The sequence below is a fragment of the Pseudomonas sp. GW821-FHT04D07 genome, from assembly GCF_059420225.1.
In genome coordinates, this window is sequence record NZ_JBWKTH010000034.1 from 1 (window position 1) to 55781 (window position 55781).

Below are 55781 nucleotides of genomic sequence, written 5' to 3' on the forward strand. Positions count from 1 at the left end.
GGTGGTCAGCTCGGTGAAGCTGAAGATGAAGCAGGTGTACATGGTCGCCACCAGCAGGGTGGTGACGAGAAAGCCCATGGTGCCGGCGGTGCCCCAGCCATAGCTCCAGCCGAAGTATTCACCGGAGATCACCAGGCCCACGGCAATGCCCCAGAGGTGCAGGGTACCGAGGGTCGGTTTGAGTGCGGTTTGGGTTGTCATAAGTCCTCGCTTGTCATTTTTATTGTTTGGGTGTTGGACTTGCGGGTAGCGATTTTCGTTACAGCGTGCACGCAAAGCCCGTGCCAGAGCGGCCAGGCGTTGTTTTCAGGGTGTCAGTGATGGCCTCTTCGCGGGCAAGCTCCGCTCCCACAGGTTTCGGTCGTTTACATCTTTTGGATTCGACTCGGACACTGTGGGAGTGGAGCTTGTCGGGCGCCGAACCGCCGCGAAGGCGGCCTCAGGGTTTAGAAGAACCCAAGTGGATTGATGTCATAGCTCACCAGCAGGTTTTTGGTCTGCTGGTAATGATCGAGCATCATTTTGTGGGTTTCGCGGCCCACGCCGGATTTCTTGTAGCCGCCGAACGCGGCATGCGCCGGGTACAGGTGGTAGCAGTTGGTCCAGACACGTCCGGCCTTGATCGCCCGGCCCACGCGGTAGGCGCGGTTGATATCCCGGGTCCACAGGCCCGCACCCAGGCCGAACTCGGTGTCGTTGGCAATCGCCAGGGCTTCGGCTTCGTCCTTGAAGGTGGTGATGCTCACCACCGGGCCAAAGATTTCTTCCTGGAACACGCGCATCTTGTTGGTGCCCTTGAGCAGGGTCGGCTGGATGTAATAGCCGGTGGCCAGATCCCCTTCAAGCTTCTGCACCTGGCCGCCGGTCAGCAACTGCGCGCCTTCCTGCTTGGCGATTTCCAGATAGGACAGGATCTTGTCGAATTGCTGCTCGGAAGCCTGGGCGCCAACCATGGTGTCGGTATCCAGCGGGTCGCCACGTTTGATCTGCTCGACTTTCTTCATCACTACTTGCATGAACTCGTCGTAGATCGACTCCTCAATCAGCGCGCGGGACGGGCAGGTGCAGACTTCGCCCTGGTTGAAGAAGGCCAGGACCAGGCCTTCGGCAGCCTTTTCGATAAAGCTCGGCTCGGCTTTCATGATGTCGGCGAAGAAGATGTTCGGCGACTTGCCGCCCAGTTCCACGGTGGACGGGATGATGTTCTCGGCCGCGCATTTCATGATGTGCGAACCGACCGGGGTCGAGCCGGTAAAGGCGATCTTGGCGATGCGCTTGCTGGTGGCCAGGGCTTCGCCGGCTTCTTTGCCGAACCCTTGCACCACGTTCAGTACGCCGGGTGGCAGCAGGTCGCCGATCAGCTCCATGAGCACGGTGATGCCCAGCGGGGTTTGCTCGGCCGGTTTGAGCACCACGCAGTTGCCGGCGGCCAGGGCCGGGGCGAGTTTCCAGGCGGCCATCAGGATCGGGAAGTTCCACGGGATGATCTGCCCGACCACGCCCAGTGGTTCATGGATGTGGTAGGCCACGGTGTTGCCGTCGATTTCCGCGGCGCTGCCTTCCTGGGCGCGCAGGCAACCGGCGAAGTAACGGAAATGGTCAGCGGCCAGCGGGATATCGGCGTTGAGGGTTTCGCGCACGGCCTTGCCGTTGTCCCAGCTTTCGGTGATGGCCAGCAGTTCGAGATTCTGTTCGATACGGTCGGCGATTTTCAGCAGGGCCAGCGAGCGCGCCTGGACCGAGGTGGCGCCCCAGGCATCGGCGGCGGCATGGGCGGCGTCGAGAGCCTTGTCGATATCCTTGGCGTTGGAACGGGGGAATTCGGCAATGGCCTTGCCATTGACCGGAGAGGTGTTGGTGAAGTACTGGCCGTCGACAGGCGCGACGAATTCGCCATTGATGTAGTTGCCGTACTTGGCTTTGAACGTAACGATGGCGCCGGCAGTACCAGGGTGGGCGTAACGCATGGTGTGTGTCTCCTTGGCTATTGTGCTTATAAGGGAGTACGCGCTTGAGCGCTTAATAAGCGTAGAGCAAAGGTCGGGCCAGTGCCTGGTGGGCCGGGCGCCAGAGCCTTTGGCCGGGGTGCGCGGTGACGGATGGCGACGCTGTTGCGACAGGAGCGATACAGCCGGGGTGACAGTTTGTACCGTGCTTGGCACAGCCTGTGACTCGGCGGTCGCGGGATGATTGCATTGCTCACGGCGCTGGAGGATGCTGGGCATCCAGACGAACGTGCATCAACGGCTGAACACCTCTGTAGGAGCGAGCTTGCTCGCGATGGACGTCAACGATGACGCGGGCGCCCTGACACCCCTCAGTGGCTGAACCATCATCGCGAGCAAGCTCGCTCCTACAGGGGTGGGGGGAGAATAATAAGAAATGCAGAACAACCATCTGAGTCGCCACGCCCAGCAGGTATTGACCGTGACCCAGGGCAAGGCCCACCCGGGCGGCCCCGGCAGTGACCCGTCCATCGCCCGCTCCTGGCTGCGTTGCCTGGAGGACTATCACCTCGACCCGTCGCTGAGCATCGCCCCCACCGTGCTCGAACACGGGCGCCTGCTGGAAAGCCGCGAGCACCTGCGCCAAGTCCTGCAGATCGCCGGCAATGAAATGACCAGCCTGCACCAGCAGCTCTCCGGCGCCGGTCACGCGGTGCTGCTCACCGATGCCCGCGGGGTGATCCTCAATTGCGTCACCGCCCCCGCCGAACGCAAAATCTTCGAGCGCGCCGGCCTCTGGCTTGGCGCCGACTGGAGCGAGGCCTGCGAAGGCACCAACGGTATCGGCACCTGCCTGGTCGAGCGCCAGTCCCTGACCATCCACCAGGACGAACACTTCCGTGGTCGCCACACCGGCCTGACCTGCTCCGCCAGCCCGGTCTTCGATCCTCATGGCGAATTGATGGCGGTGCTCGACGTGTCCTCGGCCCGCCCGGACGTGTCGCGCCAGAGCCAGTTTCACACCATGGCGCTGGTCAACCTCTCGGCGAAGATGATCGAGAGCTGCTATTTCCTCCGGCATTACGACAACCACTGGCTGCTGCGCTTCCACTTGCAGGCCGAGTCGGTGGGGCTGTTCAGCGAGGGCTTGCTCGCATTCGACGGCGAAGGACGGATCAGTGCGGTCAACCAGAGTGCCCTGAACCTGCTGGGGCAGGGGCGTAGCGCTTTGCTCGGCCAGCCGGTGGAGGCATTCTTCGATTGCCCGCTGGATGAACTGCTCGGCCGCGCCAGTGCCCAGGCCAGCGCCAGCTGGCCATTGCGGGCCCGCGACGGCCGCGCCCTGTTCGCGGTGTTGCGCGGCCAGCCGCGTAGCGTGCCCAAGGGGTTGGCCCCGACACCCGCACCGCTGGAGCGAGCGAAGCTGTCCAATATCTGCCTCGGCGATCTGGCCTTGCAGACGGATTTTCGTCGAGCGCTACGGGTCTTCGAACGTGATGTGCCGTTACTGATCAATGGCGAAACCGGTTCGGGCAAGGAGGCGTTCGCCAAGGCGGTGCACCAGTCCAGCCAGCGCGCCGAGAAAGCCTTTGTCGCCCTCAACTGCGCGGCGATTCCCGAGAGCCTGATCGAAAGCGAGCTGTTTGGTTATCGCGGCGGCAGCTTTACCGGTGCGCGCAAGGAAGGCATGCGCGGCAAGCTGCAACAGGCCGATGGCGGCACGCTGTTTCTCGATGAAATCGGCGATATGCCACTGGCCTTGCAGACCCGCTTGCTGCGGGTGCTGGAGGATCGCCAGGTGGTGCCTATCGGCGGCGAGCCGGAGGCAGTCAATGTGCGGATTATCAGCGCCACGCACCGCAATCTGATGGAGCGGGTCGGCGACGGCAGTTTCCGCGAGGATCTGTATTACCGGCTCAATGGGCTGGAGGTCGGTCTGCCGGCTTTGCGAGAGCGCAGCGACAAGTCGCAGTTGCTGGATTTCCTGCTGGCGGAGGAGGCTGGCGAGCAGCCCGTGCTGATCGATGCGGCCGCGCGCCAGGCGCTGTTGGCGTTCGAGTGGCCGGGCAATGTGCGGCAGATGCGTACGGTGTTGCGCACACTGGCGGCGTTGTGCGAGGACGGCCGGATCGGACTTGAGGATCTGCCGGCGCTGATCCGCCAGGCGCGGCCGGGCCTGGTCGCGGTGGCCGTTGATGAACCGTCCGGACATCCCCTCGAAGACGCCGAGCGCCTGGCTCTGCTCAATGCCTTGGAGCAGCAGCGCTGGCATATGACCCACACGGCCGAGCAGCTGGGGGTCAGCCGCAATACCTTGTATCGCAAGCTGCGCAAGCACGGCATCGCCCGCTAGACCATCGATGTCCCCCCTGTAGGAGCGAGCTTGCTCGCGATGGGTGTCAACGATGACGCGGGCATCCTGATGCCCTGCGGTGCCTGGACCACCATCGCGAGCAATCGAGCGTCGACCGGCTGCTCCTACAAAGGGGGCGTCCTCGGGTCGGTGAAACACCAGGTGCGATTTCCCACGCCCTGGGCTAACCTGCGACCACGTTTTACGAGGTCGACTATGCACATTCATATTCTGGGTATCTGCGGTACGTTCATGGGTTCGATGGCTGTGCTGGCCAAGGAACTGGGCCATCACGTTACCGGTTCCGATGCCAACGTCTATCCACCGATGAGCACCCAGCTCCAGGCCCAGGGCATCGAGCTGACCCAGGGCTACGATCCGGCGCAACTCGATCCGGCCCCAGACCTGGTGGTGATCGGCAATGCCATGTCCCGTGGCAATCCGGCGGTCGAGTACGTGTTGAACAAGGGCCTGCCCTATGTGTCTGGCCCGCAGTGGCTGGCCGACCATGTGCTGCAGGGCCGCTGGGTCCTGGCCGTGGCCGGTACCCACGGCAAGACCACCACCAGCAGCATGCTCGCCTGGGTGCTGGAACATGCGGGCATGAGCCCGGGTTTTCTGATCGGCGGCGTGCCGCAGAATTTCTCGGTGTCGGCCCGTCTGGGCAGCACACCGTTTTTCGTGATCGAAGCCGATGAGTACGACAGCGCCTTTTTCGACAAGCGCTCGAAGTTCGTCCACTACCGTCCGCGCACCGCGATCCTGAACAACCTGGAATTCGATCATGCGGATATTTTCGCGGATCTGGCGGCGATCGAGCGGCAATTCCACCATCTGGTGCGGACCATTCCCAGCGAGGGGCTGGTGATCCATCCGACCACCGAGCCGGCTTTGCAGCGGGTGATCGAAATGGGTTGCTGGACCCCGGTGCAGACCACTGGCACCGGCGGCCAGTGGCAGGTCAAGTTGCTGAGCGAAGACGGCTCGCGTTTTGAAGTGATGTTCGAAGGCGTGGCCCAAGGCATGGTCGAGTGGGACCTGACTGGCCAGCACAACGTCGCCAATGCCCTGGCCACCCTGGCGGCGGCGCGGCATGTCGGCGTGGTGCCGGCTATGGGCATTGCTGCCCTCAGTGCTTTCAAGAGCGTGAAGCGGCGGATGGAGAAAGTCGCCGAAGTTCACGGCGTGACGATCTACGATGACTTCGCCCACCACCCGACGGCGATTGCCACCACCCTTGATGGCCTGCGCAAGAAAATCGGCGATGCGCCGCTGATCGCCATTATCGAGCCGCGCTCCAACTCCATGAAGCTCGGCGCCCACCGCGACGGTCTGCCGGACAGTGTGGTCCAGGCCGATCAGGTGATCTGGTATGCGCCAGCCAATCTTGGTTGGGACCTGGGCGCCACGGCGGCATTGTGTTCGGTGCCGTCGATCGTCAGCGATTCCCTCGATGGCATCATTGAGCGGGTGAAAAGCCAGGCCAAACCCGGGACCCATGTGGTGATCATGAGCAACGGCGGCTTCGGCGGCCTGCACGGCAAACTGGCCGAGGCGCTGCAATGAACAACGGGCCGGAACGCATCACCCTGGCGATGACCGGCGCTTCCGGCGCGCCCTATGGCCTGCGCCTGCTCGACTGCCTGGTGCGCGAGGACCGCGAGGTGCATTTCCTGATCTCCAAGGCCGCGCAGCTGGTGATGGCCACCGAGACCGACGTGGCGCTGCCGACCAAGCCGCAGATGATGCAGGCTTTCCTCACCGAATACACAGGTGCGGCGGCCGGGCAGATCCGGGTGTATGGCAAGGAGGACTGGATGTCGCCGGTGGCCTCGGGTTCCGGCGCGCCGGCGGCGATGGTGGTGGTGCCTTGTTCCACCGGAACCTTGTCGGCCATTGCCACGGGCGCCTGTAACAACCTGATCGAGCGGGCGGCGGATGTCACCCTCAAGGAGCGCCGCCAGTTGATCCTGGTGCCGCGCGAGGCGCCGTATTCGAGCATTCATCTGGAGCACATGCTCAAGCTGTCGAATATGGGCGTGACCATCCTGCCGGCGTCGCCGGGCTTTTATCACCAGCCGCAGACCATCGATGACCTGGTGGATTTTGTCGTGGCGCGGATTCTCAATCTGTTGAATATCCCCCAGGATATGCTGCCACGTTGGGGTGAACATCATTTGAGCAGCGATGAGTAGGTCACTGCTGTACCTGCTGCTGGTGCTGCAACTGGCTGGTTGTGCGACGGTGCGGACCTTGGACGCCGGCAAGGCCGGGGCGCCCGTGGTGTATTCGGGGACGCGCCTGGATCTGTATGCGTTGCAGGGTGGTTGTTGCGCTTATGACCGCTTTGGGGCGCAGGCGCCGAGCTATCCCGGGGTGGATCTGCCGGCCAGTGCGTTGCTGGATACGCTGCTGTTGCCGCTTTCGGTGTTGACGGTATTGGGCGTGGGGTATCAGGCGACGGGCGGGTTGTAGCTCCGAGTGACAACCTAACCTGTGGGAGCGGTGCTTGCCCGCGAAGCTTTTAGTGGCCTCACCGCCTTCTTCGCGGGCAAGCACCGCTCCCACAGGGTATGCATTCCATTGCTCTTCACGCAGGGTGGTGCTATTTGCCCAGCCGGCGCAATTCATCCGACTCGACAATCCGCACCCCATCCTGCTCTTCCAGCGCCAGGCGCCACAGCGCCCGCGCCAGTTGGCAGGCCTCGATGCCGCGATACTTCCCGGGAATCAGTTTCGATAGCGGTGCCGCCAACTGTTCCGCCAGGCGCGGTTCGATCCGCTCGCCCAGCAGCAACGAAGGCCTGGCGATGGTCAGCTGCGGCCAGTTCTGCGCCCGCAGCGACTGTTCCATCTCGCCCTTGACCCGGCTATAGAACACCTTGGATTTCGGATCGGCATCGATGGCACTGACCACGATCAGATGCCGCGCGCCCATTTCCCGCGCGCGCTTGCCGAAGGCCACGACCATGTCGTGGTCCACGGCGCGGAACGCTTCTTCGGAACCCGCCAGCTTGATGGTGGTGCCCAGGCAGCAGATTGCCAGGTCGACACGGCCGCTCAATTGCGGCAGGAAAATCGCCGGATCGCCCACCGGATTTTCCAGGTGCGGATGTTCGGCCAGTGGTCGTCGTGAGGGGGCCAGTACGCGGGTGACAGTCGGCTCGTTGAGCAGGCGGTCGAGTAGATGTTCACCGGTCAGACCGGTGGCTCCAGCGAGCAGGATATGCTGAGGCGTCAAGTACATAAAATACCTCCCTTGATACAGTTCAGCTTAGTTGCTCTTGGCAGTCTTGCTGTCCAGCGAAGCGCTTTGCAACGCTTTTCGCGCTTGTTGTTTGCGCAGCAACTGCCAATGTGCCAGCACGCCTTTGGGCGCCCAGATCTGCGGTTCAGACGCTTCGAAATTGTCCGCCTGCTCACGCTCGGCGACATGCGCCTTGGCCAGGGTGAAGGCTTGCTGCAGATCGTCGGTCTGGTTCAGCGCCTGGGCGAACAGGGCGTCGCCGAAATAGGTGAAATCCGCTTCCTCGGAGCAACCGAAGGAGACCCGGTCCGCGCGGGACGCGGTCATGATCAGGGTTTTTTCATCCTTGAGCGCCGGGATGAAGCCGCCGGAGTAACAGGCGGAAATCACAATGACCTTGTCGCGATTTTTCAGCGGTGCCAGCGCCGAGGCCAGTTCGTCGGCTGGCAGGTCGGCCAGCTCCAGGCGTGGCTGATCCAGCACAAACTCATGTTCATGGGTGCCGTGGCTGGTCAGGTAGATGAAGATCAGGTCTTCCGGTCCGCTGCGTTCGGCCAGGGTCTGGGCGGCGCGGAGCAGGTTCTCGCGGGTTGCCATCGGCCGATCGCCGAGGTGGTCGCGATGGTTCACCAGGCTGATCTGGCCATAGGCACCGAAGCGGCTGGCGAGCATCTGGTTGACGTAATCGGCCTCGCGCATAAACACGCTTTGCTTGCCGTCGCCGGCCAGCACCAGGCTGTAGAGTTCGATCGCCGGGGTCGAGGCCGGCACGGCGGCCAGGGCTTTTTCCAGCAGTGGGCCCTGGGCCAGCAGGCCGAGTTCCAGCAGATCGGGCAGCAGCTTGCCGTCGGCATCGCGGACTCGCTGGCCGTTGCTCCAGATGCCGCTTTGCACGCTGCCGTCGGCCAGCGCCAGGCTGCCACGACCGTTGTAGGTGTCACTGGCGAACTCGCCGATATAGACGCTGCCATCACCCAGGCTCAAATGGCCCTGGCCGTTGAAGCGCCACTCGCTGAACTCGCCGCGGTAGTGGCTGCCGTCGACGCCGATCAGTTGGCCCTTGCCGTTGAGCACGCCGTCCTTGAATTCACCGATCCAGACATCGCCATCGGCGTTTTCGTAGCGGCCCTTGCCATTCAACTGGTTACGCTTGAAGCCGCCGGCATACTGGTCGCCGTCGGCGCTGTTGAAGGTGCCGACCCCTTCCAGTTGACCATTGACGAAGTGGCCGGTGAACAGGTTGCCGTTGGCATCGCTGCGCTGGCCCTCGCCGTTGGGCTTGCCGTGGGCGAATTCACCCTGGTATTGGCTGCCGTCTTCCAGTTCCAGATGGCCGAGGCCTGAGTACTGGTCGTCCTTGAATTCGCCACGGTAGGTCATGCCGGCTTCTTTGAGCGTGCCTTCGCCGTCGCGCCGGCCCTGCTTGAAGCCGCCGGTGTAGTTGCTGTCGTGCACGGTCAAGGTGCCCTGGCCGTGGAACAGGCCCTGTTGGAACTGGCCCTTGTAGACCTCGCCATTGCTGCCATGCCACTCGCCGTCGCCCTGCCACTGACCGTGGTCGAACTGGCCGGCGTACCAACTGCCACTGGGGTAGTCGATGCGGCCCTGGCCTTGCAACAGCCCATTGACCACTTCGCCGCGATAGCGACCGCCGTCCGGCAGGCGCGCGTCCGGCGGCAATAGCGATTCGCCATCACCGCAGGCGGTGAGCAGCAGGGTCAAAACCAGGGGGACAAGTGGGCGCATAACGGGATCCGGATAATTAGGGGACCGAGTATGCCGTAGCAATATGGCGTGTCCAGTGTCCTGCACGAAACAGAGTGCACTCTGTTTCGTGAGTACGGGCAATCAGACGAAGCAGAGTGACAGGGGTTCAGCGATATAGGCGGGTTTTTCCTGACCTTCGATTTCCAGCGTGGCGGTGGCCTTGAGCAGCCATTGGCCGGGTTTCTTCTCGGTGACCTCGGTCAGTTCGACCTTGAGGCGCACCCGTGAGTCGACCTTCACCGGCTGGATAAAGCGCACACTGTCCAGGCCGTAGTTGACGGCCATCTTCAGGCCTTCGGGCATGATGAAGATATCTTCCATCAGTTTCGGGATCAGCGACAGCGACAGGAACCCGTGGGCGATGGTGCTGCCGAACGGCGTTTGCGCGGCCTTGACCGGGTCCACGTGGATGAACTGATAGTCACCGGTGGCTTCGGCGAACAGGTTGATCCGCGCCTGGTCGATGGTCAGCCATTCGGAATAGCCGAGTTCCTTGCCGACATAATCGTTGAGCTGCGCTACAGGTACATAGGGCATTGACACACTCCTTGGTCTATCGAGTTATCGGGCCTCGGGTTGCAGCCCTTGGCATCCACTGTAGATCATCATGGGACATGTGTCCGGTCAAGCCACCATACCTTTGGCGAATGGCGGCGTATGGGCGTGCTTATAATGCTGGCATCTTCAAGGGAGAGTTCGGATGTTGTTACGCGGCCTGACCTGGCTGGTGCTGTTTCAGTTGCTCGGTACAGCCCTCAATCATTTGTGTGTGCCGGTGTTGCCGGGGCCGATTATCGGCTTGTTGCTCTTGCTGGTGTTTCTGATGGTGCGCGGCGAAGTCAGTGCACCGTTGAGCGAGGCGGCGTCCAGTCTGTTGCGTTATCTGCCGCTGTTGCTGGTGCCGCCAGCGGTAGGGGTAATGGTCTATGCCCGGCAGATCGCCGCGGACTTCTGGGCGATTGCCGGTGCGCTGGTATTGTCGGTGCTGATTTCCATGGCGTTCGTCGGGGTGTTGATGAATGCCCTGGTCAAGCGCCATGCCCGGCGTGGAGAGCGGCCATGAACCTCGATTGGCAGGGCGCCTGGGCGGCGCTGATCCATCATCCGCTGTTCGGCATCGGCATTACCCTGGGCGCCTATCAACTGGTGCTGGCGGGCTTCGAAAAGACCCGCTGGGTCTTCCTGCAACCGGTCCTGGCGTCGATGGCGCTGGTGGTCGCTATCCTGTTGCTCTGCGATCTGGAGTACGCCGAGTACCGCAAGAGCACCGAGATTCTCGGTATTCTGTTGGGGCCGGCCACGGTGGCGTTGGCTGTGCCGCTGTATCTGAACCTGCGGCGGATCCGACAGTTGTTCTGGCCGATTTTTACTACGCTGGTGATGGGTGGGGTATTGGCGACTGGCCTGGGCGTGTTGTTTGGCTGGCTGTTCGGGGCCGACCACATGATCCTGATGACCCTGTTGCCCAAGTCGGTGACTTCGCCCATCGCCATGCTGGTGGCCGAGCAGATCGGTGGCGTCGCGGCCCTGGCGGCGGTGTTCGTGTTGATCACCGGGGTGATCGGCGCCATTGTCGGGCCCTGGCTGCTGACGCGACTGGGCGTGCATACGGCGGAAGCTCGAGGCATGGCCCTGGGCATGACCGCCCATGCGGTGGGCACTTCGGTGGCCTTGCAGGAAAGTGAAGAATGCGGCGCCTTCGCGGCGTTGGCAATGAGCCTGATGGGCGTAGCCACGGCAGTGTTGCTGCCGTTGGCGGTAACTTTGGTGGTTTAAGGAAGTCGTTATGAGCCTGGCGTTGTTTCCCCTGAACACCGTACTGTTTCCCGGTTGTATCCTCGACCTGCAGATTTTCGAGGCGCGCTATCTGGACATGATCAGTCGCTGCATGAAACAGGGCAGTGGTTTTGGCGTGGTCTGCATTCTTGAAGGCCAAGAGGTCGGCGATGCGCCGGAAGGCTTTGCCCTGGTCGGCTGTGAAGCCGTGATCCGCGATTTCCAGCAGCAGGACAACGGCTTGCTGGGCATTCGGGTCGAAGGTGCGCGGCGTTTCCGGGTGCTGCGCACGGAGTTGCAGCGCGATCAACTGACGGTCGCCGAGGTCGAGTGGCTGGATGAGATCCCTGAGCGGCCGTTGCAGGACGAGGACGAGGACCTGGTGGCGCTGCTCAAGGCGCTGGCCGAACACCCGATGGTCGCCGCCCTGAACATGGGCACCGAAGCGACCGGGCAGCAGTCTCTGGCCAATCAGTTGGCGTATCTGCTGCCGTTTTCCGAGCTGGACAAGATCGACCTGTTGGAACTGGATGATCCGCAACAGCGTCTGGATGCGATTCAGGTGTTATTGGACGAATTGCAGGGCGAGTTGTTTGCTTGAGTGGGCCCCTGTAATGGCATGGAATAACCGTTATATAGAAATGATCTGAAAACCTGTCAGAAATGACAGTAGCCCGAGCGCTGCAATGGATCCAGGATTGAACGGCGGAAATATGGAAAGCTCGCAGGGCAAAAGTTGTCCACGGACGAGCTTGCGTCATTCAGTAACTGGGAATATTGGAAATGTCAGAGCAAAAAGAAGGCAAGGTCAAGTGGTTCAATGATGCGAAAGGTTTTGGTTTTATTTCGCCAGATGATGGATCGCAAGATGTTTTTGTTCATTTCAAAGCGATACAGGCGACCGGTTTCAAATCCTTAGCTGAAGGGCAGAAAGTAAGTTTCGAAGTTGCTCAAGGACAAAAAGGCCTGCAAGCAGAAAACGTTAAATTGATTTAAGGTTCTGCTGTCAAGACATGGCGTTCCATACCTCCCTTGGGTAACCGAACTTCCTCGGGGCGACGTCTGAGTGTGCCTCTTCCTTTTTGGGAGAACCAGTCATGGATAAGTACGGCGAACAGCGTTACGACTCCGCCCGGGGCGGGATTGGCGTGATCACGGCACATGTGGACGGGCGAGAGCTTTTCTTCCACGTGAAGTCCACTACTGACGGTGGGCCGGCGTTGCAGGCCGGCGACACCGTGACCTATGACATTGTGCAAGGCGAAGACGGCCAGTTCTATGCGGTCAATCTTGAAGTCGTGGAAAGTGATCTGTCCGAAACGGTTTGTTAATAGGCATATCGCCCGATCGCATGCTGCAAATGCCACAGGGCATAAAAACCATAGATCGCCACGGCGGCCGGCAGGATCAGCCACCAGGTCCGGGGTGGCATGGCCGGTAGCGGCATGCAGCGTTGGCAGAGGCTCAGGCTGGCCGCCAGCACGGTAATGGCGAGCAGCGCGCCGGCGAGGATATCGGTGGGCCAGTGCGCGCCCAGGTACACCCGTGACAATGCCACCGTCAGCGCCGGCAGGCAGCCGAGCAATAGCCAGGTCACGCGCATCCGTGGCGGCTGCTCGCGTCCGGCCAGTACCGCCAGCACCAGGAAAAACGCGAACGAGCCCGAACTGTGGCCGCTGGGCATGCTGAAACTGCTGATCGGCTCGGCCAGCACTTCCGGGCGGATCCGTGCGAAGAAATATTTGGCGGCGGTGTTGCCCAGCGCCGTCACCGCCAGGGTGGCACCGAAAAACAGCCCCTGACGCCATTGGCGGGCGAGAAACAGCAGGGCGGTCAGCGCGCCGGCCACAATGAGCTGGATACGGAAGTCGCCGAGACGGGTGGCGATAACCGCCGCCACGTCCAGTGCCTTGTCGCGATGTTCCTGTACCAGCGTCATCAGGCCCTGGTCGAACGCCGTGAGGTGGGGGTAGCCGAGAAACAGGCTGACCAGCAATACCAGGCTCAAGCCTGAAATCAGCAGCGTGGCCTTGGGATGACGCTTCACGCTGCAATGGATGCACAGCCCGATCAGGGCGACGAGCCCGATCGCGACCACGCCGGCCTGTGGCCAGAAGCCCTCGGGCAAGGGCAGGCGGATGGCCGCGCCGGTGGCCCAGCCCGGCAGCAGGTAGACCACCGACCAGCCGGCGCCGGCGATCAGGCTGACACCGATAAACCGCGGCAATGGCATGTCGCACATGCCGGCGATCATTGGCAGCATCGGGCGCAAGGGACCGATAAAGCGTCCGACCAGCAGGCTGGCGATGCCATAGCGCTGGAAATAGCTTTCCGCGCCGCTCATCCACTGCGGGTGACTGCGCAGGCCCGGCAGGCGCCGGATGTTTTGGTGGAAGCGGCGGCCCAGGGTGTAGGAGGCCACGTCACCGAGCAGGCCGCCGATGAAACCCAGCAGCAGGGTTTCGCCCAGGGGCAGGGCGCCGCTGCCGGCTAGCACGGCGATGGCGAACAGCAGGACCGTGCCCGGCACGATACTCCCGACAATGGCCAGGCATTCGAGGCAGGCGACGATGACAAGCGCCAGTCCCAGCCATTGAGGGTTGGCGGTCAGCCAGCCGGTGATGCTATCGAGCCATGGGCCCATGGGTGACTTCCTTTTTCAGACAAAACCAAAACATTGTAGGAGCGAGCTTGCTCGCGATGGTCGTTAACGATGCCGCGGGGAATCTGATGCCCCGCGGTGCCCCGTCCACCCTCGCGAGCAAGCGCGCTCCTACAGCGGGGAGGTGGCGTTCTTCAGTCGTGCAACAGGTAATCGCGACCTTCGACCTGCCCACGCCGGAGCGGGTTGCGCGTGCAATACGCCGCATGGCTGGCGTCGACGAAGCGGTACAGCAGGTGTTCGTCACGCCCGCCGGGGATGCCCAGGCGGGTGGTCTGGATTATCGGTGCCACCTGGGTGCCGACATCCTCGACCAGCAACCCCTGCGGGTCGAAGCGCTTGGCGTCCCACATCGGCACCTTGAGCCCCAAGGCCTTGCACAGCAGGGTCTGGCCGGCACACAACTTCTGCGCCGGACGCGCCATGCCATTGGCCGTCGGATTGTTTAGCAGCATCTGCGCCAGGCTGGCCGGGCCGGACAGTTCATCGACCCACGGATAACCGGATTTGATCAGCACCGCGTTACCCGGCCCGTGGGCGCTGAAGTTCAGCGAATCGCCGCCGCGGGCGTAATACATATAGATATGCCCGCCATCCAGAAACAAAGCCTTACGTTTTTCTGTGTAGCCGAGGGAGGCATGGCTGCCTTTTTCCTCAAGGTAATAGGCTTCGGTCTCGATGATTCGCGCCGCCAGCCAGAGATCGCCGACCTTGTGACGGATGACTTTGCCCAGCAGTTCGCGGGCGAGCAGTTGCGCATCGCGGTCGAAAAAAGCGTCGGGCAGGGCGCTCGGCAAGGGCGCGGGGGTGGGGCTGGGCATCGTGGGCGCGAGACTGTTGACGGCTGATTGGAGGCGAATCATAACGTTTTATGCCTTAATTGCGCCTGAACACCCGCTATTTACCCTCCATTTCGACCATCCGCCCGGCACCGCTGTCCGTCAGGCGGCGCGACAGCTATAATCGGCCGCTTTCCTCTTTGCCAAGTCCCCCTTAAGAGCCATGACTGAGTCCGTTCTCGACTATATGACCCGTCTGGGTCGCGCTGCCCGCGAAGCTTCCCGCGTGATCGGCCGTGCCAGCACCGCGCAGAAGAACCGCGCCCTGCTGGCCGCCGCCGCCGCGTTGGACGCTGCCCGCGCCGAGCTGAGTGCCGCCAACGACCTCGATCTGGCCGCCGCCCGTGCCAATGGCCTGGAGCCAGCACTGGTCGAGCGCCTGACCCTGACCCCTGAGCGTATCGACGGCATGATCGTCGGCCTGCGTCAGGTGGCCAGCCTGCCGGACCCGGTGGGGGCGATCCGCGACATGAGCTACCGGCCATCGGGGATTCAGGTCGGCAAGATGCGCGTACCCCTGGGGGTGATCGGCATCATCTATGAGTCGCGGCCGAACGTGACCATCGATGCCGCCAGCCTGTGCCTCAAGTCGGGTAACGCGACCATCCTGCGCGGCGGCTCCGAGGCCATTCATTCCAACCGTGCCATTGCCGCCTGCATCCAGCGCGGCCTGGACGAAGCCGGCCTGCCGGCGGCCGTGGTGCAGGTGGTGGAAGTCACCGACCGCGCTGCCGTCGGTGCGCTGATCAGCATGCCCGAGTACGTCGACGTGATTGTGCCGCGCGGTGGCAAGGGGTTGATCGAACGGGTCAGCCGCGAGGCGCGGGTGCCGGTGATCAAGCACCTGGACGGCATCTGCCACGTGTATGTCAGCGCTCACGCGGACCTGGAGAAGGCCCGCGACATCGCGTTCAACGCCAAGACCTATCGTTATGGTATCTGCGGTGCCATGGAAACCCTGCTGGTGGATAAGGCGGTCGCCGCCGAGTTCCTCCCGGCCATGGCCGAGCGCTTGCGCGCCAAGGGCGTCGAGCTGCGCGGTTGTGAGCGGACCCGCGCGGTGATCGAGGCCATCGCGGCCACTGAAGAAGACTGGAGCACCGAATACCTGGCGCCGATCCTGTCGATTCGCGTGGTCGACGGGCTGGGCGCGGCCATCGAACACATCAACCATTATGGTTCGCACCACACTGACGCCATCGTCACTGAAGACCTGGCGCAGTCCCGGGCGTTCATGGCCGAAGTCGACTCCAGTTCGGTGATGCTCAATGCCCCGACCTGCTTCGCCGACGGTTTCGAATACGGATTGGGTGCCGAGATCGGCATTTCTACTGATAAGCTGCACGCCCGCGGCCCGGTAGGGCTGGAAGGCCTGACCTGCGAGAAGTACATCGTGGTCGGCGACGGGCAGTTGCGCGGTCAGGCCGCGGTCTGATCGAGTGAGCAAACGTCTGTCAGCCGTCGTCAGCCCGCGCCAGGTTCCGCCCCGGCGTATCGGCGTGCTCGGCGGAACCTTCGACCCGGTGCACATCGGCCATTTGCGCAGTGCCCTGGAAGTCGCGGAACTGATGGGCCTCGATGAGTTGCGCCTGACCCCCAGTGCCCGGCCACCGCATCGTGATACACCGCAGGTCTCGGCCATCGATCGATTGGCAATGGTCGATTGCGCGGTGGCCGGCGTCAGCCCGCTGGTGGTGGACGACCGCGAGCTGCAACGGGACAAGCCGTCCTACACGATCGACACCCTGGAACTGATGCGCGCCGAGCTGGCCGCCGAGGACCAGTTATTCTTGTTGTTGGGCTGGGACGCATTTTGCGGCCTGCCCACCTGGCACCGCTGGGAGGAGTTACTCCAGCATTGCCATATCCTGGTGCTGCAACGCCCGGATGCCGACAGCGAACCGCCGGATGCCTTGCGCAACCTGCTGGCCGCGCGGTCGGTCAGCGACCCGAAGGCCCTGCCGGGGCCTGGCGGGCATATTACATTCGTCTGGCAGACCCCCCTCGCGGTGTCGGCCACCCAGATCCGTCAACTGCTGGCCAGCGGTAAGTCGGTACGTTACCTGGTGCCTGACGCGGTCCTGGCCTATATCGATGCGCACGGGCTGTACCGTGCGTCGAACTGAAACGGCGCGCTTGAAAGCACGAATAGTCGTGTATTGAAGCGCCCGAACATATGAGCAAAACGAGTTTTATATGACCAACAACGACGTAAGCAAAGTAAAGCGCAAAGGCACGTTCAAGAGTGCTCCGTTGCCGGAGAAAGTCCTCAGCGGCGAGCCCCTCAAGGGCGAAGAGCTGGTCAAGGTTGCCGTAGCGGCCCTGGAAGACGTCAAGGGCCAGGACATCCTGGTGATCGACGTTCGCGAGAAGCAGAGCATCACTGACTTCATGATCATCGCCACCGGTACCTCCAACCGCCAGATCGGCGCGATGCTGGACAAGGTCCGCGAAGCGGTCAAGGCCCTGGGCATCAAGCCGCTGGGTGAAGAAGGCAAGGGCGACAGCGACTGGGTCCTGTTGGACATGGACGATGTAATTGTCCACATGATGACCGCCAGCGCTCGTCAGTTCTATGACCTGGAACGCTTGTGGCAGGGTGCCGAGCAGAGCCGTTCGGCCAGCGCCGCGCACCACAGCCCGGAAAACACCCATGAGCATTTCATCAAGCTCAACAAAGACCAGGAATAAGGTGGCGTTGTGCGCCTGCGCCTGATTGCTGTTGGTTCACGCATGCCCAAGTGGGTGGAAGAGGGTTGGCACGAGTATGCCAAGCGTCTGCCATCCGAACTGGCGCTGGAACTGGTGGAAATTCCGCTCAATACCCGGGGCAAGAACGCCGACGTGACGCGCTTTATCCGTCAGGAAGGCGAAGCGATGCTGGCCAAGGTCGGTCCGAACGAGCGGATCGTCACGCTGGAGGTCCATGGCAAGCCGTGGAGCACTGAGCAGTTGGCGGTCGAACTGGATCGCTGGCGGCTGGATTCGCGCACGGTCAACTTCATGGTCGGCGGTCCCGAGGGGCTGGCGCCGGAGGTCTGTGCGCGGGCCGATCAGCGCTGGTCGCTGTCGCCGCTGACCTTGCCGCACCCGTTGGTGCGGATCCTGATCGGTGAACAGCTGTATCGCGCCTGGACCGTGCTGTCCGGGCATCCTTACCATAAATAAGCCTGCCGAATGACTCAGCCGATTCGCCTCAAGGACCACGAGAAAGACGCCCGTCTGGTGCGTAACCGTGTCGTGGTCGGCGCAATTGTGGTGGTGGCGCTGATCGGCGTGCTGATCGCCCGGCTGTATTTCCTCCAGGTGGTCCAGTACGACTATCACTCGACCAAGTCGGAAAACAACCGCGTCCATGTCCAGTCGATTCCGCCGAGCCGTGGCCTGATCTACGATCGCAACGGCCTGGTGGTGGCGGACAACCGACCCAGTTTCAGCCTCAGCGTGACCCGTGAACGCTCGGGTGACTGGCGTCAGGTGCTGGATGTGCTGGTGGAGGTCCTGCAGCTCACCCCGGAAGATCGCGTCCTCTTCGAGAAGCGCGTGCGCCAGGGGCGGCGGCCGTTCGAGCCGGTGCCGATCCTGTTCGAGTTGACCGAAGAGCAGATCGCCCGGGTGGCCGTGAACCAGTTCCGTCTGCCGGGCGTCGAGGTGGTCGCGCAGTTGGTTCGTCACTATCCTCAGGGTGCGCACTTCGCGCACTCGGTGGGCTACATGGGGCGGATCAACGAGGCCGAGCTCAAGGCTCTGGACCCGGTGAACTACAGCGGCACCCACCATATCGGCAAGACCGGTATCGAGCGTTTCTACGAGGCCGAGTTGCACGGCCAGGTCGGTTACGAGGAAGTCGAGACCAACGCCCGCGGACGTATCCTGCGGGTGCTCAAGCGTACCGACCCGGTGCCGGGCAAGGACATTGTCCTGAGCCTGGACATCAAATTGCAGGAAGCCGCCGAAGAGGCCCTCGGCGGCCGGCGCGGCGCCGTGGTGGCGTTGAACCCGGCCACCGGCGAGGTGTTGGCGATGGTCAGTCAGCCAAGTTTCGACCCGAACCTGTTCGTCGCCGGGATCGGGTTCAAGGCCTACGCCGAGTTGCGCGACTCCATCGACCGGCCGCTGTTCAACCGGGTGCTGCGCGGCCTTTATCCACCGGGCTCGACCATCAAGCCGGCGGTGGCGATTGCCGGGCTCGACAGCGGCGTGGTCAACGCTTCGACGAGGGTCTTCGACCCCGGTTACTACGAGCTGCCCAACTACGATCACAAATACCGTAACTGGAACCGTACCGGCGATGGCTGGGTCGACCTGGACACGGCGATCATGCGTTCCAACGACACCTACTTCTACGACCTGGCGCACAAGCTGGGCATCGACCGACTGTCCACCTATATGAACAAGTTCGGCTTGGGCCAGAAGGTTTCCCTGGACATGTTCGAGGAGTCGCCGGGGCTGATGCCTTCGCGCGAGTGGAAGCGCGCTACCCGGCGCCAGGCCTGGTTCCCGGGCGAAACCCTGATCCTCGGGATCGGCCAGGGCTACATGCAGGCTACCCCCCTGCAACTGGCCCAGGCCACGGCGCTGGTGGCGAACAAAGGGGTGTGGAACCGTCCGCACCTGGCCAAGACCATCGAAGGCCGGAAGCCGCTGGATCAGGACCCGATGCCGGATATCGTGCTGCGTAACCCGGCGGATTGGGACAAGGTCAGCCACGGTATGCAGCAGGTGATGCACGGCGCCCGCGGTACCGCGCGCAAAGCGGCCATCGGGTCGCAGTACCTGATCGCCGGCAAGAGCGGTACCGCTCAGGTCGTGGCGATCAAGCAGGGCGAGAAGTACGACCGTTCGAAAGTCCAGGAGCGCCATCGCGACCACGCCCTGTTCGTCGGCTTTGCGCCGGCCAACAACCCGAAAATTGCCGTGGCGGTGATGGTCGAGAACGGGGAGTCCGGTTCCGGCGTGGCCGCGCCAGTGGTGCGCCAGGTCATGGACGCCTGGTTGCTCGGCCCGGATGGCAAGCTCAAACCCGAATATGCCGACTCAACCCCCTTGCAGGTGATGCCTTGATCGCCAATTTCGACCGCATCCTCTCCAGCGAAGATGTGATGCGCCGCCGGGCCACCTTGTTGCAACGTATGCACATCGATGGCCCCCTGCTGGTCCTGCTGCTGACCTTGGCGGCCGGCAGTCTGTTCGTCCTTTATTCGGCCAGCGGCAAGAGCTGGGACCTGCTGATCAAGCAAGCCACCTCCTTCGGCATCGGCCTGGTCTCGATGTTCGTGATCGCCCAGCTCGAACCGCGCTTCATGGCCCGCTGGGTGCCACTGGCCTACGTGCTGGGGGTGATGCTGCTGGTGGTGGTGGACGTCATGGGGCACAACGCCATGGGCGCCACGCGCTGGATCAACATTCCCGGGGTGATTCGCTTCCAGCCGTCGGAATTCATGAAGATCCTGATGCCGGCGACCATCGCCTGGTACCTGTCCAAGCGGACCCTGCCGCCGCAGCTCAAGCACGTGGCCATCAGCCTGATGCTGATCGGCGTACCGTTTATTCTCATCGTCCGCCAGCCCGACCTCGGCACCTCGCTGCTGGTGCTGGCCGGCGGCGCCTTCGTGCTGTTCATGGGGGGCCTGCGCTGGCGCTGGATCATCAGCGTGCTGGCGGCGGCGGTGCCGGTGGCGGTGGGCATGTGGTTCTTCATCATGCACGACTACCAGAAGCAGCGGATCCTGACCTTCCTCGACCCGGAAAGCGATCCGTTGGGCACCGGCTGGAACATTATCCAGTCCAAGGCCGCCATCGGTTCCGGCGGCGTGTTCGGCAAGGGCTGGCTGCTGGGCACCCAGTCGCACCTGGACTTCCTGCCGGAAAGCCACACCGACTTCATTATTGCGGTCATGGGCGAAGAGTTCGGTCTGGTGGGCATCTGCGCCTTGCTGCTGCTCTACCTGCTGCTGATCGGCCGTGGGCTGGTCATCACCGCCCAGGCCCAGACCCTGTTCGGCAAGCTGCTGGCCGGCAGCCTGACCATGACCTTTTTTGTCTATGTTTTCGTCAACATCGGTATGGTCAGCGGGCTGCTGCCGGTGGTGGGGGTGCCGTTGCCATTCATTAGCTACGGCGGAACTTCGCTGGTGACATTGCTGTCAGCGTTTGGGGTGTTGATGTCGATCCATACCCACCGCAAGTGGATCGCACAGGTTTGAGCAAGGTGAACAATTCAATGCAAGTATTGCGCGGTTGGGCGGCTCGGTGTGCGCCCTGGATAGGCCTGGTCGGCTGTCTGGGAGCAGGGACGGGCGCGCTGGCCGGTGATTACGAAGGTTCACCGCAAGTGGCCCAGTTCGTCGCGGAAATGACCCGCGACTATGGCTTTGCCGGTGAGCAACTGATGGAGGTATTCCGTCAGGTCGAGCGCAAGCAGAGCATTCTCGACGCGATTTCCCGCCCTGCGGAACGGGTCAAACCGTGGAAGGAATACCGTCCGATCTTTATCAGCGATGCGCGGATTGCCCGTGGTGTCGACTTCTGGCGCCAGCATGAGGTGGCCCTGGCCCGTGCCGAGCAAGAATATGGCGTGCCGGCCCAGGTGATTGTCGCGATCATCGGCGTAGAAACCTTTTTTGGTCGTAACACCGGCAATTACCGGGTGATCGACGCCTTGTCGACCCTGGGCTTCGACTACCCGCCGCGGGCCGAATTCTTCCGCAAGGAGTTGCGCGAGTTCCTTCTGCTGGCCCGCGAGGAACAGCTCGATCCGTTGAGTCTCAAGGGTTCCTACGCCGGGGCCATGGGCCTGCCGCAGTTCATGCCGAGCAGTTTCCGCGCCTATGCGGTGGATTTCGACGGCACCGGGCATATCAATATCTGGACCAACGCCGACGACGCCATCGGCAGCGTGGCCAGCTATTTCAAGCGCCACGGCTGGGTCGCCGGCGAGCCGGTGGTCAGTCGCGCGGACGTGCGTGGCGAGCAGGTTGACCAGGGCCTGAGCCCGGGGATCGACCCGGTCAAGACCGTTGGGGAGTTGCGGGCGCTGGGCTGGTCGAGTCATGATGCGCTGCGCGATGATATGCCAGTGACGGCGTTTCGCCTGGAAGGCGACAATGGCCCGGAATATTGGATGGGCCTGAAGAATTTTTATGCGATCACGCGCTATAACCGCAGCGTAATGTACGCCATGGCCGTGCATCAGCTGTCTGACCTGTTGGTCCAAGCACGGGGCGTCAAGTAATGCAGGCTTTGCCGATTCCAAAACCACTGAAGCTGTTGGCTTACACCGCGTTGGCGGTGTTGGTGGTCAGTTGTTCGACCAGCCGCTCGCCGTATCAGTCGTCGTCCGCCTCCAACACCATCCGCGCCAAGCCGGGGCTGGACATCAACCGTGCGCATAAAGATGGCGCGCCGTGGTGGGATGTCGATGTGTCGCGGATCCCGGATGCCACGCCGACCCTGCACACCGGGGCGTACAAGGCCAACCCCTACACGGTGCTGGGCAAGACCTATTTCCCCCTGACCGACTCCAAGCGCTACGTGGCCCAGGGCACGGCGTCCTGGTACGGCACCAAGTTCCATGGCCAGAACACCGCCAATGGCGAGGTCTATGACCTGTATGGCATGAGTGCCGCGCACAAGACCCTGCCGTTGCCCAGCTATGTGCGGGTGACCAACCTGGACAACAATCGCAGCGTGATCCTGCGGGTCAACGACCGTGGGCCGTTCTATTCGGACCGGATCATCGACCTGTCCTACGCTGCGGCGAAGAAGCTCGGTTATGCCGAGATCGGCACGGCGCGGGTCAAGGTCGAGGGCATCGACCCGCAGGAATGGTGGGCCCAGCGTGGTCGTCCGGCGCCGTTGATGCTCAACGAGCCGCAAGTGGCGCAGTCCCAGGCCCCGGCCCTGAGCGCGTCCACCGGGACGATCGAACAATGGACGCCACCACCGCAGCAACACGCCAGCGACGTTGTGCCGGTACAGGCGGACGCAAAAAAAAACGGTTCTGCACCAGCCTCTGGCCAGTATCTCCAGGTGGGCGCGTTCGCCAACCCGGACGCTGCCGAACTGTTGAGATCGAAGCTAAGCTCGATGGTCAACGCACCGGTGTTCGTCAGCTCGTTCGTGCGCAACCAGCAGACCCTGCATCGGGTGCGGATGGGGCCGATCGGCACGCCGGGTGAAGTTCAGCAAGTGCAGAACAGTGTGCGTCTGGCCAATCTCGGTTCGCCAAGTCTGGTGACGTCGGAGTAACACAGGCACAATTGTGGATTGGGCTGCTTTTTAAGGGCCGGGTCCTGGGTTGTTGGTTCGTTTGATAATAAAAGCCTGGAAAGGGTGGTGGAGCGAGCAACCTGACACGTGGCAGTTGGAAAACTGTCTGATTTATTTTTGCCCGCGAGGGCAAGTTTCCATTAGCGACTTCGAGAGACGGATGAACATCACCACCTTTGCCAAACGTTTGTGCCTGCTTGTACCCCTGATCGTTGCGCCTGCCGCCTGGGCCGCCGATGACATGGCCCTTCCAGCCTCGCCGCAACTGGCGGCCAAAGCCTATGTGCTCATGGATGCCGCCAGCGGCAACGTGCTGGTCGAGAACAACGGCGACCAGCGCCTGCCGCCAGCCAGCCTGACCAAGCTGATGACCGCCTACATCGCGACCCTGGAAATCCGCCGCGGGCAGATCGGCGAGAACGATCCGGTGACCGTCAGCGAAAACGCCTGGCGCACCGGCGGTTCGCGGATGTTCATCAAGGTCGGCTCGCAGGTGACCGTCAGCGACCTGCTGCACGGCATCATCATCCAGTCCGGCAACGACGCCAGCGTGGCGCTGTCCGAGCACATCGCCGGCAGCGAAGACGCATTCGCCGACATGATGAACAAGACGGCCGCTGACCTGGGCATGAGCAACAGCCACTTCATGAACCCGACCGGCCTGCCGAACCCGGAGCACTACTCGTCGCCCCACGACATGGCGGTGCTGGCCCGCGCGATCATTCGCGTCGACCCGGTGCACTATGCGATCTACTCGCAGAAAGAGTTCTTCTGGAACGGCATCAAACAGCCTAACCGCAACCTGCTGCTGTGGCGCGACAAGACCGTCGACGGTCTGAAAACCGGCCACACTGAAGAAGCCGGCTACTGCATGGTGTCCTCGGCGGTACGTGACGGCCAGCGCCTGATCGCCGTGGTGTTCGGCACCAACAGCGAGTCGGCGCGTGCTTCTGAAACCCAGAAGCTGCTGACCTACGGTTTCCGCTTCTTCGAAACCCAGACCTTCTACCAGAAGGGCACGGAACTGGCCCAGGCACCGGTCTGGAAAGGCACCACTCATCAAGTCAAGGCCGGTCTGGCCGAAGACCTGACCATGACCATGCCTAAAGGCCAGCTCAAGAAGCTCGCCGCCAGCATGACCATGAACCCGAAACTGGTCGCACCGATCGCCAAGGGCGACGTGATCGGTAAAGTCGAAGTCAAGTTGGACGACAAAGTGGTACACAGCGCCGATCTGATCGCACTGGACGCGGTCGAGGAAGGTGGTATCTTCCGTCGCCTGTGGGACAGCATCCGTATGTTCTTCTACGGCATGTTCAACTGAGGCATTCGACCGCTAACAGAGTGTCGATTTACCTACCTCGCGCCTGACCCGGGTGCGAGGTATGTCCGCTGCCTGGGCTTACGAGGCCGTTATTGTCATGACAGACACTGAAGTAAAAGCACCGAAAATCGAATTTCCCGTTACCGACTACCCGGTCAAGGTGATCAGCGACACGGGTGTGGGCAACAAGGACAAGATCGTCGAGATCGTCAAGAAACACGCCACGATCAACGATAACCGGGTGGACGAGCGCCAGAGCACCAACGGCAAGTACACCACGATCCAGCTGCACATCGTGGCCACTGGCCAGGATCAGCTGTACGACATCAACAGCGAGTTGCGGGCCACCGGTTTCGTACACATGGTGCTGTGATGGGCGGTGTGCTGGGTTTTCGCGAGCTCGGCCAGACCCCTTACGAGCCGGTCTGGCATGCCATGCAGCGTTTTACCGATGAGCGCAAGAACACCGACCTGCCGGACGAAATCTGGCTGGTGCAGCATCCGCCGGTATTTACCCAGGGCCAGGCCGGCAAGGCCGAGCACCTGCTGCTGCCGGGGGATATTCCGGTGGTCAAGGTCGATCGCGGCGGTCAGGTGACCTATCATGGCCCCGGCCAACTGGTGGCCTATCTGTTGCTGGACGTTCGCCGCCTGGGTTTTGGCGTACGCGAACTGGTCAGCCGGATGGAGCGTTGCCTGATTGATTTGCTCGCCGAGTATGGCGTGAGCGCCGAAGCCAAGGCCGATGCGCCCGGCGTGTATGTCGACGGCGCGAAGATCGCTTCGCTGGGCCTGCGGATTCGCAACGGTTGTTCGTTCCATGGCCTGGCGTTGAATGTCGACATGGACCTTGGGCCGTTTCGACGGATTAACCCCTGCGGTTATGCGGGGCTGGCGATGACCCAGCTGCGTGACCACACAGGACCGATTGAATTTGCCGAGGTAAGTGCCCGGCTGCGCGCGCAGCTCGTCAAACACCTCGACTATGCTGAGCAGACGACCCTTATGGGCGGAATCGATTGATATGACTACTGCGCAAGACGCTGTGCAAACCCTGATCCCGGCGCTGGACGTTTCCGAGCGCCCGGCCCGTGCGAAAGTCGAAACCGGCGTCAAGCTGCGTGGCGCCGAGAAAGTCGCACGCATCCCGGTGAAGATCATTCCGACCACCGAACTGCCGAAGAAACCCGACTGGATTCGCGTGCGCATCCCGGTTTCGCCGGAAGTCGACCGTATCAAGCAACTGCTGCGCAAGCACAAGCTGCACAGCGTCTGCGAAGAGGCTTCCTGCCCGAACCTGGGTGAGTGCTTCAGCGGCGGCACCGCGACCTTCATGATCATGGGGGATATCTGCACCCGTCGTTGTCCGTTCTGCGATGTCGGCCACGGCCGACCGAAGCCATTGGACGTCAACGAGCCGCAAAGCCTGGCCATCGCCATCGCCGACCTGCGCCTGAAGTACGTGGTGATCACCTCGGTGGACCGCGACGACCTGCGCGACGGCGGTGCCCAGCACTTCGCCGACTGCATCCGCGAGATTCGCAAGCTGTCACCGAACGTGCAGCTTGAGACCCTGGTCCCCGACTACCGTGGGCGCATGGACATCGCGCTGGAAATCACCGCCGCCGAGCCGCCGGATGTGTTCAACCACAACCTGGAAACCGTGCCGCGCCTGTACAAGGCCGCGCGTCCGGGTTCCGATTACCAGTGGTCGCTGACCCTGCTGCAACGCTTCAAGCAGATGATGCCGCACATTCCGACCAAGTCCGGCTTGATGCTGGGCCTGGGCGAAACTGACGAGGAAGTCATCGAAGTCATGCAGCGCATGCGCGAGCACGATATCGACATGCTGACCTTGGGCCAGTACCTGCAACCGTCCCGCAGCCACTTGCCGGTGCAGCGTTTCGTGCACCCGGACGTCTTCGCCTGGTTCGCCGAGGAAGGTTACAAGATGGGCTTCAAGAACGTGGCTTCCGGGCCGTTGGTGCGTTCGTCCTACCATGCCGACGAGCAGGCCAAGCTGGTCAAGGCTGAACTGATCGGAGCGTAACCCTTGAACCGTCGTCGACCCGTGCAGGCTTCCTATCAGGTCCAGAGCGCGGTGCCGGCGCTGCGTCAGGGCGGGGTGATCGGTTTGATCGCCCCGGCCGGTCCCGCGGCCCTTGATCCGCTCAAGGCGCAGCAGTGGGTGCAGGCCCGCGGCTACGAGCTGCGGATATTTCCGGGTGTTGCGCAACGCGACGGTTACCTGGCCGGCAGTGATGAGGTCCGTCTGCGTGACCTGCACGATGCCTTTGCCGATCCTGAAATCGATGTGATTCTCTGTCTGCGCGGCGGCTATGGCTGCCCGCGTCTGCTGGACGACATCGATTTTGAATTGCTCAAAAAACATCCAAAAGCCTTGGTGGGTTATAGCGACATCACTGCGCTGCACCTGGCGATTGCCCGTTATGCGGGGTTCATGACCTTTCACGGGCCGCTGTTCAATGCGGATCTGCTCGGAGACAAGCTGCCACCGACCGAATCCTCGTTGTTCAACCTGCTGACCGGGCAGGTGCGCGCGGGTAGCGTGTTCGAGCATCCCGGGGCGTTCCTCTTGACCACCGTCATACCGGGCGTGGCCTCAGGGCGCCTGCAAGGCGGCAACCTGTCGTTGATCTGCGCGACGCTGGGCACGCCCTATGAAATCGATACGAAGGGCGTGATCCTGTTGATCGAGGACGTCAACGAGCCGCTGTACCGGGTGGATCGGTTGCTCACGCAGCTGCGCCTGGCGGGCAAGCTGGAAGGCCTGGGCGGCGTGCTGGTGGGGGATTTCGCCGGAGTCGACCCGGATGCGCTGGCGCGTTTGCTCAAACAGGAACTGGGGTCCTTGGGCGTTCCGGTGTTGGCGGGTTGGCGCAGCGGGCATTGCGATCCGAACCTGACCTTGCCGCTGGGTGCACGGGTGCGGTTGGATGCCGATGCCCGGCAAGTGGTGTTGGAGCAGGATGTGGTGCGCGCCGAGTAACCTGGTTTTGTCCACAATCTCACGGCTGATCACATTCCTTGTAGGAGCTGGCTTGCCAGCGATGAGGCCCGGAAGTCTTGCATCGACTATCCGGCCGCCATCGCCAGCAAGCCGGCTCCTACAGGGGGCAGTGCACTTCTAGCGGCTACGCAAACTTTCCAGCAGCTTGTGATTCGGATAGCCATCTGCCGGCCAGCCCAATACTTGCTGGGCCCCACGAATCGCCTTGCGGGTATTCGCCCCGATAATGCCGTCGGGATTGCCGGCGTCATAACCCTTGGCACTGAGCTGGGCCTGCAACTCGATCCGCTCGGAACGGCTCAACGGCAGATCATCCTTCGGCCATTCGCCACGAATCAAACCGGCGCCGTTGAAGCGCTGGGACAACAAGGCCACCGCCAGCCCATAGGACGACGAGTTGTTGTACTTGAGGATGGCGCGGAAGTTGTCCAGCACCAGGAACGCCGGGCCACGATAGCCCGCCGGCAGCAGCAGGGCGGCGGACAGTGGCGCCGCGCCGTTTGGCAAGGCGGTCCCTGCCGGCAAGCTGATACCCATTTGCAGCCATTCACTCACGGTCTTGCGGATCGTACCGTCGGCCTGGGCGTAGTCGAAGGACGCTGGCAACACCACTTCCAGCCCCCACGGTTGTCCGCGCTGCCAGCCGGAGCTTTGCAGGTAGTTGGCGGTCGAGGCCAATGCGTCGGCCGAGTCATTCCAGATATCGCGGCGACCGTCGCCATCGAAGTCCACCGCATAGCTGTTGTAGGTGGTGGGGATGAATTGGGTCTGGCCCATGGCCCCGGCCCAGGAGCCGAGCATCTGCTCAGGCTGGATATCGCCATGCTGGATAATCTGCAGCGCTGCCAGCAACTGCGCCTGGGCGAAACCCGGGCGACGGCCTTCGTAGGCCAGGGTCGCCAGCGAACGGATTACCGACTTGTCGCCCTGGAACTGGCCGAAATTACTTTCCATGCCCCACACCGCCACGAGCGCTTCGCGGTCGACACCGTAACGTTGTTCGATGCTCGCCAGCAGGGCGCTGTTCTGTGCCAGCAGAGCCTGGCCCTTGCGTACGCGCACGGGAGACAAGGCGCCGTCGAGGTATTCCCAGACCGGGCGGGTGAACTCCGGTTGGCTGCGGTCGGCCTTGATCACGCTCATGTCCGGGGTGACCCCGGCAAAGGCTGCATCGAAGATGGCGGGTGTGATGCCGGCTTTCAGGGCTTCGATACGGAACGCGGCCATCCACTCGTCAAAGCTTTGCGCAGGCTGGATCGTCAGGTCGTCATTGACCTGCGGCAGGACGGGGACCGGGGCTGCGGGAAGGGTTTGCAGTGGCTCGGCGTCGGCAGCGGTCGGCTTTTCCGCGCAGGCAACTAACAGGATAAAGCTGGTGGCGGCGAACAGTCGGCGTAACGGGCGACGAAGGGTAAGGCAAAAGGGCATGCGCGGGTCCGGATAATGCGAATCAGGTGCTGACCTTACCATGCTTGAGGGGGTGCAGTCGTGATGGCGCTTGATGCTTTCAGGCCGCCAGAAAGTAAGAAGCCTCCCAGCTTTTAGACTGGAAGGCTTCGCGGCGGTAGCTGCCTTTGCCCTTCGCCGGTTGTTCCTGACGGCTGCGGAACAGTGGCTGGGCGATGATGGATTTGGCTTTATTGGGGCGATGCCGGGACGGCTTGCTCATGGGCGTGCACTCTGGGGTGTGTTAACGAGTGCGAATCATCCGGCAGATTTTTATCGCTGTCCAGTGGGGGCATTTGGCGATCATGGATCGCCCGGATGGGGTTGGCGATGGTGTGGGAGCCAGCTTGCTGGCGATGGCGTCCGTGAGAGCAACGCAAGGCTTGCCGGCCTCATCGCTGGCAAGCCAGCGCCTACAGAGGGGGTTATTCCGCAGGTAACGCCAGGCGCTGGCCGCACATCAACAGGCTCAGCCGGCTCAGGCTGCTCCACGGCGAACCCGCCGCCTGACCCTTGATCTGCGCGTCGATCCGTTGCGCGTCCAGCAGCAACTGGCTCCAGCGCTGCGCCGAGTGCCGCTGCAGGGCTTTGCTCATCAGCGGCTTGCGCTTGTCCCAGACCGGTGGTCGAGCCTGGCTGAAGGCCTTGTCCAGCGGCACGCCCTGGCTGTATTGCAGCGACAGGTTGGCCAGCAGCCGCAGCTCCCTGGCCAGAGCCCAGAGAATCACCGGCGGCTCGACCCCTTCGCCGCGCAACCCTTCGAGCATCCGCAGGGCATGGGCCGCCTCACCATTGAGCACCGCGTCCACCAGGCCGAAGACATCGAAACGGGCACTGTCGGCCACGGCGGCCTGCACCGTTTCCACGGTGATCTGCCCGCCTTCGGCCATCAGCTTGAGCTTCTCGATTTCCTGGGCGGCCGCCAGCAGGTTGCCTTCGACCCGTGCGGCAATCAGTTCCACGGCGTCCTGTTGGGCGGAAAGACCGGCCTGGGACAGACGTTGGCGAATCCATTGTGGCAGCTGGGCCGCGTCCACCGGCCAGATCTGAATGAACTGGGTGTCCCGGCCTTCGACCAGAGCCTTGCCCCACTTGGTCTTCTGCGCACTGCCATCAAGCTTGGGCAAGCTGATCAGCAGCAGGGTGTCTTCGGCCGGACGCGAGCAGTATTCGATCAGTGCCGCGGCGCCCTTGTCCCCGGGCTTGCCCGAAGGCAGACGTAGCTCCAGCAGACGCTTTTCGGCGAACAGTGACATGCTGGCGCCGGCTTGCAGCAGCGTGCCCCAGTCGAAGTTGGCGTCGGCGCTGAACACCTGGCGTTCGTCGAAACCTTGTTGGCGAGCGGTAGCACGAATGGCGTCGGCGGCTTCCTGGCACAGCAGCGGGTCGTCGCCACTGATGACGTAGACCGGCGCAAGACTACCTTGCAGGTGTTTGGCGAGTTGGGCGGGGGCGAGTTTCATAGGCGGGCAAAGGCGGGGCGCCCAGGGCGCCCCGACATGCTTACTGCTTCGGCAGTTGCAGCGGCGATTGCTGCGGCTGCGACGCTTCGTACTTGCGCGCGGCTTCCAGGGCGTCGGCGTCGGCCTTGGCCTTGTTGTCGGCGGTCTGTTGCAGGGCATCCAATTGCTCCGGTGTCAGCAATTGCAGGCGCAGGACCATCTGCTGGATCAGGTCGCGACGCATTTCCTTGCGCAGCTGGATCGCTTCGGTATCGCCGGCGGTGATGTTGTTGCCGTCGTGCACGTAGTACTTCTGTATGTTCAGCTTGCCAGTGAGCAGTTGCAGGTCGTGGTCGCCACGGACTTCATAGTACAGCGCGGTGTTGAGTTCGTACTCGGCGTTACGGCCGGAGCCCGAGTAGGTGGCGTTACGCTGGGTTTCCTGTTCGTCGGTCAGGACCAGCTTGTAAGGCGCGCCGCTGTAGACCTTGACGCCGCTTTGCTCAAGGACCTGGGTCAACTGCTTGACCGTATCACCGTAGGCGTTACGGGCACTGACCGACAATTCCTTGATGGTCAGATGATTGGTGCCGGTGCCGCGCAGCTGGAAGCCGCAGGCGCTCAGCAGCACGGCGAGGCCCATTACCAGCAGATTGCGTTTGATCATCTTGTTGTTCCCCTTGAAACCCTGTGGGTCGACGGTGCGACCGCGGAAGTCCTGCAAGGCGCCCACGAGGGTGGGCGCCCGATCCCATTTAGCTGGCGACGATATTGACCAGTTTACCGGGCACGACGATCACTTTACGAATCGTCAGGCCATCGGTGAAGCGCAGTACGTTTTCGTTGACCCGCGCCGCCGCTTCGATCTCTTCACGGCTGGCGCTGGCCGGCATGTCGATCTGGCCGCGCAGCTTGCCATTGACCTGGATCACCAGTTGCAGGCTGTCCTGGACCAACGCGCTGTCATCCAGCACCGGCCAGCCGGCGTCGATGATGGCGCCTTCGTGACCGAGGCGATGCCACAGTTCGTGGCTGATGTGCGGGGTGATCGGGGCCAGCAGCAGGGCCACGGTTTCCAGACCTTCCTGGATCAGGGCGCGATCCTGTGCGGTGCCTTGGGGGGCTTTTTCCAGCACGTTCATCAGCGTCATCACCTGGGCGATGGCGGTGTTGAATTTGTGGTGCTGGCCGACATCCTGGCTGGCTTGCTTGATCGCCAGGTGGATCGAACGACGAATGACTTTCTGCTCATCGTTCAGGGTCGCCAGTTCCAGCTTGCCCGGCAGGCCTTGGGTCACATGGGCCTGGGCCAGGCGCCAGACGCGCTTGAGGAAGCGGTGCGAGCCTTCGACGCCGGAGTCGGACCATTCCAGGCTCATGTCGGGCGGCGAGGCGAACATCATGAACAGGCGGCAGGTGTCGGCACCGTACTGCTCGATCATCGACTGTGGATCGACGCCGTTGTTCTTCGACTTGGCCATCTTCTCGGTGCCGCCGATTTCCACCGGCAGGCCATCGCTGAGCAGCTTGGCGCCAATGATCTTGGCCTTGCTGTCGCGCTCGAGCTCAACGTCCGCCGGGTTGAACCAGGTGTAGGCGCCGTTGGCTTCGCGGCGGTAGTAGGTCTCGGCGACCACCATGCCCTGGGTCAACAGGTTCTTGAACGGCTCGTTGGAGCTGACCAGGCCTTCGTCGCGCATCAGCTTGTGGAAGAAGCGCGCGTAGAGCAGGTGCAGGATCGCGTGTTCGATACCGCCGATGTACTGGTCCACCGGCAGCCAATGGTTGGCGGCTTTCGGGTCGACCAGGCCACCCTCGTAATGCGGCGAGGCGTAGCGGGCGTAGTACCAGGACGACTCGACAAAGGTGTCCATGGTGTCGGTTTCACGCTTGGCCGGCGCGCCGCATTTCGGGCAGCTGCACTCGTAGAACTCGGGCATGCGCGCCAGTGGCGAACCGGCGCCGTCCGGCACCACGTCTTCCGGCAGCACGACCGGCAGTTGCTCTTCCGGGACCGGTACGTCACCGCAGCTGTCGCAGTGGATGATCGGGATCGGGCAGCCCCAGTAGCGCTGACGGCTGATGCCCCAGTCGCGCAGGCGGAACTGGGTGCGCGAGGTACCGAGGTTTTTCTTGATCAGCGCGACTTCAATGGCGTCGAAGGCGCCGGCGAAGTCGAGGCCGTCGAACTCGCCGGAGTTGATCAGGCTGCCGTGCTCGCCGTAGGCGTCTTGCCACGGAGCGGGGTTGGTATCGCCCGAGCTGGTGCGCACCACCGACTTGATCGGCAGGTTGTATTTGTGGGCGAACTCGAAATCGCGTTCGTCGTGGGCCGGTACGGCCATGACCGCGCCGTCGCCGTAGTGCATCAGCACGTAGTTGGCGACCCACACCGGCAGTTGTTCGCCGGTCAGCGGGTGCTCGACGAACAGGCCGGTCGGCAGGCCTTTCTTTTCCTGGGTGGCGACGTCGGCTTCAGCGACGCTGCCGCCCTTGCATTCGGCGATGAAGGCTTGCAACTCGGGGCTGTTGCGCGCGGCCAGGCTGGCCAGCGGGTGCTCGGCGGCCACGGCGACGTAGGTCGCGCCCATCAGGGTGTCCGGACGGGTAGTGAAGACTTTCAGGCTGCCGGCTTCGCCGATGGAGTCGAGGTGGTAGGGGAACTGCACTTCCATGCCACGGGACTTGCCGATCCAGTTGCGCTGCATGGTCTTGACCTGCTCGGGCCAGCCCGGCAGTTCGTCGAGACTTTCCAGCAGCTCATCGGCGTAGGCGGTGATCTTGAAGTAGTACATCGGGATTTCGCGCTTTTCGATCAGCGCCCCGGAACGCCAGCCGCGGCCGTCGATCACTTGCTCGTTGGCCAGTACGGTCTGGTCCACCGGGTCCCAGTTGACGGTGCCGTTCTTGCGGTAGATCACTCCTTTTTCGAACAGGCGGGTGAACAGCCATTGTTCCCAGCGGTAGTAATCCGGCTTGCAGGTGGTCACTTCGCGGGACCAGTCCACCGCCAGGCCCAGGCTGCGCAGCTGGGTCTTCATGTAGGCGATGTTTTCGTAGGTCCACTTGGCCGGTGCGACGTTGTTCTTCATCGCGGCGTTTTCCGCCGGCATGCCGAAAGCGTCCCAACCCATGGGTTGCAGGACGTTCTTGCCTTGCATGCGCTGATAACGCGCGATCACGTCACCGATGGTGTAGTTGCGCACATGCCCCATGTGTAGCTTGCCGCTGGGGTAAGGGAACATCGACAGGCAGTAGTAAGTCTCCTTGCCTGGCTGTTCACTGACTTCAAAGGACTTTTGCGCGTCCCAGAACGATTGGGCGGCGTTTTCGATTTCACGGGGCTGATAGTGTTCGTGCATGGCTACTTGTACTGGAAAGGGTGGCCTAATCCTCTTCAACGCATCCGTAAGGCGGTGCTGGAAGTGGAGTTACAGGAAGCGCCGTAGCATACATGACGCCGCTCTATCGAGGGAAACCCTGATTGCGCCGCCGCAGCCGTTGGTCGCGGCGGTCGGCTGGTTTGCCGCGCACCGCTAAGCTTGGAAGAGGGGGAGTGATTCTTGTCTTCAATGAGGTGAGCGGATGGTGGAGTCGCAGCAATATGTCATGAAACCCGAGTTGTACGAACGTTTGATCGTCCGTCTGGGGCTTGCCCTGGACGCAGCCAATACGGCGGTTCGATTGCGTGATGAGCAGCCTGCCGAGTTGGAGTTGCGTGGCTTGAGCCACGCCGAGTTCGAATTGATCAGGGCCTACCTGAATCTCAGTGGGCGGGATGTGCCTGTGCCGCCTTCCATTGTGGAGCACAAGGTGCCAGCCCGTTCGGCCGAGGTTATCTGGTTGAAAGACAAGGTGCCCAGTGCGGGTTCGGCGAAGTTCAAATCCGTGGGGGTCAAGTAACGTTCTCCCGGCGGCATCTGGTTCTCTGTCGCTAATCTGGCTTCGGTTTGAAGTCATTGTTCCAGAAGGTTGTTGATTGACCCCGATGCACTTAGGCTTCGGGCATCTTCTGGAGATGCCCGATGCCTATTCGTTACATCCTCAAACAATTGCTCATGCCGCCCGGCCTGCTGTTGCTGTTGCTGCTGTTTGCCTGGTGGTTTCGGCGCAGTCGTCCGCGTCTGGCGGGGTTGTGTTTTGCCCTTGGGTTGGGCGGGTTCTGGGTGATGAGCCTGCCGGTGGCGGTGGAGTGGGGCGCGCGGGCGCTGGAGAGCGTACCGCCGCTTGAGCGCAGTGAGTGGGCGGGCCTGGCGCAGCGCGCCGATGCGATTGTGGTGCTGGGCTCGGGGCGGGAGCGCGGCGACCCGGCATGGGGCGACGATCAGCCGACCGGCATCGGCCTGGAGCGCCAGCGCTATGCGGCGCGGCTGGCCAAGGCGTCGGGCTTGCCGGTACTGACCAGTGGTGGTTTGCATTATGGTACGCCGCCGAGTGAGGCGGCGTTGATGGCCGCGTCGATGCTCGGTGATTCCGGGGTGACGGTACGCTGGCAGGAAGGGCGCAGCACCACCACCTGGGAAAATGCCCAGTTCAGCTATGAGTTGTTGGCACCCCAAGGTATCAAGCGGGTAGTGGTGGTGACCCATGCCGCGCATATGTCGCGTGCGCTGTGGAGCTTTGAAAAGGCCGGGTTTACCGTGGTGCCGGCGCCGGTGGGGTTTTACGGACGGGACAATTCGAGCCCGCTGGGAGGCTGGATACCGGAGTTCAAGGCGATCTGGCGTAGCGGGCAGTTGATCAATGAGGCGGTGGGGCGGGTGGGTTACAGGCTGTTCTACCGCTAGACCGCAGTCTTGAAGAAAACACCGAACCCTGTAGGAGCCGGCTTGCCGGCGATGGCGTCCGGATGGGCGCCGCAAGGCTAAAGGGCCTCATCGCCGGCAAGCCGGCTCCTACAGGGGGTGTGCGTTGCCTGAATTCAGACCGTTTTGGCCATTCGGCTGGCCAGCAAGGCCCAGCCGAACAACAAGCCGCAGAGGATGATCAGCGGCCACGAACGCCACTGCAGGTAAGGCGTCAGCTCGTGCATCGGCACCACTTCGCCATACAGGATGCCCTGCTCGAACTGCGGAATCCGCGTGGTGATCTGACCGAACGGGTTGATCAATCCGGTGACGCCGTTATTGGTGGCCCGGATCATCCAGCGTCCGGCCTCCAGTGCGCGCATCTGGGCCATTTGCAGGTGTTGCAAGGGGCCGATCGAGGTGCCGAACCAGGTGTCGTTGCTGATGGTCAGCAGCAGGTCGCTGCGCGCCGACAGGCTGGCGGCGAACTCCGGGTAGACCACTTCGTAGCAGATGAACGGGGCGATCTGATAACCCTTGGCTTGCAGCAGTGGCTGGTCAGCCGGGCCACGGGCGAAGTCGGACATCGGCAGGTTGAAGAAGTCGATCAGTCCACGCAGCAGGTCCTGCAGCGGCACGTATTCACCAAAGGGCACCAGTTTCTGCTTCAGGTAGGTGCCGTCGCCTTCGCCAGTCACGGTGATGCCGTTGTAGTAGCGCTTCTCGTGGTCCACCACTTCGCGGATCGGGACGCCGGTGATCAGCGCCGAATGCCGGTCCGCGGCAAAGCGGCCCATCATCGCCAGGTAACCCTCGGCCGACTCCTTCAGTACCGGCACGGCGGTTTCCGGCCAGATCAGCAGGTCCACGCGCTTGGAGCGAAAGCTCATGTCACGATACAGCGCCAACTGGGCGTCGATCTGCGTAGGGTCCCACTTCATGCTCTGTTCGATATTGCCCTGGACTGCCGCCACCGTCAGCGGTTCGCCGGACGGGCTGGTCCAGGCGTGATGCTTGAGCGCGATACCCGCCACCCAGGGCCCGAGCAACAGCACCGCGCCCAGGACGATAAAGGCTTTGCGCCCGGCCTTGAGCAGGCGACGGGCGTTGTACAGCAGCGCGGCGGTCAGGGCCAGGGTGAAGGAGATCAGCCAGATCCCGCCCAGCGGCGCCAGGCCCGTGAGCGGCCCGTCGAGCTGGCTGTAGCCAGAGTAAAGCCACGGGAAGCCGGTCAGGAACCAGCCGCGAAAGGCTTCCTGGCCCACCCACAAGGCGGCAAATGCCAGGGCGTCGGCCAGCGGTGCTTCGTTACGGCGCATCCAGCGCGCCCAGAGCCAGGCGGGCAGAGCGAAGAACCAGGCAATCGCCGAGATGAACGCCAGCATCAGCAAGCCGGCGAGCAGCACCGACGCACCGCCGTAAGTATGGATGCTCACGTAGATCCAGCTGGTACCGGCGGCGAACAGGCCGAAACCGAAGCACCAGCCGCGCCACAGCGCCTGACGCGGTGTCAACTCGCGCAGGCCGGCATAGAACGCACCCACCGCCAGCAACGCCAAGGGCCAGATATCGTACGGCGCCAGGGCCAGGGTGGTCAGGGCGCCGGCCACCACGGCCAGCAGATTACCGGGCCAGCCGGGGCGGGTTAAGCGCAGCATGTCAGTCCTTAGCGGCTAATGGGGGTCAGGCGGATCAGGTGGATGCGACGGCTGTCGGCATTCAGGATGCGGAAACGATACGCGCCGATTTCGGTGATTTCATTACGCTTGGGCAGGTGCCCGAACGCGCTCATCACCAGGCCGCCGACGGTGTCGAATTCGTCATCGGAGAACTCGCTGTCGAAGAAGGCGTTGAAGTTCTCGATCGGCGTCAGCGCCTTGATCAGGAAGTCGCCGCTGGGCAGGGGCTTGATGTAGCTGTCTTCCTCGACGTCGTGCTCGTCCTCGATATCGCCGACGATCTGTTCCAGCACGTCCTCGATAGTCACCAGGCCCGCCACGCCGCCGTATTCGTCGATGACGATGGCCATGTGATTGTGGTTGGCGCGGAACTCGCGCAACAACACGTTCAGGCGCTTGGACTCGGGGACGAAGGTCGCCGGGCGCAGCAGGTCCTTGATGTTGAAAGCGTCGCCGTTTTCCTGCAGTACCAGTGGCAACAGGTCCTTGGCCAGCAGCACGCCCATGACGTCGTCATGGCTTTCGCCGATCACCGGGTAGCGCGAGTGCGCGGCGTTGATCACCGCCGGGAGAAATTCGCGGGGAGTCTGGGTCGCCTTGATGCTGATCATCTGCGAGCGCGGGACCATGATGTCGCGCACTTGCAGGTCAGCGACCTGGATGGCGCCTTCGACGATGGCCAGCGCTTCGCTGTCCAGCAACTTGTTCTGGTGGGCTTCGCGCAGCAGCTCCAGCAGCTCCTGGCGGTTTTTCGGCTCATGGGCAAAAGCCTGGGTCAGTTTACCCAGCCAGGACTTCTGCCCGTTGCTCGATCGATCTTCGCTCATAGCGATTTACTCGTATCCCTTGGTGGTGGAGTGATCAGTGTTCGTCATCGATATAGGGGTCGGGATGACCCAATTCGGCAAGCAACGTTCGTTCCAGTGCTTCCATTTCCTCGGCTTCCTCGTCGTCTATGTGGTCGTAACCCAATAGATGCAGGCAGCCGTGAATGACCAGATGGGCCCAATGGGCCTCCAATGCCTTGCCCTGTTCGCTGGCTTCGCGCGTGACCACCGGAATGCAGATCACCAGGTCGCCCAGCAGCGGGATATCCAGCAATTCGTCCGGCACGTCGGCGGGGAAGGACAGCACGTTGGTCGCGTAGTCCTTGTGTCGCCAGGTATGGTTGAGTTCGCGGCCTTCGGCTTCGTCCACCAGGCGGATGGTCAGCTCGGAATCGGCCGTGCGCTGGCGCAGGGCCAGTTCGCACCAGCGGCGAAATTCGGCGTCGGTCGGTGCGGGGGCGTCAGAGGCCCGTTGCAGATCAAGCTCAAGCATCGCGGCGGGTACCCGGGGTGTCTTCTTCGGCGTTTTCGAAGCGCTCGTAGGCTTCGACAATACGTTGCACCAACGGATGGCGGACCACGTCCTTGGGCATGAAATGGGTGAAGCTGATCCCCGGGACGTCCTTGAGGACCTTGATCACGTGGGCCAGCCCGGATCGCGTGCCCTTGGGCAGGTCGACCTGGGTGATGTCACCGGTGATCACCGCCGTCGAGCCGAAGCCGATGCGGGTCAGGAACATTTTCATCTGTTCGACGGTGGTGTTCTGGCTTTCGTCGAGGATGATGAAGCTGTTGTTCAGGGTCCGGCCGCGCATGTAGGCCAGCGGTGCGACCTCGATGACCTGGCGCTCGATCAGCTTGGCCACGTATTCGAAGCCGAGCATTTCATACAGGGCGTCGTAGAGCGGGCGCAGGTACGGGTCGATCTTCTGGGCCAGGTCGCCGGGGAGGAAACCGAGCTTTTCGCCGGCTTCGACCGCCGGGCGCACCAACAGGATGCGACGCACCTGCTCGCGCTCCAGCGCATCGACGGCGCAGGCCACGGCCAGGTAGGTCTTGCCGGTACCCGCCGGGCCGATCCCGAAGTTGATGTCGTTGCCGAGGATTTCCTTCACGTAGCGCTGCTGATTCAGGCCGCGGGGGCGAATCATGCCTTTCTTGGTGCGCAGCGCCACGCTGGCTTCGGCCACCGGGTTGTTGCGCAGGTCTTCGTCGCTCGATTCCTGCAGGAACAGGTGGACCATGTCCGGCGACAGCTCGGTACCCTTGGTTTCCCGGTACAGGCGGCGCAGCAGGTTTTCCGCGGAGGAGGTGAGCTTGGGTTCGCCGATCAGTTCGAACTGATTACCGCGATTGCGGATCTCGATGGTCAGGCGTTGTTCGATCAAGCGCAAATGCTCGTCGAACTGCCCGCACAGATTGGCGAAGCGGCGAGCCTCGAAAGGCTCGAGGATGAAACGATGAGGTTCGATGGGTGCGTTCAAGGTCGTTTTTAGCCGCCCGACGGCAATTGAGATGAAATCAAGGATAACGCTAGCAGCCCGGGGGTGAAAGCTCTCATTGCAGCATCGAGCCGCGCAGTGAATGCGGTTGCGCCGCGTCGATGCGCACGTCGAGAAACTGCCCGATCAACTGGGGATTGTCGCAGCGGAAGTTGACGATACGGTTATTCTCGGTGCGGCCCTGCAATTCTCCAGGGTCTTTCTTCGAATAATCGGTCACCAGGATGCGCTGGATCGTACCGACCATTTGTCGGCTGATCTCGAATCCTTGCTGGTTCAGGCGATGTTGCAGGGCGTTGAGGCGCTCTTTCTTCACTGCTTCCGAGGTTTCGTCCGGCAAATCCGCCGCTGGGGTGCCGGGGCGCTGGCTGTAGACGAAGGAGTAGGAGAAGTCGAAACCGACGTCTTCGATCAGTTTCATGGTCTGCTGGAAGTCTTTCTCGGTCTCGCCGGGGAAGCCGACGATAAAGTCCGAGCTGATGCAGATGCCCGGCACGGCGGCGCGCAATTTACGCAGCTTGGACTTGTATTCCAGGGCCGTGTGGTTGCGTTTCATCGCCGAAAGGATCCGGTCCGAGCCCGATTGCACGGGCAAGTGCAGGTGCTTGACCAGCTGCGGGACCTCGGCGTGGGCCTGGATCAGGCTGTCGGAGAACTCCAGTGGGTGCGAAGTGGTATAGCGGATCCGCTCGATACCATCGACGGCGGCGACCACGCGGATCAGCTCCGCCAGGTCCGCCAGGCGACCGTCATGGGTGGCGCCGCGATAGCCGTTGACGTTTTGCCCGAGCAGGGTCACTTCGCGCACGCCGTGTTCGGCCAGGTGGAGGATCTCGGCGATCACGTCGTCGAACGGCCGGCTGACTTCCTCGCCTCGGGTATAGGGCACGACACAGAAGGTGCAGTACTTGCTGCAGCCTTCCATCACCGAAACATAGGCGCTCGGGCCATCGATACGCGGTTCGGGCAGATGGTCGAATTTTTCGATTTCCGGGAACGACACGTCCACCTGGGGCAACTTGGTCAGGCGCGCCGCATCGATCATTTCCGGCAGACGGTGCAGGGTCTGCGGGCCGAAGACCACGTCGACATAGGGCGCGCGGTCGCGAATGGCGGCGCCTTCCTGGCTGGCGACGCAGCCGCCGACGGCGATCACCATCTCCGGGTTCGCCAGTTTCAGTTCGCGCCAGCGGCCCAGTTGCGAGTAGACCCGGTCCTGGGCGCGCTCGCGGATCGAGCAGGTGTTGAGCAGGATGACATCGGCGTCTTCGGCGCGGGCGGTGACTTCCAGGGCCTGGTGTTCGCCCAGCAGGTCGACCATGCGCGAGCTGTCATACTCGTTCATCTGGCAGCCGTGGGTTTCGATGTAAAGCTTCTTGGCCATGGAGATTCATCAATGTGGTTCAAAGAACCGCGTATTATAGTGGTCATCGCGCTTGCTTCCTAGCGCTGTGCGTTCGGCGGCTATGCTATAGTTCGCGCCCTCTTTTTATCCCCCGATGTGTTGCCCGCCCACCATGACCAAACGTGAAGCCCCCATCTACAAGGTGATTTTCCTCAACCAGGGCCAGGTGTTCGAAATGTACGCCAAGCAGATCTATCAGAGTGATCTGTGGGGCTTCCTGGAAGTCGAAGAATTTGTCTTTGGCGAGCGCACTCAGCTGGTGGTCGATCCTGGCGAGGAAAAGCTCAAGGCCCAGTTCGAAGGCGTGGTGCGCAGTTTCGTGCCGATGCATTCGATCGTGCGCATCGACGAGGTCGAGCGCCTGGGCACGCCTAAGATCAGCGAAGCACGTGGCATGAGCAATGTGATGCCATTCCCGATGCCGATGCCCGATAAATAAAAGAGCCTGGGAGTTTTGTGGCGCCTTTGAGGGCCTCTTCGCGGGCAAGCACCGCTCCCACAGTACGCGTCCGAGTCCAGACTTGATTGTCGGTCATATCGAAACCGCCGTGGGAGCGGTGCTTGCCCGCGAAGAGGCCGGCCCAGACGCTACAGATTCAGGGAAGAGGTGAAAACGGCGTCCGCCCGTCAGCCGTCTGCAACTCCAGCAGGTATTTGCGGAAGATCTGCCCCAGCACCTGGGTCGCTATCTCCAACTGGTCACGGGGCATCTGCGCCGCGACCTCATCCGCCGTGTCCAGCGCATCCTCGGCGCCGTTGACCGCCGCCATCTTCAGCACGATATAGGCCTGGACGTTATTGGCCGGCACACCCTCACCCTTGTAGAACATGATACCGAGCTGGTACTGCGCCTGGGCGTGACCCTGCAGGGACGCCTGTTCGAAATGACTCAGGGCCTTATTGAGGTCATGTTGCGGGTTTTTGCTGTCGTGATAGAACTCGCCCAACTCGTATTGCGCTTGCGCATCGCCGCCCTTTGCCGCTTCTTCACAGGCGGCCAGGGCCTCGGCGAGGTCCTGTGGCTGGGAGTTGAGGGTGCAACGGCCCATCGCCGGGATCAACAACGAGTTACCGCCTGCCTGTGCCAGCAGCGGCTGAAGGAGCAACAGGCAGCCCAAGGCAAGGGCGCGGCCGGTGCGGTTCATGGGAATCGACGTACCTCTGAAGGGCGGGCGGACCCGGCCAGGGGATGACTATGGCGCGCATTATGAAATAAGCGGGGGCCACCTTACAAAGTCTTTACTCGTTTTTCTGCTGCGCGGGCGCTATATGCGCTTGTTTTGCAAGTATCTGCACAGAGGACGGTAGGAAACAGGGGAAGTTTAGGCGGGAAAACCGACGTCGGCTGAAACCGACGTCGGGGACATCGGTTACTTCAGTGCGGCAAAAGCCTTTTCAGCGGCATCCAGAGTCAGTTTCAGCTCGGTCTCGCCATGGGCGATGGAGGTGAAGCCGGCTTCGAAGGCACTCGGTGCCAGGTACACGCCGCCGTCGAGCATCAGGTGGAAGAAGCGCTTGAAGCGCTCGGCGTCGCTGGCCATCACGTCGTCGAAGGTGACGATGTCGTCGGCGCCGCTGAAGTACAGGCCGAACATGCCGCCGGCCTGGGTGGTCACGAACGGGATGCCGGCCGCGTCGGCGCGTTCTTGCAGGCCCTGGAGCAGGCGGCTGGTGTAGTCGCTCAGCTCGGCATGGAAGCCCGGGCGGCTGATCAGGCGCAGGGTGGTCAGGCCGGCGGCCATGGCCAGCGGGTTACCGGACAAGGTCCCGGCCTGGTAGACCGGGCCCAGCGGGGCGATGCAGGACATGATTTCGCGCTTGCCGCCGAAGCAGCCCACCGGCATGCCGCCGCCGATGATCTTGCCGAAGGTGCTCAGGTCCGGTGTGACGCCGTAGTGGGCCTGGGCGCCGCCGAGGGCGACACGGAAACCGGTCATCACTTCGTCGAAGATCAGCACCACACCGTGCTGGTCGCACAGGGTCCGCAGGCCCGCGAGGAAACCGGGTGCCGGCGGCACGCAGTTCATATTGCCGGCCACTGGCTCGACGATGATGCAGGCCACTTGCCGGCCGACTTCGCCAAGCCTCTTCTCGACCGCGTCGAGGTCGTTGAACGGCAGGGTCAGGGTGTGTTTGGCGAAGTCCGCGGGGACCCCGGCCGAGCTCGGTACACCCTGGGTCAGGGCGCCGGAGCCGGCCTTGACCAGGAGGCTGTCGGAGTGGCCGTGGTAGCAACCTTCGAACTTGATGATGTCGTCACGGCCGGTGAAGCCACGGGCCAGGCGGATGGCGCTCATGGTCGCTTCGGTGCCTGAGCTGACCATGCGGACCATGTCCATTGACGGCACGATCGAGCAGACCAGGTCGGCCATCTCGGTTTCCATGGCGGTCGGCGCACCGTAGGACAAGCCGTGTTCCAGTTGCTTGCGCACGGCGTCGAGCACGTCCGGGTGGCTGTGACCGAGGATCATCGGGCCCCAGGAGCCGACGTAGTCGACATAACGCTTGTCGTCTTCATCGGTGACATAGGCGCCCTCGGCGTGCTTGAAGAACAGCGGCGTGCCGCCGACGCTCTTGAACGCGCGAACTGGTGAGTTGACGCCACCGGGGATGTGCTTCTGGGCACTGGCAAACAGGGTTTCGGAACGAGACATGGGCAGGCTCTCAGGAGTCATGAAGTGAAGAGGGCGTTGAAGGCTTGGGCGCGGCGGGTCACTTCCCGGGTGCTGTCGGCACCGAACAGGCCATGGATCACGGCCAGCAGGTCGGCACCGTGGGCCACCAGCGGGGCGGCGTTGTCCAGAGTGATGCCGCCGATCACCGCGATCGGTAGTTGCAGCCGCGGGCGGGCGCGTTCCAGCAGGGCCACGTCAGCGGCAGGTGCGCCCGGCTTGGTGGTGGAATTGAAGAAACGCCCGAAGGCGACATAGCTGGCGCCTTCCCGGGCCGCCTGCTCGGCGAGTTCAAGCTGGGCATGGCAGGTAGAGCCGATAATGGCCCGGCTGCCGAGCAGCGCACGGGCCGGCGTCAGCGGGCCGTCGGTCTGCCCCAGATGCACGCCGACCCCCAGCCGCGCCGCCAGTTCGGCGTCGTCGTTGATGATCAGGCGGGTCTTGTAGCGTTCGCAGAGCAGCCGCAGGGCCTCGGCCTCTCGCAGGCGACGGGCCTCGTCGGTGCTTTTGTCGCGGTACTGCAGCAAGGTCACGCCGCCATCCAGAGCTGCCTCGACATAAGACAGGAACTTGCCGGCCAGCAACTGGCTATCGGTGATGGCATACAGGCCGCGTAGTTTCATCGGGTCAGCCTCGGGGTGTTGGGAAGCGCTGAAAGTTACGAGCAGAAATCCAGCGGCAGGCGTCGGGGCACGAACTGGCCTTTGCCCAGTTGCTCGGCATCGCGCAGGGTCCGCCAGGTGTAGTTCAGCGCGGTCTGCACGGCGCTGACCAGGCCTTCGCCCAGGGCCAGGCGCCCGGCGAGGGTGCTCGCCAGGGTACAGCCGGAGCCATGATAGCTGCCGGGCAGGCGCTGGCATTTGAAGGTCTGGCGGCTGCCGTCGCGGCTGTACAGGCGGTTGTGGATTTCGTCTTCGTCGCCATGTCCGCCGGTGATCAACAGGTGTTGGCAGAACGGCAGGAGTTTTTCCGCGCATTCGTCGGCGCTGCCGTCGGGCAATTCCGCGAGGATGCGCGCTTCAGGGAGGTTGGGGGTGGCAATGGTCGCCAGTGGCAGCAGGCGTTCGCGCATGGCATAGCCGACTTCATCCTTGCCCAGGCGTCCGCCGCCGCCGGCGCGCAGCACCGGGTCGCAGACCAGCGGCAGGTGCGGGTGCGCCAGGAGCAGTTCGACCACGGTGTCGACCATTTCCAGGGAGCCGAGCATGCCCAGCTTGACGGCCGCCACGGTCGAATCGTTGAGCACGGCATTGGCCTGGGCCAACACCCACTCACGGTCGAGCACGCGGAAGTCGCTGACGTTGACCGTGTCTTGCACGGTCAGCGCGGTGACCGCGGGAGCGGCATGGCAACCCTGGGCGAGCAGGGCTTCGATATCTGCCTGGAGACCGGCACCGCCACTGGGATCGTGGCCGGAGAGACAGAGGACAACGGGACGCGAGCTATAGGTATTCATGGTGCGCGAGCTTACCACCAAACGCTTTTTTCGGGATCGTCCGCCCGGCGTTGAATTTACACCCTGAAGGTTTTTTCAGCGCGGCCGATAACCCTTCGTCAGGCAGCCAAATTGTCTGCTGGGACGCCCGTTCTAGAGCCTTTGGATAAAATGTTTCAATGGTGTGTTTTAGCCATCAGTGGCTATGCTAGAGTGGATCCAAACGAATAACAGGCCATGAAGTTTCACGTCGTCTCAAAGGGAAGGGGGGCTCCTGACGCGACTTGATTGGCCATGCTGGGGCTGTATGCGCTATTTGCTGCTGATTTTGTTGAGCTGGCTGCCGCTGTTGGCGAGTGCAGTCGAGTTTGATGAGTCCACTCAGAGTCTGCCTCTGGGCCGGGTCATGCAGGTGTTCGAAGACGCGAGCGGCCAGGCCGATATCGCGCAGATTGCCTCGCCCGCCATGGCCGCACAGTTTCATTCGCACAACAAGGCCTCGCTCAATGCCGGCTACACGCTGTCGGCGTACTGGCTCAAGGTCGACCTGAGCTACGTCCCCAAGGATCCCGGCGCCCGGCGCATCTGGTTGCTGGAGCTGGCCTATCCGCCGATGAAACACATCGAACTCTATGTGCCGAACGCCAATGGCGGCTACCGCCTGGCCCAACGCAGCGGTAATGAATTGCCGTTCGTCAGCCGGCCGATCAAGCAGAACAACTATCTGTTCGAGCTGGACTTTGCCCCCGGGGAAAGCAAGACCGTCTACCTGCGGCTGCAAACCGAAGGCTCGATGCAGGCGCCACTGACCCTCTGGTCGATGCAGGCCTACCTCGAAGACGAACCGGTGCGCCTGTATGTCCTCGGGCTGATCTATGGTGTGCTGTTGGGGATGCTGGTCTACAACCTGTTCATCTACCTCAGCGTGCGCGACACCAGCTACCTCTATTACATCTTCTATATCGCCTCGTTCGGCTTCTATCAGCTATCGGTCAATGGTGCCGCGGCGCAGTATTTCTGGCCGAACAGCCCCTGGTGGGCCAACGCCTCGACGCCATTCTTTATCGGTCTGGCGGGTTTCTTCGGTTGCCAGTTCACCCGCAGCTTCCTGCACACGGCCGCCCACAGTCGCTGGCTGGACCGGCTGTTGCTGCTATTGATGACCTACAGCGCGGTGGTCACGGCGCTGTCGTTGCTGACCGGCTATGCCCTGGCTCTGCGCCTGGCGACCCTCCTGGCCCTGGCGTTCACCGTGACCATTTTCGTCGCCGGGATCAGTGCCTGGTATTGCGGATTGCGGGTGGCGCGCTACTTCATCATTGCCTGGTCGGCGTTCCTGCTCGGCGGCCTGGTCAATACCCTGATGGTGCTGGGCTACCTGCCGAACGTGTTCCTGACCATGTACGCCAGCCAGATCGGCTCGGCCCTGGAGGTCGGGTTGTTGTCCCTGGCCCTGGCCGACCGGATCAATACCATGCGCGAGCAGCAGGCGCAGACCTTGCTCGAGTCCGGGCAGAAGCTGGAAGGGCTGAACCGCGAATTGGCCAACAGCAACCGTCTCAAGGACGAATTCCTCGCCACCGTCACCCATGAGCTGCGCACCCCGATGAATGGTGTGATCGGCTCCCTGGAGCTGATGCAAACCCTGGAACTGGACTCGGAACTGGCGCAATACCAGCAGACGGCGGCCGCTTCCGCCCGGGACATGATGCGCATGGTCAATGGCATTCTCACCCTGACCGAGTTGCAGGCCGGCCGGCTCAAGCTCAGTGCCCAATCGTTCGGCCTGCGCCGTTTGCTCGATGGCCTGCAGGAGCAGTTCGCCGGTCGCGTCCAGGGCAAGGGCCTGCATTTCGCCATTGAAGTGGACGACGATGTGCCGGACAGCCTCCATGGCGACGCGCAGAAGATCATGCAGTGCCTGGAATGCCTGGTGGACAACGCCATCAAGTTCACCCGTGAAGGCGGGTTGGTGCTGCGGGTACATGGCCGGCAGGTCGCGGAGCAGCAATGGGCGCTGTCGTTCGCGGTGATCGACAGCGGTATCGGTTTCAGCGACCTGGATGAAGCCACGCTCTATCAGCGTTTCTTCCAGCTCGATGGTTCGATGACCCGTGAGTACGGCGGCCTGGGGATTGGCCTGGCGATCTGTCGGCAGTTGATCGACTTGCTCGGCGGCCACCTCACCCATCAGTCGGAGCCGGGCATGGGCAGCCGCTTCCAGCTTGAGGTGGAGGTCGAGGCGTTGATTCCGCGGGCGGTACGCCCCTCGCTGTCGTCGGCCGCGCGTTACTCCTATGACTGCAGCCTGTTGCTGGTGGATGACAACAACGTCAGCCAACTGGTGGTGCGCGGCATGTTGCTCAAGCTGGGCTATCGGGTGTTCACCGCGGCCGACGCCCGGGCCGCGCTCGATGTGCTGCACGGGCAGGCCGTGGATGCGCTGCTGCTCGATTATCCGGCGCAACCGGCGGACCAGCTGCTGCTCTGCCGGCAGTTGCGGGCACTGCCTGGCGGCACCGAGCTGCCGATCCTGGCTCTGGTCAGCTCGACCGACGCCACGGAGCGCGAGCGTTGCCTGGCGGCTGGCGTTACGGACACCTTGTACAAGCCGGTCCGTTTCGAGGAGTTGAAGAGTCTGCTGGCCCGTTGCCTGCTGACTTCGGTAGAGGGGGAAAGCGCCGGTACTTAGGCGCTTATGTCACTTTTTTCGCGGTGGCACGCGTGATTCACTGGGTTCCCTGGCCTTTCTCTGCGAAGCCACTTCTCAAAGGAGCCCGATATGAACCTCCATCAATACGCCGAAACCCATGAGGTCACCAACCAGCCACCGTCGCTGGACGGGACCAACCTCTATCATATCGACCGGCCGCTGCAAGAGTGGGCGCGGCGTTTCGGTGCCGCTTGGGCCGAGTCGCGGATCGAGGCCTATGGCGCGCTGGCCGGCGGGCCGCTGATGGAGGCGGGGTTTCTCGCCAATCAGAACAAACCGGTGTTTGTCAGCCATGACCGCTATGGTCATCGCCAGGACCTGGTGGAGTTCCACCCGGCCTATCACCAACTGATGCGCACGGCCGTCGAGCATGGCCTGCCGTCGTTGCCCTGGACCGACCCGCAGGAGGGCGCCCATGTCGCCCGCGCCGCCATGACCTACCTGCACAGCCAGGCCGAAGCTGGCACCGGTTGCCCGCTGACCATGACCTTCGCCTGCGTGCCGGCCTTGCGCCTGCAGTCGGATATCGCCGAACAATGGCTGCCGAGCATCCTCAGTAGCCAATACGATCCGCGCAATATCGGCATCGCCCATAAAACCGGGGCGACCATCGGTATGGCCATGACCGAGAAGCAGGGCGGTACCGACGTGCGCGCCAACACCACCCGGGCCTATCCCGTCGGCGCTGGCGGCCCGGGGCAGCCTTACGAACTGGTGGGACACAAATGGTTCTGCTCGGCGCCGATGTGCGACGCTTTCCTGACCCTGGCCCAGACCGACAAGGGCCTGACCTGTTTCCTGCTGCCGCGCCACCGCCCGGATGACAGCCGCAACCAGTTCTATATCCAGCGTTTGAAAAACAAGCTGGGCAACTGCTCCAACGCATCGAGCGAAGTCGAATTCCGTGGCGCCCTGGCCTGGATGATCGGCGAGGAAGGGCGCGGCGTGCCGACCATTATCGAGATGGTAGCGATGACCCGTTTCGACTGCATGGTCGGTTCCAGTGCCTTGATGCGTCAGGCGCTGACCCAGGCCAGCCATCATTGTGCCCATCGATTGGTCGGTGGCCGCGTGCTCAGCGAACAGCCGTTGATGCAGAACGTGCTCGCCGACCTGGCGCTGGAGAGCGAGGCGGCATTGGCCTTGAGCCTGCGCATGGGCCGGGCGCTGGATCGCCTGGGGGATGAACATGAGGCGAAGTTCGCCCGGCTGGTGACGGCCGTGGGCAAATACTGGATCTGCAAGCGCGCTCCGGCGATGATCAACGAGGCCGCCGAGTGCATGGGCGGCGCGGGGTATGTGGAGGACAGCATCCTGCCGCGGTTGTACCGCGAGGCACCGGTCAACTCGACGTGGGAAGGGTCGGGGAACGTACAGTGCCTGGATGTGCTGCGTTCGCTGTCCAAGGAGCCAGGCGTCCTCGAAGTGCTGTTCAGCGAATTGGGCGATGGCCATGGCGACAAGCGCCTGGCCCGGCATATCGAGCACTTGAAGCTGGCGTTTACCGACACCCACGATATCCAGTACCGCGCCCGGCAATTGACCGAAGACATCGCCCTGGCGTTGCAGGCCAAGTTGTTGCTGGAGGCGGGCAATGCCGAGGTCAGCGATGGCTTTATCGCCAGTCGGCTGGCAGCCGGGGGGCGGGTCTACGGCACCTTGCCCCGTGGGGTGAATGTCGAGGCCATTGTTGCCCGCTCGACGCCGCAGGGATTCTGACACGACAGATACCGTTTGGGTTGACGTTGATCTGTAGGTGCCAGCTTGCTGGCGATAGCGCTGGTGAGTGTGACATCGCAATCGCCAGCAAGCTGGCTCCTACAGGTACGGTGTTTCAGCGCAAAATACCGTCAAGCCCAGGCCCCGAAAGTACGGTGTCTGCCTGAGGCTCCGCGTGCAGGCATATGCGGCGGTCTGATAAGCCACTGTTCCCGTCCGACGCTGTTGCAGGCAAGATGAAGGTCTGCAACATCAGAAGACAGGATGCTCTCCGTGACCGAAGCTTTTATTGTCGTGCAATCCCCCGAACAAGCCGTGGACCGTCTGGCCGAACTCCACGAGCGTGCCACCAGCGCCCTGAGCCAGGCGCTCAAGCGTTACCTCAAGGATCGAGTCGAACCTGACGCCGAGCAGCGAGCCCTGTTCCGCTACCCTGAACTGCGCCTGACCTACACCTATCAGGGTGAAGTCCCCGCCACCACCCGGGCCTACGCCAAGGTCCAGTTGCCGGGCACCTACAGTGTTACCGTCACGCACCCGGCGGCGTTTCGCAAATACCTGCTGGAACAACTGGTGCCGCTGATGCGCGACTTCACCGTGACGGTGGAAGTGGGTGTCAGCGAACAGAACATTCCTTACCCCTACGTGGTCGAGCAGGGCGATGAACTGGCCGGCTCCGGCGTCACCGCCTCGGCCCTGGCGCGGGTGTTCCCCAGCACCGATTTGTCGGCCGCCACCGATGACATCGCCGATGGCCTGCACGACTGGGAAAACACCTCGCCCTTGCCCCTGGCCCTGTTCGACGCCGCCCGGGTGGATTTTTCCCTGCGCCGCCTGGTGCATTACACCGGCAGTGACTGGCGCCATGTGCAGCCGTGGATCCTGCTGACCAACTACCACCGCTATGTCGACCAGTTCATCCTTCATGGCCTGCAACAGCTGCGTGACGACCCGCGTTTCGTGCGCATGGTGTTGCCGGGCAACGTGATCATCGACCAGAGCATGGCATACGACGAGGCTCAGGCCGTGGCTGCCGCTGTGGTCTGGCACCGCTACCAGATGCCGGCTTACCACTTGCAGGCCGCCGATGGCCATGGCGTGACCCTGGTGAATATCGGCGTCGGCCCGTCCAACGCGAAGAACATCACCGACCACCTGGCGGTGCTGCGCCCGCATTGCTGGCTGATGATCGGCCACTGCGGCGGCCTGCGCCAATCCCAGACCATCGGCGACTATGTGCTGGCCCACGCTTATATGCGCCGCGACGGGATTCTCGACCGGGTGGTGCCGCCGAATATCCCGATCCCGGCCCTGGCCGAAGTGCAGATGGCCTTGCAGCAGGCGGCGGCCAACGTCACCGGCGAACGTGGCGACGATTTGAAGAAGCGCCTGCGCACCGGCACCGTGTTGACCTACGACGACCGCAACTGGGAACTGCGCTGGGCCCAGGAACGGCCGTTGATCAACCTGTCCCGCGCCGTGGCCGTGGACATGGAAAGCGGCACCATCGCCGCCCAGGGGTATCGCCTGCGGGTACCTTACGGCACCTTGCTTTGTGTCTCGGACAAGCCGTTGCACAGCGAAATCAAGCTGCCGGGTTCGGCGAACGCCTTCTATGAGCGGGCGGTCAGCCAGCACTTGAAGATCGGCATCGCGGCGGTGGACCTGCTGCGCACCGAGCTGCATTCGCTGCATTCGCGCAAGCTGCGCAGCTTTGACGAGCCGCCGTTTCGTTAAGCACGCTGATTTTCAGCGGTCTTGAGGGCCTCTTCGCGGCCAAGCTCCGCTCCCACAGGTTTTGTGTCGGACACAAGGCCTGTGGTCGACACAAACCCCACTGTGGGAGCGGAGCTTGCCCGCGAAGCTTTTGGCGGCCTTGAGAATGTAGCAGCCAATGAATCTGTGGACGCACTTCTGGAAATAATGGCTGGCACGCCCTAGCATGGCGGCTCCTGATTCTCAGATGTCCTCTTGCCATGTCTCGTCAACCCCGTCCCGTCGTGCGCCGTGCGGCCGCGAAAACACCTGTCGCGCCGCGTCGGGTGGCCAAGGCCGCGCCGGCCGAACCCAAGCTGATCCTGTTCAACAAACCCTTCGATGTGCTGACACAGTTCAGCGAAGGCGAAGGGCGCGCGACCCTCAAGGATTTTATCGACGTGGCCGGCGTCTACCCCGCCGGCCGGCTGGACCGCGACAGCGAAGGCCTGCTGTTGCTGACCAACGATGGCCAACTCCAGGCGCGCATCGCCGATCCCAAGCACAAACTGGCGAAAACCTATTGGGTGCAGGTCGAGGGTGTGCCGAGCGCCGAGCAGATCGAACAGTTGCAAAAAGGCGTGGAATTGAACGACGGCATGACCTTGCCCGCCCAGGCGCGACAGATCGACGACCCCGGGCTGTGGCCGCGCAACCCGCCGGTGCGGTTTCGCCAGAGCATTCCCACCTGCTGGCTGGAATTGATCATTCGTGAGGGGCGTAACCGCCAGGTCCGGCGCATGACCGCCGCAGTAGGCTTGCCGACCTTGCGCCTGGTGCGCGTGCGCATCGGCGACTGGACCCTGGACGGCCTGGATCAAGGTCAGTGGCGAGAAGTGCCGGCGCGCTTGTAGCGGGGCACTGCGTTACAGCGACCCGGACTCGATCAGCCCGATCACCACGCTTTTGATCACGAACGCGACGATGCCCAGTCCCAGGACGAAGAACAGGATAAAGGTGCCGAAGCGACCGGCCTTGGATTTTTTCGCCAGGTCCCAGACGATAAAGCCCATGAAAATAATCAGGATGCTGACCAGACCGGTCATCATCCACTCTTCGAAAACGGCGGGATCCATCGAAACCTCTCCAGCGCGAGCGGGGTGGAAAATCGATCAATTATACGCCACTCGCACAAGCGCATCTGATCTCGGGCAATAAAGCGCTCTATCTATCGACCGGGGACCTGTAGGAGCCGAGCTTGCTCGCGATCGGCTGCGCAGCAGTCGTAAAGCTTGTGCATGCGCTGCATCTGGCACACCGAGTCAGCCGGATTGCGGCCGCTACGCGCCCGATCGCAAGCAAGCTCGGCTCCTACAGGTGAGCGCGAGCGCAGCGATCAGTTGCGCAAATGGGTCAGCGGCAACTCCGTGCTGTTGAGCACCTGGTTCAGCACAAAGCTGGAGCGCACGCTGGTCACCCCTTCGATACGTGTCAGGTGCCCCAGCAGCAGTTTCTGGTAGTGGTCCATGTCCGGCACCACCACTTTCAACTGATAGTCGGCGTCCATCCCCGTCACCAGGCTGCACTCCAGCACCTGCGGCAGGGTGCGGATGGCCGCTTCGAAGTTTTCGAAGCGCTCCGGGGTATGCCGGTCCATGCCGATCAGCACATAGGCGGTCAGGCTCAGGCCGAGCATCTTGCGGTCGAGCAAGGCCACCTGACGGGCGATATAACCGTCGTCCTCCAATTGCTTGACCCGCCGCGAACAGGGCGACGGCGACAAGCCGATGCGCTCGGCCAGTTCCTGGTTGGAGATGCGGGCATCGCGCTGCAATTCCGCCAGAATGCTCAGGTCGTATCGGTCGAGTTTGCTCATCAGTTAGGCCTTTCTAATAACTATTGCGGTAAATTATCTATCTTAAGTTAAAAATTGCGCAAGACATGTTTATTTAAGCAATATTCGCAATCCTGTGCCGCCGCCCCGAGCCTATGCTTATCACCAGAATCACTGCCCGGACCAGTGTCCTGTCTCGCAAGCTCGTTCACATTCGAGACAGACACTCCAGTCCACTGCGGCCCGCCGAATCAGGCCAGCCGCGGCCGACAATCCCACAGGGTTGCGCCGGCCACCGGGCTACACGCTGTCCAGAAGACGGTGTGAAGTGAGCCGGCGTCAAAAGCGCCGAGCACGGACGAAGTTCTCAAGGGGAGGCCGACGGGTCTCCCTTTTTTAATGGGCGAAAAATAAGTTACACGACTGGTACAGTGTCACAGAACCGGAGTCCGCTTTCCCAGTCTTATGGTTAAGCCCTGAACCGCAGTGAGGAATGGAATGAAATCGCGCATCTGGCGTCTGGCAGGTGTTGGCTTGCTCTGTATGAGTGTTGGTGCGCAAGCGCTGGCAGAAAACCAGGGTGATGAAAATCAGAAACATGAGGGTGAACATCGCCCTGAAGGTCGTCCGGGAGGCAATGAGGGACGCCCGCAAAACAATCAACCGCGTCCCCCAGCCCCGGCCCCACGGCCACCAGCCCCTGAAGTTCGCCCCCCGGCGCCCGCTCCGCGGCCACCAGCCCCCGAAGTCCGTCCTCCGGCGCCCGCTCCGCGGCCACCAGCCCCTGAAGTCCGTCCCCAGGCGCCGCAACCCCGTCCGGCTGCTCCTGCGCCCGCCCCCCAGGTTCGCCCGGAAAACAATCAGCGTTTCGAGCGGCACGACCAGAACGCGGGCGGCCAATGGCAAGGCCGCCCGCCGCAGAACGAGCCCAATCAGGCGCCGCGCCCGGCACCGCAGAACAACCTGCCGATCCAGCCGCACCCCGATAGCGTGCGCCAGACCCAGGAACCGTTGCGTGGCAACTATTCCGATATTCCCCGGCGCAACGGCAACAACCCGAGCTGGCAAGGCGGCAACAATAACAATCGTCCCGGTGGCAACTTCGAGCACCACGACGATCGTCGCTGGCCGGGGCGTCCCGATGGCCACGGCAACGGTTGGGGCTCTGGCCCGCAATATCGCCCTGGTTATGTGATCGACCGTTTCCCCGATCGCAACTGGCGGGTGCCGTACCGTGGCCGGGACTATTTCTTCTCCGGTGGCTACTGGTATCGTCCGCAGGGCGAACGCTACGTCGTCGTCGACCCGCCCCGTGGCATTCGCACCAGCTACCTGCCCGACTATGCGCGGGAAGTCTGGATCGGCGGTTCGCTGTTTTTCCTCGCGGCCGGCGCCTATTACCTCTACCAGGAAGATACCCAGGACTACGTGGTGGTCGATCCACCGGCGGCCGCGCCGCAGGTGGCACCGGAGCCGGAAGGCAACGGCTACGATGTGGTGGCGTATCCGGTCAACGGCCAGAGTCCGCAGCAGGTCCAGCAGGACGGCGAGGATTGCTATCGCTGGGCGGTGCAGCAAAGCGGCTTTGACCCGGCCAACGTGACCTATGCGCCGGCACCGGCGGTGGTCCAGGCTTACCGCCAGGCTCAGGGCAATTGCCTGAGCAGCCGCGGTTACCAGGTCAACTACTAAGCGGTTATTGACGCGGCGTGACCACTTCCCGTGGGTCGGCGTGCACCAGCACCTCGGCCTGCGGGTAGGCGGCATGGATGGCATCGGCGGCCTGGTCACTCAGGCCGTGAGCCACCGACAAGGTCAACTCTCCCGGCAGCTCCAGGTGTAACTGCACAAACCAGCGGTTACCGGAGATCCGTGTGCGCAGGTCGTGGGCACCCAGCACCCCGGGTACACCGCAGGCCAGCTCCAGCATGTGCTGGCTGATGTCCGGCGACAATTCCTCATCCATCAGCACCGCGAAGCTTTCGCGGCCGATCTGGATCGCGCTCCACAGGATGTAGACCGAGATCCCCAGGCCGAACCAGGCGTCCACCTGCGGCCAGCCGAAGCTGGCGAGCACCAGCGCGAGCAGGATGCTGCCGTTGAGCAGCAGGTCCGAGCGGTAGTGCAGGGAGTCGGCGCGCACGGCGGTGGAACCTGTCGCGCGGACCACCTTGTGCTGCAACAGCAGCAACCCGCCGGTCAGGATCAGCGACAGTAGGATCACCCCGATACCGATCCACGGCGCACCGATCGGCTCCGGGTTTTTCAGCCGCTCGAACGCCTGGATCGCGATCAGTACCGCACTCACCGAAATGAACAGTGCCTGGGCCATGCCCGACAGGGATTCGGCCTTGCCGTGCCCGTAACGGTGATCGTTATCGGCCGGACGCAGCGCGTAGTGCACCGCCAGCAGATTGAGAAACGAGGTGACGCCGTCGAGCAGCGAATCGGTCAGCCCGGCGAGCATGCTCACCGAACCGCTCAGCCACCAGGCGATGGCCTTGGTCACGATCAGGGTGCAGGCCACCGCCATCGACGCCCGGGTAGCCAGACGTAACAGGCGGGCGTGTTCTGTGCTGCTGGTCATGAGCGTGGCGATCCTCTTTCAGTGGCCATGGACTCAGGCCGCAGGGCGCAGGTTGTACATCGCCAGCTGTTGCAGATTGCCTTTTTGCTGGATCAGGCGCGGGTCGTTCAGCGGCAGGGTCTGGTGCAGTTCGGTCTTGAGAATCGCCTGCAACTTGAGGTTGTCGACCTGGCCATCGGCGGTGATGGCCTCCTGGAGTTTTTCCGGGGCGATTTGCGCGGTCTTGCCCTGGGGCAGGTAGATGGCGCCGGTGGCGAAGTCGACGCCAAACGCGATCAGGCCTGGGATGACAAAGAACAGGATGCCGACGGCATCGAGGCCGGCAATCAGTGGGTCGATCCGCCCCTCGATCTGGCCACGGCGGTCCGGGTAGAAAATCGAGCCACAAGCGCTCAGTTGGGTCAGCAGGGTGGCAGCCAGAACGGTGCCGATAACACGGGAAGCAATACGCATGGGTATCTCCTGAAGGAAACGTGAAGCCACTGATGGCCGCGTCTGGATCAGTTGTTAAGACCACGATTAAGACCGGGCAGTTCGCCGTTATACCCGGCTCTCTGTCTGGGAGCCACCCTGAAGTCGTTGCCGATTGATGAAGTCTTGCCGGCTTTGTACCCGGCGCCGGGTCAGGCGCTGAGCAAGGCGTTCAGCCAGGCTTTGCCGCGCCGCCGCTGAATGTCGCAAATCTTCAATCATTCGTGCAAAGCCTCCAACTGCTTCGGGGCCTCTGGCCACTAGGATGGACACGTCCCACCTGATCTCCGCAAGGCGCCCTGGCGCTGGATGCCGGCGAGTCGTCCGAGGAAGACTGAGCGACGTTCGTTC

General features: G+C 62.7%; 53 protein-coding genes and 2 pseudogenes. 30 read left to right on the forward strand and 25 right to left on the reverse strand.

Annotated elements, in window-relative coordinates; all coding sequences use genetic code 11:
- Together AC07T0_RS27530 and exaC are read right to left on the reverse strand one after the other, a co-directional pair.
- Positions 1-201: pseudogene (locus AC07T0_RS27530) on the reverse strand (ethanolamine permease); the annotation flags it as partial.
- 245 nt (positions 202-446) lie between these two features.
- Positions 447-1967: an acetaldehyde dehydrogenase ExaC gene (exaC, locus tag AC07T0_RS27535; RefSeq protein ID WP_495004141.1), complete on the reverse strand. Its 1521-nt coding sequence runs from the start codon at positions 1965-1967 to the stop codon at positions 447-449.
- A gap of 415 nt (positions 1968-2382) precedes the next feature.
- On the opposite strand from exaC, the gene AC07T0_RS27540 reads away from it, so the two are divergent.
- From AC07T0_RS27540 to AC07T0_RS27555, 4 genes are all read left to right on the forward strand, one after another.
- The gene (locus AC07T0_RS27540) at positions 2383-4299 is read left to right on the forward strand and encodes a sigma-54-dependent Fis family transcriptional regulator (RefSeq protein WP_495004142.1); all 1917 of its coding nucleotides are present in this window, start codon (positions 2383-2385) and stop codon (positions 4297-4299) included.
- 216 nt (positions 4300-4515) lie between these two features.
- Positions 4516-5865, forward strand: a complete 1350-nt coding sequence (gene mpl / locus AC07T0_RS27545) for a UDP-N-acetylmuramate:L-alanyl-gamma-D-glutamyl-meso-diaminopimelate ligase (RefSeq protein WP_495004143.1) — start codon at positions 4516-4518, stop codon at positions 5863-5865.
- Entirely contained in the window at positions 5862-6494 is a 633-nt protein-coding gene (ubiX, locus tag AC07T0_RS27550) for a flavin prenyltransferase UbiX (RefSeq protein ID WP_495004144.1), read from the forward strand. The genes mpl and ubiX overlap by 4 nt, the downstream gene beginning before the upstream one ends.
- Positions 6487-6774, forward strand: a complete 288-nt coding sequence (locus AC07T0_RS27555) for a YceK/YidQ family lipoprotein (RefSeq protein ID WP_495004145.1) — start codon at positions 6487-6489, stop codon at positions 6772-6774. The genes ubiX and AC07T0_RS27555 overlap by 8 nt, the downstream gene beginning before the upstream one ends.
- A 130-nt stretch (positions 6775-6904) precedes the next feature.
- On the opposite strand, the gene AC07T0_RS27560 is transcribed toward AC07T0_RS27555, so the two are convergent.
- From AC07T0_RS27560 to AC07T0_RS27570, 3 genes are all read right to left on the reverse strand, one after another.
- Positions 6905-7546: an NAD(P)H-binding protein gene (locus tag AC07T0_RS27560; RefSeq protein ID WP_218225870.1), complete on the reverse strand. Its 642-nt coding sequence runs from the start codon at positions 7544-7546 to the stop codon at positions 6905-6907.
- Positions 7547-7573: 27 nt separating this feature from the next.
- Positions 7574-9292, reverse strand: coding sequence for a C13 family peptidase (locus AC07T0_RS27565; RefSeq protein ID WP_495004146.1), 1719 nt, complete (start codon positions 9290-9292; stop codon positions 7574-7576).
- Positions 9293-9394: 102 nt separating this feature from the next.
- Complete coding sequence (locus tag AC07T0_RS27570) at positions 9395-9850, reverse strand: MaoC family dehydratase (protein ID WP_248799365.1); 456 nt, start codon at positions 9848-9850, stop codon at positions 9395-9397.
- A gap of 163 nt (positions 9851-10013) precedes the next feature.
- On the opposite strand from AC07T0_RS27570, the gene AC07T0_RS27575 reads away from it, so the two are divergent.
- The 5 genes from AC07T0_RS27575 to AC07T0_RS27595 all read left to right on the forward strand — a co-directional run bounded on the left by AC07T0_RS27575 (position 10014) and on the right by AC07T0_RS27595 (position 12420).
- Entirely contained in the window at positions 10014-10376 is a 363-nt protein-coding gene (locus tag AC07T0_RS27575) for a CidA/LrgA family protein (RefSeq protein ID WP_495004147.1), read from the forward strand.
- The gene (locus tag AC07T0_RS27580) at positions 10373-11089 is read left to right on the forward strand and encodes an LrgB family protein (protein ID WP_495004148.1); all 717 of its coding nucleotides are present in this window, start codon (positions 10373-10375) and stop codon (positions 11087-11089) included. The genes AC07T0_RS27575 and AC07T0_RS27580 overlap by 4 nt, the downstream gene beginning before the upstream one ends.
- 10 nt (positions 11090-11099) lie before the next feature.
- A complete protein-coding gene (locus AC07T0_RS27585; RefSeq protein WP_495004149.1) occupies positions 11100-11690 on the forward strand; it encodes an LON peptidase substrate-binding domain-containing protein in 591 nt (196 codons plus the stop codon).
- A gap of 182 nt (positions 11691-11872) precedes the next feature.
- Positions 11873-12085, forward strand: a complete 213-nt coding sequence (gene cspE / locus AC07T0_RS27590; RefSeq protein WP_495004150.1) for a transcription antiterminator/RNA stability regulator CspE — start codon at positions 11873-11875, stop codon at positions 12083-12085.
- A gap of 101 nt (positions 12086-12186) precedes the next feature.
- Positions 12187-12420 carry a cold shock domain-containing protein gene (locus tag AC07T0_RS27595; RefSeq protein ID WP_495004151.1) on the forward strand — a complete coding sequence of 78 codons (234 nt, stop codon included), beginning with the start codon at positions 12187-12189 and terminating at the stop codon, positions 12418-12420.
- Here AC07T0_RS27595 and AC07T0_RS27600 read toward each other — a convergent pair.
- A complete protein-coding gene (locus AC07T0_RS27600) occupies positions 12417-13733 on the reverse strand; it encodes a bifunctional DedA family/phosphatase PAP2 family protein (protein ID WP_495004152.1) in 1317 nt (438 codons plus the stop codon). The two genes, AC07T0_RS27595 and AC07T0_RS27600, sit on opposite strands and share 4 nt — an antisense overlap.
- 152 nt (positions 13734-13885) lie before the next feature.
- On the reverse strand, positions 13886-14572 hold the full coding sequence (locus tag AC07T0_RS27605) for a DNA-3-methyladenine glycosylase (RefSeq protein ID WP_495004153.1): 687 nt from the start codon (positions 14570-14572) through the stop codon (positions 13886-13888).
- A 181-nt stretch (positions 14573-14753) separates the two neighbouring features.
- On the opposite strand from AC07T0_RS27605, the gene AC07T0_RS27610 reads away from it, so the two are divergent.
- The 13 genes from AC07T0_RS27610 to AC07T0_RS27670 all read left to right on the forward strand — a co-directional run bounded on the left by AC07T0_RS27610 (position 14754) and on the right by AC07T0_RS27670 (position 27195).
- Positions 14754-16025, forward strand: coding sequence for a glutamate-5-semialdehyde dehydrogenase (locus AC07T0_RS27610; protein WP_495004154.1), 1272 nt, complete (start codon positions 14754-14756; stop codon positions 16023-16025).
- A gap of 16 nt (positions 16026-16041) precedes the next feature.
- Entirely contained in the window at positions 16042-16716 is a 675-nt protein-coding gene (nadD, locus tag AC07T0_RS27615; RefSeq protein WP_495004189.1) for a nicotinate-nucleotide adenylyltransferase, read from the forward strand.
- A gap of 70 nt (positions 16717-16786) precedes the next feature.
- Positions 16787-17281 carry a ribosome silencing factor gene (gene rsfS, locus AC07T0_RS27620; protein ID WP_495004155.1) on the forward strand — a complete coding sequence of 165 codons (495 nt, stop codon included), beginning with the start codon at positions 16787-16789 and terminating at the stop codon, positions 17279-17281.
- 9 nt (positions 17282-17290) lie between these two features.
- On the forward strand, positions 17291-17758 hold the full coding sequence (gene rlmH / locus AC07T0_RS27625; RefSeq protein ID WP_040071182.1) for a 23S rRNA (pseudouridine(1915)-N(3))-methyltransferase RlmH: 468 nt from the start codon (positions 17291-17293) through the stop codon (positions 17756-17758).
- Between the two features lie 9 nt (positions 17759-17767).
- Complete coding sequence (mrdA, locus tag AC07T0_RS27630) at positions 17768-19654, forward strand: penicillin-binding protein 2 (RefSeq protein WP_495004156.1); 1887 nt, start codon at positions 17768-17770, stop codon at positions 19652-19654.
- Positions 19655-19692: 38 nt separating this feature from the next.
- On the forward strand, positions 19693-20796 hold the full coding sequence (gene rodA / locus AC07T0_RS27635; protein ID WP_248806382.1) for a rod shape-determining protein RodA: 1104 nt from the start codon (positions 19693-19695) through the stop codon (positions 20794-20796).
- A 17-nt stretch (positions 20797-20813) separates the two neighbouring features.
- On the forward strand, positions 20814-21824 hold the full coding sequence (gene mltB, locus AC07T0_RS27640; RefSeq protein ID WP_495004157.1) for a lytic murein transglycosylase B: 1011 nt from the start codon (positions 20814-20816) through the stop codon (positions 21822-21824).
- A complete protein-coding gene (locus tag AC07T0_RS27645; protein WP_495004158.1) occupies positions 21824-22840 on the forward strand; it encodes a septal ring lytic transglycosylase RlpA family protein in 1017 nt (338 codons plus the stop codon). Before mltB ends, AC07T0_RS27645 begins: the two co-directional genes overlap by 1 nt.
- Positions 22841-23021: 181 nt before the next feature.
- Complete coding sequence (locus AC07T0_RS27650; protein ID WP_218225856.1) at positions 23022-24185, forward strand: D-alanyl-D-alanine carboxypeptidase family protein; 1164 nt, start codon at positions 23022-23024, stop codon at positions 24183-24185.
- A 97-nt stretch (positions 24186-24282) separates the two neighbouring features.
- Complete coding sequence (locus AC07T0_RS27655; protein WP_100941582.1) at positions 24283-24558, forward strand: DUF493 domain-containing protein; 276 nt, start codon at positions 24283-24285, stop codon at positions 24556-24558.
- Positions 24558-25208 (forward strand): lipoyl(octanoyl) transferase LipB, encoded by a 651-nt coding sequence (gene lipB / locus AC07T0_RS27660; protein ID WP_495004159.1) that lies wholly within the window; start codon positions 24558-24560, stop codon positions 25206-25208. The genes AC07T0_RS27655 and lipB overlap by 1 nt, the downstream gene beginning before the upstream one ends.
- Before the next feature lies 1 nt (position 25209).
- The gene (gene lipA / locus AC07T0_RS27665; protein WP_495004160.1) at positions 25210-26235 is read left to right on the forward strand and encodes a lipoyl synthase; all 1026 of its coding nucleotides are present in this window, start codon (positions 25210-25212) and stop codon (positions 26233-26235) included.
- 3 nt (positions 26236-26238) lie between these two features.
- Positions 26239-27195 carry a S66 peptidase family protein gene (locus AC07T0_RS27670; protein WP_495004161.1) on the forward strand — a complete coding sequence of 319 codons (957 nt, stop codon included), beginning with the start codon at positions 26239-26241 and terminating at the stop codon, positions 27193-27195.
- Positions 27196-27333: 138 nt separating this feature from the next.
- Here the strand turns inward: AC07T0_RS27670 and AC07T0_RS27675 are convergent, their stop codons facing one another.
- The 5 genes from AC07T0_RS27675 to leuS form a co-directional block, all read right to left on the reverse strand.
- Positions 27334-28644 carry a lytic murein transglycosylase gene (locus AC07T0_RS27675; protein WP_495004162.1) on the reverse strand — a complete coding sequence of 437 codons (1311 nt, stop codon included), beginning with the start codon at positions 28642-28644 and terminating at the stop codon, positions 27334-27336.
- A 79-nt stretch (positions 28645-28723) separates the two neighbouring features.
- Positions 28724-28885, reverse strand: coding sequence for an alternative ribosome rescue factor ArfA (gene arfA, locus AC07T0_RS27680; protein ID WP_100941520.1), 162 nt, complete (start codon positions 28883-28885; stop codon positions 28724-28726).
- A gap of 202 nt (positions 28886-29087) precedes the next feature.
- Positions 29088-30125, reverse strand: a complete 1038-nt coding sequence (holA, locus tag AC07T0_RS27685) for a DNA polymerase III subunit delta (RefSeq protein WP_495004163.1) — start codon at positions 30123-30125, stop codon at positions 29088-29090.
- Positions 30126-30165: 40 nt separating this feature from the next.
- Positions 30166-30771 carry an LPS-assembly lipoprotein LptE gene (locus AC07T0_RS27690; RefSeq protein ID WP_495004164.1) on the reverse strand — a complete coding sequence of 202 codons (606 nt, stop codon included), beginning with the start codon at positions 30769-30771 and terminating at the stop codon, positions 30166-30168.
- Positions 30772-30859: 88 nt separating this feature from the next.
- Positions 30860-33466, reverse strand: coding sequence for a leucine--tRNA ligase (leuS, locus tag AC07T0_RS27695; RefSeq protein WP_495004165.1), 2607 nt, complete (start codon positions 33464-33466; stop codon positions 30860-30862).
- A 223-nt stretch (positions 33467-33689) separates the two neighbouring features.
- Here leuS and AC07T0_RS27700 point away from each other — a divergent pair.
- Together AC07T0_RS27700 and AC07T0_RS27705 are read left to right on the forward strand one after the other, a co-directional pair.
- Positions 33690-33869: pseudogene (locus tag AC07T0_RS27700) on the forward strand (hypothetical protein); the annotation flags it as partial.
- A 260-nt stretch (positions 33870-34129) separates the two neighbouring features.
- On the forward strand, positions 34130-34891 hold the full coding sequence (locus tag AC07T0_RS27705) for a YdcF family protein (protein ID WP_495004166.1): 762 nt from the start codon (positions 34130-34132) through the stop codon (positions 34889-34891).
- A 134-nt stretch (positions 34892-35025) separates the two neighbouring features.
- Here AC07T0_RS27705 and lnt read toward each other — a convergent pair whose 3' ends face one another.
- The 5 genes from lnt to miaB all read right to left on the reverse strand — a co-directional run bounded on the left by lnt (position 35026) and on the right by miaB (position 40283).
- The gene (gene lnt / locus AC07T0_RS27710) at positions 35026-36549 is read right to left on the reverse strand and encodes an apolipoprotein N-acyltransferase (RefSeq protein WP_495004167.1); all 1524 of its coding nucleotides are present in this window, start codon (positions 36547-36549) and stop codon (positions 35026-35028) included.
- Between the two features lie 8 nt (positions 36550-36557).
- Positions 36558-37397 carry a CorC family transporter gene (locus AC07T0_RS27715; RefSeq protein ID WP_495004168.1) on the reverse strand — a complete coding sequence of 280 codons (840 nt, stop codon included), beginning with the start codon at positions 37395-37397 and terminating at the stop codon, positions 36558-36560.
- A gap of 34 nt (positions 37398-37431) precedes the next feature.
- Positions 37432-37890 (reverse strand): rRNA maturation RNase YbeY, encoded by a 459-nt coding sequence (gene ybeY, locus AC07T0_RS27720; RefSeq protein ID WP_248806349.1) that lies wholly within the window; start codon positions 37888-37890, stop codon positions 37432-37434.
- A complete protein-coding gene (locus AC07T0_RS27725; protein ID WP_495004169.1) occupies positions 37883-38881 on the reverse strand; it encodes a PhoH family protein in 999 nt (332 codons plus the stop codon). Before AC07T0_RS27725 ends, ybeY begins: the two co-directional genes overlap by 8 nt.
- A gap of 73 nt (positions 38882-38954) precedes the next feature.
- Positions 38955-40283, reverse strand: coding sequence for a tRNA (N6-isopentenyl adenosine(37)-C2)-methylthiotransferase MiaB (miaB, locus tag AC07T0_RS27730; protein ID WP_495004170.1), 1329 nt, complete (start codon positions 40281-40283; stop codon positions 38955-38957).
- A gap of 133 nt (positions 40284-40416) precedes the next feature.
- Here miaB and AC07T0_RS27735 point away from each other — a divergent pair, with 133 nt between their 5' ends.
- Positions 40417-40743: a DUF1820 family protein gene (locus AC07T0_RS27735; RefSeq protein ID WP_103495828.1), complete on the forward strand. Its 327-nt coding sequence runs from the start codon at positions 40417-40419 to the stop codon at positions 40741-40743.
- 157 nt (positions 40744-40900) lie between these two features.
- On the opposite strand, the gene AC07T0_RS27740 is transcribed toward AC07T0_RS27735, so the two are convergent.
- From AC07T0_RS27740 to AC07T0_RS27755, 4 genes are all read right to left on the reverse strand, one after another.
- Positions 40901-41449, reverse strand: a complete 549-nt coding sequence (locus AC07T0_RS27740; protein ID WP_495004171.1) for a tetratricopeptide repeat protein — start codon at positions 41447-41449, stop codon at positions 40901-40903.
- A 225-nt stretch (positions 41450-41674) separates the two neighbouring features.
- Complete coding sequence (gene hemL / locus AC07T0_RS27745; protein WP_495004172.1) at positions 41675-42958, reverse strand: glutamate-1-semialdehyde 2,1-aminomutase; 1284 nt, start codon at positions 42956-42958, stop codon at positions 41675-41677.
- A gap of 17 nt (positions 42959-42975) precedes the next feature.
- Positions 42976-43599, reverse strand: coding sequence for a thiamine phosphate synthase (gene thiE / locus AC07T0_RS27750; RefSeq protein ID WP_495004173.1), 624 nt, complete (start codon positions 43597-43599; stop codon positions 42976-42978).
- Between the two features lie 35 nt (positions 43600-43634).
- Positions 43635-44432 carry a hydroxymethylpyrimidine/phosphomethylpyrimidine kinase gene (locus AC07T0_RS27755; protein ID WP_495004174.1) on the reverse strand — a complete coding sequence of 266 codons (798 nt, stop codon included), beginning with the start codon at positions 44430-44432 and terminating at the stop codon, positions 43635-43637.
- A gap of 286 nt (positions 44433-44718) precedes the next feature.
- Between AC07T0_RS27755 and AC07T0_RS27760 the strand changes: the two genes are divergently transcribed.
- The 4 genes from AC07T0_RS27760 (at position 44719) to AC07T0_RS27775 (ending at position 51452) form a co-directional block, all read left to right on the forward strand.
- Entirely contained in the window at positions 44719-47103 is a 2385-nt protein-coding gene (locus tag AC07T0_RS27760) for a hybrid sensor histidine kinase/response regulator (protein WP_495004175.1), read from the forward strand.
- A 90-nt stretch (positions 47104-47193) separates the two neighbouring features.
- Positions 47194-48843 (forward strand): acyl-CoA dehydrogenase family protein, encoded by a 1650-nt coding sequence (locus AC07T0_RS27765; protein ID WP_495004176.1) that lies wholly within the window; start codon positions 47194-47196, stop codon positions 48841-48843.
- Positions 48844-49107: 264 nt separating this feature from the next.
- A complete protein-coding gene (amn, locus tag AC07T0_RS27770) occupies positions 49108-50580 on the forward strand; it encodes an AMP nucleosidase (RefSeq protein ID WP_495004177.1) in 1473 nt (490 codons plus the stop codon).
- Between the two features lie 305 nt (positions 50581-50885).
- Positions 50886-51452 (forward strand): pseudouridine synthase, encoded by a 567-nt coding sequence (locus AC07T0_RS27775; RefSeq protein ID WP_495004190.1) that lies wholly within the window; start codon positions 50886-50888, stop codon positions 51450-51452.
- Between the two features lie 12 nt (positions 51453-51464).
- On the opposite strand, the gene AC07T0_RS27780 is transcribed toward AC07T0_RS27775, so the two are convergent.
- Both AC07T0_RS27780 and AC07T0_RS27785 read right to left on the reverse strand, forming a co-directional pair.
- Positions 51465-51674, reverse strand: a complete 210-nt coding sequence (locus AC07T0_RS27780) for a DUF2788 domain-containing protein (protein WP_495004178.1) — start codon at positions 51672-51674, stop codon at positions 51465-51467.
- 260 nt (positions 51675-51934) lie between these two features.
- On the reverse strand, positions 51935-52414 hold the full coding sequence (locus AC07T0_RS27785) for an Lrp/AsnC family transcriptional regulator (protein WP_486084012.1): 480 nt from the start codon (positions 52412-52414) through the stop codon (positions 51935-51937).
- A gap of 456 nt (positions 52415-52870) precedes the next feature.
- Here AC07T0_RS27785 and AC07T0_RS27790 point away from each other — a divergent pair, with 456 nt between their 5' ends.
- On the forward strand, positions 52871-54064 hold the full coding sequence (locus tag AC07T0_RS27790; RefSeq protein WP_495004179.1) for a DUF6515 family protein: 1194 nt from the start codon (positions 52871-52873) through the stop codon (positions 54062-54064).
- Positions 54065-54068: 4 nt separating this feature from the next.
- Here AC07T0_RS27790 and AC07T0_RS27795 read toward each other — a convergent pair whose 3' ends face one another.
- A complete protein-coding gene (locus AC07T0_RS27795; RefSeq protein WP_495004180.1) occupies positions 54069-54959 on the reverse strand; it encodes a cation diffusion facilitator family transporter in 891 nt (296 codons plus the stop codon).
- Positions 54960-54992: 33 nt separating this feature from the next.
- On the reverse strand, positions 54993-55412 hold the full coding sequence (gene pmcY, locus AC07T0_RS27800) for a periplasmic Zn2+ metallochaperone PmcY (RefSeq protein WP_495004181.1): 420 nt from the start codon (positions 55410-55412) through the stop codon (positions 54993-54995).
- Positions 55413-55781: the final 369 nt, after the last annotated feature.

What these genes read in the sequence shown, in the direction of transcription:
- exaC (WP_495004141.1), bottom strand. Translation starts at nt 1,967, where the DNA reads ATGCGTTACGCCCACCCTGGTACTGCCGGCGCCATCGTTACGTTCAAA.
- AC07T0_RS27540 (WP_495004142.1), top strand. Translation starts at nt 2,383, where the DNA reads ATGCAGAACAACCATCTGAGTCGCCACGCCCAGCAGGTATTGACCGTG.
- mpl (WP_495004143.1), top strand. Translation starts at nt 4,516, where the DNA reads ATGCACATTCATATTCTGGGTATCTGCGGTACGTTCATGGGTTCGATG.
- ubiX (WP_495004144.1), top strand. Translation starts at nt 5,862, where the DNA reads ATGAACAACGGGCCGGAACGCATCACCCTGGCGATGACCGGCGCTTCC.
- AC07T0_RS27555 (WP_495004145.1), top strand. Translation starts at nt 6,487, where the DNA reads ATGAGTAGGTCACTGCTGTACCTGCTGCTGGTGCTGCAACTGGCTGGT.
- AC07T0_RS27560 (WP_218225870.1), bottom strand. Translation starts at nt 7,546, where the DNA reads ATGTACTTGACGCCTCAGCATATCCTGCTCGCTGGAGCCACCGGTCTG.
- AC07T0_RS27565 (WP_495004146.1), bottom strand. Translation starts at nt 9,292, where the DNA reads ATGCGCCCACTTGTCCCCCTGGTTTTGACCCTGCTGCTCACCGCCTGC.
- AC07T0_RS27570 (WP_248799365.1), bottom strand. Translation starts at nt 9,850, where the DNA reads ATGCCCTATGTACCTGTAGCGCAGCTCAACGATTATGTCGGCAAGGAA.
- AC07T0_RS27575 (WP_495004147.1), top strand. Translation starts at nt 10,014, where the DNA reads ATGTTGTTACGCGGCCTGACCTGGCTGGTGCTGTTTCAGTTGCTCGGT.
- AC07T0_RS27580 (WP_495004148.1), top strand. Translation starts at nt 10,373, where the DNA reads ATGAACCTCGATTGGCAGGGCGCCTGGGCGGCGCTGATCCATCATCCG.
- AC07T0_RS27585 (WP_495004149.1), top strand. Translation starts at nt 11,100, where the DNA reads ATGAGCCTGGCGTTGTTTCCCCTGAACACCGTACTGTTTCCCGGTTGT.
- cspE (WP_495004150.1), top strand. Translation starts at nt 11,873, where the DNA reads ATGTCAGAGCAAAAAGAAGGCAAGGTCAAGTGGTTCAATGATGCGAAA.
- AC07T0_RS27595 (WP_495004151.1), top strand. Translation starts at nt 12,187, where the DNA reads ATGGATAAGTACGGCGAACAGCGTTACGACTCCGCCCGGGGCGGGATT.
- AC07T0_RS27600 (WP_495004152.1), bottom strand. Translation starts at nt 13,733, where the DNA reads ATGGGCCCATGGCTCGATAGCATCACCGGCTGGCTGACCGCCAACCCT.
- AC07T0_RS27605 (WP_495004153.1), bottom strand. Translation starts at nt 14,572, where the DNA reads ATGCCCAGCCCCACCCCCGCGCCCTTGCCGAGCGCCCTGCCCGACGCT.
- AC07T0_RS27610 (WP_495004154.1), top strand. Translation starts at nt 14,754, where the DNA reads ATGACTGAGTCCGTTCTCGACTATATGACCCGTCTGGGTCGCGCTGCC.
- rsfS (WP_495004155.1), top strand. Translation starts at nt 16,787, where the DNA reads ATGACCAACAACGACGTAAGCAAAGTAAAGCGCAAAGGCACGTTCAAG.
- mrdA (WP_495004156.1), top strand. Translation starts at nt 17,768, where the DNA reads ATGACTCAGCCGATTCGCCTCAAGGACCACGAGAAAGACGCCCGTCTG.
- rodA (WP_248806382.1), top strand. Translation starts at nt 19,693, where the DNA reads ATGCGCCGCCGGGCCACCTTGTTGCAACGTATGCACATCGATGGCCCC.
- mltB (WP_495004157.1), top strand. Translation starts at nt 20,814, where the DNA reads ATGCAAGTATTGCGCGGTTGGGCGGCTCGGTGTGCGCCCTGGATAGGC.
- AC07T0_RS27645 (WP_495004158.1), top strand. Translation starts at nt 21,824, where the DNA reads ATGCAGGCTTTGCCGATTCCAAAACCACTGAAGCTGTTGGCTTACACC.
- AC07T0_RS27650 (WP_218225856.1), top strand. Translation starts at nt 23,022, where the DNA reads ATGAACATCACCACCTTTGCCAAACGTTTGTGCCTGCTTGTACCCCTG.
- AC07T0_RS27655 (WP_100941582.1), top strand. Translation starts at nt 24,283, where the DNA reads ATGACAGACACTGAAGTAAAAGCACCGAAAATCGAATTTCCCGTTACC.
- lipB (WP_495004159.1), top strand. Translation starts at nt 24,558, where the DNA reads ATGGGCGGTGTGCTGGGTTTTCGCGAGCTCGGCCAGACCCCTTACGAG.
- lipA (WP_495004160.1), top strand. Translation starts at nt 25,210, where the DNA reads ATGACTACTGCGCAAGACGCTGTGCAAACCCTGATCCCGGCGCTGGAC.
- AC07T0_RS27675 (WP_495004162.1), bottom strand. Translation starts at nt 28,644, where the DNA reads ATGCCCTTTTGCCTTACCCTTCGTCGCCCGTTACGCCGACTGTTCGCC.
- arfA (WP_100941520.1), bottom strand. Translation starts at nt 28,885, where the DNA reads ATGAGCAAGCCGTCCCGGCATCGCCCCAATAAAGCCAAATCCATCATC.
- holA (WP_495004163.1), bottom strand. Translation starts at nt 30,125, where the DNA reads ATGAAACTCGCCCCCGCCCAACTCGCCAAACACCTGCAAGGTAGTCTT.
- AC07T0_RS27690 (WP_495004164.1), bottom strand. Translation starts at nt 30,771, where the DNA reads ATGATCAAACGCAATCTGCTGGTAATGGGCCTCGCCGTGCTGCTGAGC.
- leuS (WP_495004165.1), bottom strand. Translation starts at nt 33,466, where the DNA reads ATGCACGAACACTATCAGCCCCGTGAAATCGAAAACGCCGCCCAATCG.
- AC07T0_RS27705 (WP_495004166.1), top strand. Translation starts at nt 34,130, where the DNA reads ATGCCTATTCGTTACATCCTCAAACAATTGCTCATGCCGCCCGGCCTG.
- lnt (WP_495004167.1), bottom strand. Translation starts at nt 36,549, where the DNA reads ATGCTGCGCTTAACCCGCCCCGGCTGGCCCGGTAATCTGCTGGCCGTG.
- AC07T0_RS27715 (WP_495004168.1), bottom strand. Translation starts at nt 37,397, where the DNA reads ATGAGCGAAGATCGATCGAGCAACGGGCAGAAGTCCTGGCTGGGTAAA.
- ybeY (WP_248806349.1), bottom strand. Translation starts at nt 37,890, where the DNA reads ATGCTTGAGCTTGATCTGCAACGGGCCTCTGACGCCCCCGCACCGACC.
- miaB (WP_495004170.1), bottom strand. Translation starts at nt 40,283, where the DNA reads ATGGCCAAGAAGCTTTACATCGAAACCCACGGCTGCCAGATGAACGAG.
- AC07T0_RS27735 (WP_103495828.1), top strand. Translation starts at nt 40,417, where the DNA reads ATGACCAAACGTGAAGCCCCCATCTACAAGGTGATTTTCCTCAACCAG.
- AC07T0_RS27740 (WP_495004171.1), bottom strand. Translation starts at nt 41,449, where the DNA reads ATGAACCGCACCGGCCGCGCCCTTGCCTTGGGCTGCCTGTTGCTCCTT.
- hemL (WP_495004172.1), bottom strand. Translation starts at nt 42,958, where the DNA reads ATGTCTCGTTCCGAAACCCTGTTTGCCAGTGCCCAGAAGCACATCCCC.
- thiE (WP_495004173.1), bottom strand. Translation starts at nt 43,599, where the DNA reads ATGAAACTACGCGGCCTGTATGCCATCACCGATAGCCAGTTGCTGGCC.
- AC07T0_RS27755 (WP_495004174.1), bottom strand. Translation starts at nt 44,432, where the DNA reads ATGAATACCTATAGCTCGCGTCCCGTTGTCCTCTGTCTCTCCGGCCAC.
- AC07T0_RS27760 (WP_495004175.1), top strand. Translation starts at nt 44,719, where the DNA reads ATGCGCTATTTGCTGCTGATTTTGTTGAGCTGGCTGCCGCTGTTGGCG.
- AC07T0_RS27765 (WP_495004176.1), top strand. Translation starts at nt 47,194, where the DNA reads ATGAACCTCCATCAATACGCCGAAACCCATGAGGTCACCAACCAGCCA.
- amn (WP_495004177.1), top strand. Translation starts at nt 49,108, where the DNA reads ATGCTCTCCGTGACCGAAGCTTTTATTGTCGTGCAATCCCCCGAACAA.
- AC07T0_RS27780 (WP_495004178.1), bottom strand. Translation starts at nt 51,674, where the DNA reads ATGGATCCCGCCGTTTTCGAAGAGTGGATGATGACCGGTCTGGTCAGC.
- AC07T0_RS27785 (WP_486084012.1), bottom strand. Translation starts at nt 52,414, where the DNA reads ATGAGCAAACTCGACCGATACGACCTGAGCATTCTGGCGGAATTGCAG.
- AC07T0_RS27790 (WP_495004179.1), top strand. Translation starts at nt 52,871, where the DNA reads ATGAAATCGCGCATCTGGCGTCTGGCAGGTGTTGGCTTGCTCTGTATG.
- AC07T0_RS27795 (WP_495004180.1), bottom strand. Translation starts at nt 54,959, where the DNA reads ATGACCAGCAGCACAGAACACGCCCGCCTGTTACGTCTGGCTACCCGG.
- pmcY (WP_495004181.1), bottom strand. Translation starts at nt 55,412, where the DNA reads ATGCGTATTGCTTCCCGTGTTATCGGCACCGTTCTGGCTGCCACCCTG.